This window comes from Campylobacter sp. LR264d (assembly GCF_008633895.1).
Taxonomy (GTDB): domain Bacteria; phylum Campylobacterota; class Campylobacteria; order Campylobacterales; family Campylobacteraceae; genus Campylobacter_D.
The window spans coordinates 1-52,121 of the sequence record NZ_VJNT01000006.1 but is presented as its reverse complement, the minus strand read 5'-3'; the positions used below and the strand labels follow the sequence as shown (position 1 = coordinate 52,121).

At 29.6% G+C, this 52,121-nt stretch carries 61 protein-coding genes and 2 pseudogenes; 41 read left to right on the top strand and 22 right to left on the bottom strand.

The window, feature by feature from the left end; translation table 11 throughout:
• The 6 genes and pseudogenes from FMM56_RS08860 to FMM56_RS01365 form a co-directional block, all read left to right on the top strand.
• Positions 1 to 117: pseudogene (locus tag FMM56_RS08860) on the top strand (methyl-accepting chemotaxis protein); the annotation flags it as partial.
• A gap of 93 nt (positions 118 to 210) precedes the next feature.
• A complete protein-coding gene (locus tag FMM56_RS01385; RefSeq protein ID WP_150139677.1) occupies positions 211 to 795 on the top strand; it encodes an NAD(P)H-dependent oxidoreductase in 585 nt (194 codons plus the stop codon).
• A 17-nt stretch (positions 796 to 812) separates the two neighbouring features.
• Positions 813 to 1,613, top strand: a complete 801-nt coding sequence (locus tag FMM56_RS01380; protein ID WP_411675333.1) for an undecaprenyl-diphosphate phosphatase — start codon at positions 813 to 815, stop codon at positions 1,611 to 1,613.
• Between the two features lie 90 nt (positions 1,614 to 1,703).
• On the top strand, positions 1,704 to 3,512 hold the full coding sequence (gene thrS / locus FMM56_RS01375; RefSeq protein ID WP_150139673.1) for a threonine--tRNA ligase: 1,809 nt from the start codon (positions 1,704 to 1,706) through the stop codon (positions 3,510 to 3,512).
• A complete protein-coding gene (gene infC / locus FMM56_RS01370; protein ID WP_150207563.1) occupies positions 3,509 to 4,024 on the top strand; it encodes a translation initiation factor IF-3 in 516 nt (171 codons plus the stop codon). The genes thrS and infC overlap by 4 nt, the downstream gene beginning before the upstream one ends.
• A 58-nt stretch (positions 4,025 to 4,082) precedes the next feature.
• Positions 4,083 to 4,304: a hypothetical protein gene (locus FMM56_RS01365; RefSeq protein WP_150207561.1), complete on the top strand. Its 222-nt coding sequence runs from the start codon at positions 4,083 to 4,085 to the stop codon at positions 4,302 to 4,304.
• 71 nt (positions 4,305 to 4,375) lie between these two features.
• Here the strand turns inward: FMM56_RS01365 and FMM56_RS01360 are convergent, their stop codons facing one another.
• From FMM56_RS01360 to gatC, 10 genes and pseudogenes are all read right to left on the bottom strand, one after another.
• Complete coding sequence (locus tag FMM56_RS01360; RefSeq protein WP_150207559.1) at positions 4,376 to 5,719, bottom strand: toxin-antitoxin system YwqK family antitoxin; 1,344 nt, start codon at positions 5,717 to 5,719, stop codon at positions 4,376 to 4,378.
• Positions 5,716 to 6,138, bottom strand: coding sequence for a MerR family transcriptional regulator (locus tag FMM56_RS01355; RefSeq protein WP_150207557.1), 423 nt, complete (start codon positions 6,136 to 6,138; stop codon positions 5,716 to 5,718). The genes FMM56_RS01360 and FMM56_RS01355 overlap by 4 nt, the downstream gene beginning before the upstream one ends.
• Positions 6,139 to 6,147: 9 nt before the next feature.
• Positions 6,148 to 6,933, bottom strand: coding sequence for a shikimate dehydrogenase (locus tag FMM56_RS01350; protein WP_150207555.1), 786 nt, complete (start codon positions 6,931 to 6,933; stop codon positions 6,148 to 6,150).
• A gap of 1 nt (position 6,934) precedes the next feature.
• Entirely contained in the window at positions 6,935 to 7,711 is a 777-nt protein-coding gene (locus FMM56_RS01345; protein ID WP_150207553.1) for an SPOR domain-containing protein, read from the bottom strand.
• Between the two features lie 11 nt (positions 7,712 to 7,722).
• Positions 7,723 to 8,268, bottom strand: coding sequence for a DUF1882 domain-containing protein (locus FMM56_RS01340; RefSeq protein ID WP_150139661.1), 546 nt, complete (start codon positions 8,266 to 8,268; stop codon positions 7,723 to 7,725).
• On the bottom strand, positions 8,265 to 9,509 hold the full coding sequence (locus FMM56_RS01335; RefSeq protein ID WP_150139659.1) for a serine hydroxymethyltransferase: 1,245 nt from the start codon (positions 9,507 to 9,509) through the stop codon (positions 8,265 to 8,267). The genes FMM56_RS01340 and FMM56_RS01335 overlap by 4 nt, the downstream gene beginning before the upstream one ends.
• Before the next feature lie 2 nt (positions 9,510 to 9,511).
• Positions 9,512 to 11,014 (bottom strand): lysine--tRNA ligase, encoded by a 1,503-nt coding sequence (gene lysS / locus FMM56_RS01330; RefSeq protein ID WP_150207550.1) that lies wholly within the window; start codon positions 11,012 to 11,014, stop codon positions 9,512 to 9,514.
• Positions 11,015 to 11,485: a Fur family transcriptional regulator gene (locus tag FMM56_RS01325; protein ID WP_150207548.1), complete on the bottom strand. Its 471-nt coding sequence runs from the start codon at positions 11,483 to 11,485 to the stop codon at positions 11,015 to 11,017.
• A gap of 61 nt (positions 11,486 to 11,546) precedes the next feature.
• Positions 11,547 to 12,107 (bottom strand): annotated as a pseudogene (locus FMM56_RS01320) (CvpA family protein); the annotation flags it as partial.
• A gap of 63 nt (positions 12,108 to 12,170) precedes the next feature.
• Positions 12,171 to 12,458: an Asp-tRNA(Asn)/Glu-tRNA(Gln) amidotransferase subunit GatC gene (gatC, locus tag FMM56_RS01315; protein WP_150139651.1), complete on the bottom strand. Its 288-nt coding sequence runs from the start codon at positions 12,456 to 12,458 to the stop codon at positions 12,171 to 12,173.
• A gap of 117 nt (positions 12,459 to 12,575) precedes the next feature.
• On the opposite strand from gatC, the gene FMM56_RS01310 reads away from it, so the two are divergent.
• From FMM56_RS01310 to bioD, 7 genes are all read left to right on the top strand, one after another.
• Positions 12,576 to 13,130 carry a hypothetical protein gene (locus FMM56_RS01310; protein WP_150139649.1) on the top strand — a complete coding sequence of 185 codons (555 nt, stop codon included), beginning with the start codon at positions 12,576 to 12,578 and terminating at the stop codon, positions 13,128 to 13,130.
• Complete coding sequence (locus FMM56_RS01305; protein WP_150139647.1) at positions 13,131 to 14,126, top strand: hypothetical protein; 996 nt, start codon at positions 13,131 to 13,133, stop codon at positions 14,124 to 14,126.
• Between the two features lie 23 nt (positions 14,127 to 14,149).
• A complete protein-coding gene (locus FMM56_RS01300; protein ID WP_223810135.1) occupies positions 14,150 to 14,431 on the top strand; it encodes a tram-like protein in 282 nt (93 codons plus the stop codon).
• Positions 14,413 to 15,036 (top strand): type III pantothenate kinase, encoded by a 624-nt coding sequence (locus FMM56_RS01295; RefSeq protein ID WP_150139644.1) that lies wholly within the window; start codon positions 14,413 to 14,415, stop codon positions 15,034 to 15,036. The genes FMM56_RS01300 and FMM56_RS01295 overlap by 19 nt, the downstream gene beginning before the upstream one ends.
• Positions 15,037 to 15,264: 228 nt before the next feature.
• Positions 15,265 to 16,611 (top strand): FAD-dependent oxidoreductase, encoded by a 1,347-nt coding sequence (locus tag FMM56_RS01290; protein ID WP_150139642.1) that lies wholly within the window; start codon positions 15,265 to 15,267, stop codon positions 16,609 to 16,611.
• A 9-nt stretch (positions 16,612 to 16,620) separates the two neighbouring features.
• A complete protein-coding gene (gene pyk / locus FMM56_RS01285; protein WP_150207546.1) occupies positions 16,621 to 18,063 on the top strand; it encodes a pyruvate kinase in 1,443 nt (480 codons plus the stop codon).
• A 592-nt stretch (positions 18,064 to 18,655) separates the two neighbouring features.
• Positions 18,656 to 19,249: a dethiobiotin synthase gene (gene bioD, locus FMM56_RS01280; RefSeq protein ID WP_150139638.1), complete on the top strand. Its 594-nt coding sequence runs from the start codon at positions 18,656 to 18,658 to the stop codon at positions 19,247 to 19,249.
• On the opposite strand, the gene FMM56_RS01275 is transcribed toward bioD, so the two are convergent.
• Positions 19,241 to 20,527 (bottom strand): adenosylmethionine--8-amino-7-oxononanoate transaminase, encoded by a 1,287-nt coding sequence (locus FMM56_RS01275; protein WP_150139636.1) that lies wholly within the window; start codon positions 20,525 to 20,527, stop codon positions 19,241 to 19,243. The genes bioD and FMM56_RS01275 overlap by 9 nt on opposite strands.
• Before the next feature lie 70 nt (positions 20,528 to 20,597).
• On the opposite strand from FMM56_RS01275, the gene FMM56_RS01270 reads away from it, so the two are divergent.
• The 12 genes from FMM56_RS01270 to FMM56_RS01215 all read left to right on the top strand — a co-directional run bounded on the left by FMM56_RS01270 (position 20,598) and on the right by FMM56_RS01215 (position 29,792).
• Positions 20,598 to 21,737, top strand: coding sequence for an aminotransferase class I/II-fold pyridoxal phosphate-dependent enzyme (locus tag FMM56_RS01270; protein ID WP_150139634.1), 1,140 nt, complete (start codon positions 20,598 to 20,600; stop codon positions 21,735 to 21,737).
• Positions 21,734 to 22,348 (top strand): pimeloyl-ACP methyl esterase BioG family protein, encoded by a 615-nt coding sequence (locus FMM56_RS01265; RefSeq protein ID WP_150206045.1) that lies wholly within the window; start codon positions 21,734 to 21,736, stop codon positions 22,346 to 22,348. The genes FMM56_RS01270 and FMM56_RS01265 overlap by 4 nt, the downstream gene beginning before the upstream one ends.
• Positions 22,345 to 23,037 (top strand): methyltransferase domain-containing protein, encoded by a 693-nt coding sequence (locus FMM56_RS01260; protein ID WP_150139630.1) that lies wholly within the window; start codon positions 22,345 to 22,347, stop codon positions 23,035 to 23,037. The genes FMM56_RS01265 and FMM56_RS01260 overlap by 4 nt, the downstream gene beginning before the upstream one ends.
• 111 nt (positions 23,038 to 23,148) lie before the next feature.
• Positions 23,149 to 23,904, top strand: coding sequence for a molybdate ABC transporter substrate-binding protein (gene modA / locus FMM56_RS01255; RefSeq protein WP_150139628.1), 756 nt, complete (start codon positions 23,149 to 23,151; stop codon positions 23,902 to 23,904).
• Positions 23,901 to 24,293, top strand: coding sequence for a molybdenum-pterin-binding protein (locus tag FMM56_RS01250; RefSeq protein ID WP_150207544.1), 393 nt, complete (start codon positions 23,901 to 23,903; stop codon positions 24,291 to 24,293). The genes modA and FMM56_RS01250 overlap by 4 nt, the downstream gene beginning before the upstream one ends.
• The gene (gene modB, locus FMM56_RS01245; protein ID WP_150139625.1) at positions 24,294 to 24,968 is read left to right on the top strand and encodes a molybdate ABC transporter permease subunit; all 675 of its coding nucleotides are present in this window, start codon (positions 24,294 to 24,296) and stop codon (positions 24,966 to 24,968) included. It abuts the gene before it with no gap.
• Between the two features lie 7 nt (positions 24,969 to 24,975).
• The gene (locus FMM56_RS01240) at positions 24,976 to 25,854 is read left to right on the top strand and encodes a sulfate/molybdate ABC transporter ATP-binding protein (protein ID WP_150207541.1); all 879 of its coding nucleotides are present in this window, start codon (positions 24,976 to 24,978) and stop codon (positions 25,852 to 25,854) included.
• 62 nt (positions 25,855 to 25,916) lie between these two features.
• Positions 25,917 to 26,681 (top strand): glutamate 5-kinase, encoded by a 765-nt coding sequence (gene proB / locus FMM56_RS01235; protein WP_150139621.1) that lies wholly within the window; start codon positions 25,917 to 25,919, stop codon positions 26,679 to 26,681.
• Positions 26,671 to 27,531, top strand: coding sequence for a DNA adenine methylase (locus FMM56_RS01230; RefSeq protein ID WP_150207539.1), 861 nt, complete (start codon positions 26,671 to 26,673; stop codon positions 27,529 to 27,531). Before proB ends, FMM56_RS01230 begins: the two co-directional genes overlap by 11 nt.
• Entirely contained in the window at positions 27,524 to 28,297 is a 774-nt protein-coding gene (locus tag FMM56_RS01225) for a type II restriction enzyme (RefSeq protein ID WP_150207537.1), read from the top strand. The genes FMM56_RS01230 and FMM56_RS01225 overlap by 8 nt, the downstream gene beginning before the upstream one ends.
• 18 nt (positions 28,298 to 28,315) lie before the next feature.
• Positions 28,316 to 29,371: a DNA-methyltransferase gene (locus FMM56_RS01220; RefSeq protein ID WP_150207535.1), complete on the top strand. Its 1,056-nt coding sequence runs from the start codon at positions 28,316 to 28,318 to the stop codon at positions 29,369 to 29,371.
• Positions 29,361 to 29,792, top strand: a complete 432-nt coding sequence (locus FMM56_RS01215) for a Sua5 YciO YrdC YwlC family protein (RefSeq protein ID WP_150207533.1) — start codon at positions 29,361 to 29,363, stop codon at positions 29,790 to 29,792. Before FMM56_RS01220 ends, FMM56_RS01215 begins: the two co-directional genes overlap by 11 nt.
• On the opposite strand, the gene FMM56_RS01210 is transcribed toward FMM56_RS01215, so the two are convergent.
• The 3 genes from FMM56_RS01210 to FMM56_RS01200 are packed head-to-tail and all read right to left on the bottom strand — an operon-like array spanning position 29,793 to position 31,645.
• Positions 29,793 to 30,974: a molybdopterin molybdotransferase MoeA gene (locus tag FMM56_RS01210; RefSeq protein ID WP_150207531.1), complete on the bottom strand. Its 1,182-nt coding sequence runs from the start codon at positions 30,972 to 30,974 to the stop codon at positions 29,793 to 29,795.
• 10 nt (positions 30,975 to 30,984) lie between these two features.
• Complete coding sequence (locus FMM56_RS01205; protein WP_150139611.1) at positions 30,985 to 31,422, bottom strand: molybdopterin synthase catalytic subunit; 438 nt, start codon at positions 31,420 to 31,422, stop codon at positions 30,985 to 30,987.
• 1 nt (position 31,423) lies between these two features.
• Positions 31,424 to 31,645 carry a MoaD/ThiS family protein gene (locus FMM56_RS01200; protein WP_150139609.1) on the bottom strand — a complete coding sequence of 74 codons (222 nt, stop codon included), beginning with the start codon at positions 31,643 to 31,645 and terminating at the stop codon, positions 31,424 to 31,426.
• Positions 31,646 to 31,727: 82 nt separating this feature from the next.
• Here FMM56_RS01200 and nspC point away from each other — a divergent pair, with 82 nt between their 5' ends.
• The gene (gene nspC, locus FMM56_RS01195; protein ID WP_150139607.1) at positions 31,728 to 32,888 is read left to right on the top strand and encodes a carboxynorspermidine decarboxylase; all 1,161 of its coding nucleotides are present in this window, start codon (positions 31,728 to 31,730) and stop codon (positions 32,886 to 32,888) included.
• A gap of 25 nt (positions 32,889 to 32,913) precedes the next feature.
• Here the strand turns inward: nspC and sodB are convergent, their stop codons facing one another.
• The 3 genes from sodB to trxB all read right to left on the bottom strand — a co-directional run bounded on the left by sodB (position 32,914) and on the right by trxB (position 35,190).
• Positions 32,914 to 33,564, bottom strand: a complete 651-nt coding sequence (sodB, locus tag FMM56_RS01190) for a superoxide dismutase [Fe] (RefSeq protein ID WP_150139605.1) — start codon at positions 33,562 to 33,564, stop codon at positions 32,914 to 32,916.
• A gap of 77 nt (positions 33,565 to 33,641) precedes the next feature.
• Complete coding sequence (locus FMM56_RS01185; protein WP_150139604.1) at positions 33,642 to 34,193, bottom strand: RBBP9/YdeN family alpha/beta hydrolase; 552 nt, start codon at positions 34,191 to 34,193, stop codon at positions 33,642 to 33,644.
• A gap of 58 nt (positions 34,194 to 34,251) precedes the next feature.
• The gene (trxB, locus tag FMM56_RS01180) at positions 34,252 to 35,190 is read right to left on the bottom strand and encodes a thioredoxin-disulfide reductase (protein WP_150151506.1); all 939 of its coding nucleotides are present in this window, start codon (positions 35,188 to 35,190) and stop codon (positions 34,252 to 34,254) included.
• Positions 35,191 to 35,348: 158 nt separating this feature from the next.
• Here trxB and dapB point away from each other — a divergent pair, with 158 nt between their 5' ends.
• Both dapB and purF read left to right on the top strand, forming a co-directional pair.
• Complete coding sequence (dapB, locus tag FMM56_RS01175) at positions 35,349 to 36,077, top strand: 4-hydroxy-tetrahydrodipicolinate reductase (RefSeq protein ID WP_150139600.1); 729 nt, start codon at positions 35,349 to 35,351, stop codon at positions 36,075 to 36,077.
• Positions 36,078 to 37,415, top strand: coding sequence for an amidophosphoribosyltransferase (purF, locus tag FMM56_RS01170; protein ID WP_150207529.1), 1,338 nt, complete (start codon positions 36,078 to 36,080; stop codon positions 37,413 to 37,415).
• 15 nt (positions 37,416 to 37,430) lie between these two features.
• On the opposite strand, the gene FMM56_RS01165 is transcribed toward purF, so the two are convergent.
• Both FMM56_RS01165 and FMM56_RS01160 read right to left on the bottom strand, forming a co-directional pair.
• Positions 37,431 to 38,303 carry a homoserine O-succinyltransferase gene (locus tag FMM56_RS01165; RefSeq protein WP_150139597.1) on the bottom strand — a complete coding sequence of 291 codons (873 nt, stop codon included), beginning with the start codon at positions 38,301 to 38,303 and terminating at the stop codon, positions 37,431 to 37,433.
• 1 nt (position 38,304) lies between these two features.
• Positions 38,305 to 39,591, bottom strand: coding sequence for an O-acetylhomoserine aminocarboxypropyltransferase/cysteine synthase family protein (locus FMM56_RS01160; protein WP_150207527.1), 1,287 nt, complete (start codon positions 39,589 to 39,591; stop codon positions 38,305 to 38,307).
• A 266-nt stretch (positions 39,592 to 39,857) separates the two neighbouring features.
• Between FMM56_RS01160 and thyX the strand changes: the two genes are divergently transcribed.
• The 12 genes from thyX (at position 39,858) to FMM56_RS01105 (ending at position 46,241) form a co-directional block, all read left to right on the top strand.
• Positions 39,858 to 40,478, top strand: coding sequence for an FAD-dependent thymidylate synthase (thyX, locus tag FMM56_RS01155; RefSeq protein ID WP_150139593.1), 621 nt, complete (start codon positions 39,858 to 39,860; stop codon positions 40,476 to 40,478).
• The gene (locus FMM56_RS01150; RefSeq protein ID WP_150139591.1) at positions 40,475 to 41,185 is read left to right on the top strand and encodes a class I SAM-dependent methyltransferase; all 711 of its coding nucleotides are present in this window, start codon (positions 40,475 to 40,477) and stop codon (positions 41,183 to 41,185) included. The genes thyX and FMM56_RS01150 overlap by 4 nt, the downstream gene beginning before the upstream one ends.
• 115 nt (positions 41,186 to 41,300) lie before the next feature.
• Positions 41,301 to 41,540 (top strand): hypothetical protein, encoded by a 240-nt coding sequence (locus FMM56_RS01145; protein WP_150139589.1) that lies wholly within the window; start codon positions 41,301 to 41,303, stop codon positions 41,538 to 41,540.
• A gap of 49 nt (positions 41,541 to 41,589) precedes the next feature.
• Complete coding sequence (gene ribH / locus FMM56_RS01140; RefSeq protein ID WP_150139587.1) at positions 41,590 to 42,060, top strand: 6,7-dimethyl-8-ribityllumazine synthase; 471 nt, start codon at positions 41,590 to 41,592, stop codon at positions 42,058 to 42,060.
• A gap of 1 nt (position 42,061) precedes the next feature.
• Positions 42,062 to 42,460, top strand: a complete 399-nt coding sequence (nusB, locus tag FMM56_RS01135) for a transcription antitermination factor NusB (protein ID WP_150139585.1) — start codon at positions 42,062 to 42,064, stop codon at positions 42,458 to 42,460.
• Complete coding sequence (pyrF, locus tag FMM56_RS01130) at positions 42,457 to 43,137, top strand: orotidine-5'-phosphate decarboxylase (RefSeq protein ID WP_150139583.1); 681 nt, start codon at positions 42,457 to 42,459, stop codon at positions 43,135 to 43,137. Before nusB ends, pyrF begins: the two co-directional genes overlap by 4 nt.
• Positions 43,138 to 43,143: 6 nt before the next feature.
• A complete protein-coding gene (locus FMM56_RS01125; protein WP_150139581.1) occupies positions 43,144 to 43,725 on the top strand; it encodes a ferric reductase-like transmembrane domain-containing protein in 582 nt (193 codons plus the stop codon).
• A 144-nt stretch (positions 43,726 to 43,869) separates the two neighbouring features.
• Positions 43,870 to 44,136, top strand: a complete 267-nt coding sequence (locus FMM56_RS01120; protein WP_150139579.1) for a hypothetical protein — start codon at positions 43,870 to 43,872, stop codon at positions 44,134 to 44,136.
• 314 nt (positions 44,137 to 44,450) lie between these two features.
• Entirely contained in the window at positions 44,451 to 44,750 is a 300-nt protein-coding gene (locus FMM56_RS01115) for a hypothetical protein (protein ID WP_150139577.1), read from the top strand.
• 139 nt (positions 44,751 to 44,889) lie between these two features.
• A complete protein-coding gene (locus FMM56_RS01110) occupies positions 44,890 to 45,624 on the top strand; it encodes a hypothetical protein (protein WP_150207525.1) in 735 nt (244 codons plus the stop codon).
• A gap of 10 nt (positions 45,625 to 45,634) precedes the next feature.
• Entirely contained in the window at positions 45,635 to 45,766 is a 132-nt protein-coding gene (locus FMM56_RS09120; protein WP_263312598.1) for a hypothetical protein, read from the top strand.
• A 229-nt stretch (positions 45,767 to 45,995) separates the two neighbouring features.
• Positions 45,996 to 46,241, top strand: coding sequence for a hypothetical protein (locus FMM56_RS01105; protein WP_150151498.1), 246 nt, complete (start codon positions 45,996 to 45,998; stop codon positions 46,239 to 46,241).
• Positions 46,242 to 46,250: 9 nt separating this feature from the next.
• On the opposite strand, the gene FMM56_RS01100 is transcribed toward FMM56_RS01105, so the two are convergent.
• The 3 genes from FMM56_RS01100 to nrfH form a co-directional block, all read right to left on the bottom strand.
• Positions 46,251 to 47,009 (bottom strand): DUF1796 family putative cysteine peptidase, encoded by a 759-nt coding sequence (locus FMM56_RS01100; protein WP_190319001.1) that lies wholly within the window; start codon positions 47,007 to 47,009, stop codon positions 46,251 to 46,253.
• An 81-nt stretch (positions 47,010 to 47,090) separates the two neighbouring features.
• Complete coding sequence (locus FMM56_RS01095; RefSeq protein ID WP_150139570.1) at positions 47,091 to 48,923, bottom strand: ammonia-forming cytochrome c nitrite reductase subunit c552; 1,833 nt, start codon at positions 48,921 to 48,923, stop codon at positions 47,091 to 47,093.
• A 23-nt stretch (positions 48,924 to 48,946) separates the two neighbouring features.
• The gene (nrfH, locus tag FMM56_RS01090) at positions 48,947 to 49,447 is read right to left on the bottom strand and encodes a cytochrome c nitrite reductase small subunit (RefSeq protein WP_150139568.1); all 501 of its coding nucleotides are present in this window, start codon (positions 49,445 to 49,447) and stop codon (positions 48,947 to 48,949) included.
• A gap of 292 nt (positions 49,448 to 49,739) precedes the next feature.
• Between nrfH and FMM56_RS01085 the strand changes: the two genes are divergently transcribed.
• The gene (locus FMM56_RS01085) at positions 49,740 to 51,833 is read left to right on the top strand and encodes an RNA degradosome polyphosphate kinase (RefSeq protein WP_150139567.1); all 2,094 of its coding nucleotides are present in this window, start codon (positions 49,740 to 49,742) and stop codon (positions 51,831 to 51,833) included.
• Positions 51,834 to 52,121 lie beyond the last annotated feature (288 nt).

Sequence of the window (52,121 nt, the reverse complement as noted above, 5' to 3'; positions counted from 1 at the left end):
ATTGACCAAAATACCAAGGATAATGTTGAAATTGCTAATCAATCATCTATAATCTCTGATAATGTTAGTAAAATTTCTAATGATATATTAAGTGATGTAAAAAGCAAGAAGTATTAAAAATTGAAGGCTAAATTTTGAATAATTTTTCAAAATTTGCCTTAAAAATTTATCATAATGATTTATAATTACAAAAATTCAAAGGAGGATTAAATGCAAACAGCCTTATTAATCAATGGTTCTAAAAAATTTTGTAATGATTCTACAAGACTTAATCACACTTTACAAGAAATAGCAAAAGAAGAGCTTTTAAAAAGGGGTTATGAAGTGCTTGAAACCTTTATAGAAAGGGGTTATAATATAGATGAAGAGATACAAAAAATTTCTAAGTCTTCGCTTATAATTTATCAAATGCCTGCTTGGTGGATGGGTGAGCCGTGGATAGTTAAAAAATACATAGATAAAGTTTTTTCACTTGGCGGAGCTGGGGTTTTATATAAAAATGATGGAAGAAGCAATACAAATCCTAATAAAAACTACGGCAAAGGTGGGCTTGCAAATGATAAAAAAGTAATGCTTAGTGTAACTTGGAATGCCCCATACTCAGCCTTTGTAGAAGAAAATGATTTTTTTGAAGCAAAGGGCGTAGATATGGTTTATTTTCATTTAAGAAAATTGCATGAGTTTTGTGGGATGACTTTTTTACCTATTTTTATGTGTAATGATGTAGTTAAAAATCCACAAATTCGCACCTTTATGTCTAATTATAAAGCACATTTGGCTAAAGTTTTAGACTAGGTTTTTTTGTGGATAGTATTAGTTTTTACGCTTTTATACTTGGGATAATCGAAGGATTAACTGAATTTTTGCCCGTTTCTTCAACCGGGCATATGATTTTAAGTGCTCAAATTTTAGGCATTGAAAGAAATGATTTTTGGAAGTACTTTTTAATTATTATCCAACTTGGTTCAATACTTGCAGTAATAGTTGTCTTTTGGCAAAAACTTATACAAGGCTTTTTGCTATGGTTTAAACTAGGACTTGGTTTTTTTGCAACTGGCTGCATAGGCTTTTTTGTATCAGATTATTTAAACAATCTTTTTAATGGCTATATAGTAGCCATTATGTTAATACTTGGAGGCCTTATTTTTATAATAATAGAATATTTGCATAAAAATAAAAGCTATCAAGTAAATTCACTAGATGAAATAAGCTATAAACAAGCCTTACTTATAGGCATTATACAATCCCTTGCCATGATTCCTGGTACTTCAAGAAGTGGGGCAAGTATCATAGGAGGGCTTTTACTTGGACTTAATAGAAAGGTAGCGGCTGAATTTTCTTTTTTATTAGCCATTCCAACTATGATAGTTGCCACTGCTTATAGCATTTATCAAGAACCCTCCATGCTCTCAAACAATAACGCTTTTTTACCACTTTTAATAGGCTTTGTGGTATCTTTTTTTGTGGCTATTTTTGTGATTAAATTCTTTTTAAAATTCATAAGTAAATTTGATTTTATCCCCTTTGGTGTTTATAGGATTATACTTGGAGGAGTGTTTTTAGTTTTATATTCTAAGGGCGTTTTAAATGCATGGAGTGAATTTGAATTTTAAAAAAAATCAATTTAAAAAACAATTAAGCCTTTTAAAGTTAAAATTAAGCTTTGAAAAATTCAATAAATATAATAAATATTAAGGTTAAATATGGAAAAAGAAATAATTGGCTATGAAAATGAAGGCAAAATTTTAGACACTCAAAGTGCAGATAATACTACTTTTAAGCCTATATATTTTGATAATTCTCAAAAAAGTTTAGAACTTTTAAGGCATTCTTGTGCTCATTTAATGGCACAGGCTATTAAAAGTTTATATCCCGAGGCTAAATTTTTTGTAGGTCCTGTTATAGAAGATGGCTTTTATTATGATTTTAGAGTAAATGAGAGTTTAAATGATGAGGACTTAATAAAGATTGAAAAAAAGATGAAAGAATTTGCTGAAAAAAAGCAAGATATACAAAAATACGAACTTTCAAAAGAAGGCGCAATAGCTAAATTTAAGGATGATGATTTAAAACAAGAAGTAATGCTTCGTATACCTGATGGCATGGTTAGCATTTATAAGCAAGGTGAATTTGAAGATTTATGCCGTGGTCCTCACTTGCCAAATACTAAATTTTTACGATTTTTTAAACTAACTCGAATTGCAGGGGCTTATTTGGGTGGTGATGAAAAAAGAGAAATGCTTACTCGTATCTATGGTACGGCCTTTGCTGATAAAGAAAGTTTAAAAGAATACTTACACATTATAGAAGAGGCTAAAAAAAGAGACCATAGAAAATTAGGTAATGAGTTAAAATTATTTAGCTTTGATGATGATATAGGTGGGGGATTACCTATATGGCTAAGTAGGGGTGCTAGACTTAGAAGTAAACTTGAACAAATGCTTTATAAAATTCATAGATTAAGAGATTATGAGCCTGTTCGTGGACCTGAGCTTTTAAAGGCTAAGGCTTGGCAGATTAGTGGGCATTATGAAAACTATAAGGAAAATATGTACTTTACTCAAATTGATGAGCAAGAATATGGCATAAAGCCTATGAATTGTGTAGGGCACATTAAAATTTATCAAAATGAATTAAGAAGTTATAGGGATTTGCCTTTAAAATTCTTTGAATATGGCGTAGTGCATCGCCATGAAAAAAGTGGAGTTTTACATGGCTTATTTAGAGTTAGAGAATTTACCCAAGATGATGCACATATTTTTTGTATGCCAAGTCAGATAAAATCTCAAGTTTTAGAGATTATAGAATTTGTAGATAAATTAATGGAACTTTTTGACTTTAATTATGAACTAGAAATTTCAACAAAGCCTCAAAAGTCAATAGGGGCTGATGAAATTTGGGAAGAAGCTACTAAGGCCTTAAAAGATGCTCTTAATGAACAAGGCTTAAAATATGGTATAGATGAAGGTGGTGGGGCTTTTTATGGTCCAAAGATTGATATAAAAATTACCGATGCACTTAAAAGAAAATGGCAGTGTGGGACCATTCAAGTAGATTTTAACCTACCTCAAAGATTTAATTTGGAATATACAGATTCAAATAATGAAAAAAAACAGCCCGTAATGCTTCACCGTGCAATCTTAGGAAGTTTTGAAAGATTTATAGGAATTTTAACAGAACATTGTGGAGGGGAATTTCCATTTTTTATAGCCCCTGTTGGCGTTGGTATAGTTATAGTTAATGACAAACATTTAGAATATGCAAAAAGTATAAAAAGAATGCTTTTAGAACTTAATGTAGATAGTGAAATTTATGATAAAAACGAAACTTTAGCTAAAAAAATTCGTAGTGCAGAAAAACAAAAATTACCAATGATTTTAGTAATAGGAGATGAGGAGTTAACAAATAAAAGTGTCGCCCTACGCGATAGAAGGGCTAAAATTCAAAGGAATTTAACTTTGGATAAATTTATTGATTTTATTAAGGAGAAAATTAGTGAGGTACATTTTTGAGTAAAGAAAAAGAAGCATTGCTCAATGAAGAAATTAGAGCAGATGAAATTCGTTGCATAGGTGATGATGGCAAGGTTTATGGCATTATCAGTAGCGACGAGGGTTTAAAGATTGCTAATAGCTTAGGACTTGATTTGGTAATGATAGCACCTGATGCTAAGCCCCCAGTTTGCAAAATAATGGACTTTGGAAAATTTCGTTATCAACAAGAAAAAAAGCAAAAAGAAGCCAAGAAAAAACAAAAGGTTATCGATATTAAAGAGATAAAACTCTCTATTAAAATTGCTCAAAATGACATTAATTATAAAGTAAAACACGCTTTAGAATTTTTAGAACAAGGAAAACATGTACGTTTTCGTGTCTTTTTAAAAGGACGCGAGGTTACAACGCCAGAAGCTGGTATTTCTTTACTTCAAAAAATTTGGCAAATGATAGAAAATAAAGCAAATTGCGACAAAGAACCAAACTGTGAAGGACGTTATGTTAACATGCTTGTAACGCCTAAAAAATAAGTGCTTATCTTAGATAGGCAATTGTTTTAATTTTTAAATTTTGTAAAAAAGAAAAAATATGCAAAAAATTATTAAGATTGGCATCGCTTTAATTGCTGTGTTTTTGAGTGGTTGTTTAAGTACTACTACTTCAAGTAACCCACCGACAGAATATCAATGCAAAGACCTATTGAGATTAATTAATGGAAAAAATGGTGACGAAGCAATAAAATTAGTAAGCGATAAAGACTTACTAGAACAAATATCTTATTGTAAAGAAAATTACGAATCAAAAAAATAAATAATTAATTTGTAAAAACAAGGACTGCTTGGCTTTTTTTATTGTTCTCTTATAATATAAACTATAAAATTTCAATCAATAGCTATCCCATTTTGATAATAAATTTTTTTAATAAATTTACCATCTTCATTATAAAAATTAATCCAGCCATGCTTTGTGCCATATTTATAGCTACCACTTTGACTTAATTGTCCATTTTTATGATATTCTTTAAATACCCCTTTTACGCCATTATTATTTTGAATTTCATATTGCAAGGTGCCATCTTCATAAAAACCCTTGCTAAGCCCATCTACTTTTCCATTTTTATAATATTCTTCACTTTTTAAGGAATTATTCTCATAAAAACTTTTATATTCTAGCTTTTGACCATGTTCATCAAATAATTCTTGTGCATAAAATTTACCATTTTGATCATAAAATTTTTTAATATCTACAACCTTATCATCTTTCATTAAGGCCTGAGTCTTTAACTCGCCATTTTCATGATAAGTTTTACAAAGTCCATTTAATTTATCATTCTTATAAATCAAACTTGATAAAAGCGTGGCTTGTTTGCTGTAATTATTTTCAGCTCCTTCTTTTTGACCCTTATTGTTATATTTTGTAACAAAACGCAAAACCCCATTTTCATAAAATTCCTTATAAAAACCTATAAAATAATCATCTTTCATAGTATATTCTTTATAAAGTTGAGTATTTGCAAAATACTCATAAAATACCCCATTTTGCTTATCATTTTTATAAGTTTTTACAAATTTTGGCGTATTAATAGCATAAAATTCCCTAAATACCCCATCCTTTTGACCTACCTTATTATAATATTCTTCTTTCTTAATAGAACCATCTTCAAAATACACTATATCCTTGCCAGTGATATTATTATCATAAATTAATTGCAAGGTATGCTTAGTACCTGTTTCAAAATAACTTATCCACTCATCTATCTTTATATCATCTTTAAATTTACCACTAAGGCTTGTTTTACCATTATCATAATACGCCTTATAAGTACCATTTTTCTTACCATTTTTAAAATCTATTTCTTCTTTTAATTTTGAGTTACTAAAATACTCCTTATAAGTTCCATCTTTTAAATCATCTTTCAAGCTATATTTTTTATAAATTTTACCATCTTCAAAGTATTCTATAAAGGTCCCATTTGCCTTATTATTTTTATAATTTCCTTTTAATTTTAAAGCCCCACTTTCATAAAATTCCTTATATTCCCCAAGCCAAACGCCATTTTTAAATATCTTTTCACTTCGAACATTACCATTTGCATAAAATTCTTTTTGAACCCCATTTAAGCTAGATGCATTTTCTTGTTGATATTTTATTTCTTTTAAACCAGAATTGCTTGCACAAGCTACTAAAATAAGGCTAACAAAGCCACTTAAAATTATTTTTTTCATTTATTCTTCCTTGTTTTCTTTTGGTAATTCCTACTTTCTGGGTTATACTCATCAATGCCCGTTTTTATAATCTTGTCATAAACGCCAATTTTATATTTTAGCATTTCCTTTGCTTTTTCTAATTTAAGTACTTCTTTATTTATATTTTCAAGTTGATTTTCAAGCATTTTTTTTCTATCAGATGCACTATCAATACCCTTTGTCGATAAGTAAATATAAGTCTTAATATCCTTTAAACTCATATTTATAGAACGCAAATAAGATATCCACCTAACCCATTCCACATCTGTTATACTAAAATATTTTACTAAATTTTTGTCTTTTTGTACAAAGGGTAACAATCCTTTTTTAGCCCAAAAACGAATAGTATGAGATGAAACGCCAGTAAGTTTTTGAACCTCTATAACAGTATAAGCCATAATATTCCTTTATAAAGTTAATGCTTCTTGCATAGCTTGTTTTATAAGTGTTTCTTTATCTTTTATATCAAAAAATAATTCAAAGGCAAAAACCCCTTGCCACAAAAGCATATCAGCCCCATCTTTAAAAATTAACTTATGTTTTTTGCAAGCATTTAAAAAAGGAGTTTGTTTTCCATAAACTATATCACAGCCAAATTTGGCATTTGATAAAAGCTTATTTAATAAATTTTCATCGCAAGGCAAATTATCATTATTTAAACCGGCCGGAGTTGTATTAATAACTATGTCAAATTCAAAATCTTGCAAATTTTCATATAAAGAAGTTTTATAGTCCTTAAAGTCCTTAAAACGAGAACTTGAACGATTTGCAATTGTGCATTTTATGTTTTTTGAATTCAAGGCAAATGCTATAGCCTTTGCACTGCCACCTGCTCCTAAAATAAGGGCTTTTTTGATATCTTTATAATCTTTAATAGATTGTAAAAAGCCAGGTGCATCGGTATTATAAGCATAAATTTTATTATCTTTTAAAATGAGAGTATTTGCACTGCCTATTTTAACTACATTTTCATCCTTAATATCTGCTATATTTAAGGCTTCTTCTTTAAAGGGAATTGTTATATTTGCCCCATTTAATCTAAGTTTTAAAAATTTTTCTTTAAGTAAAGATTTATCATTTAATAAATAACGTGTGTAAATAGCATCAAGCCCTAAGAATTTAATGGCATTATTATGAATTCTTGGGCTTTTAGAGTGGTTTATAGGATTACCTATAACGGCTAAAACTTTCATTTTAAGGTTTTAAGGTAAATACAAAGGCGTCTTTTTCCACATCTTTTCTAATTTTAGTAAGTGCAGCATTTACCTCATCTTTACTAAAAGGTCCTATTAAAACCTTAGTAATGTCCTTATTATTAACCTTTGTTTTATAAAGCTTATATTCATAGCCTTTTTGTTTTAATGCTGTTAAATCCTTTGACCTTTTATCAACATTTTCTACAGAAAATACTTGTACATAAGTACCAACAGGTAAACCACTTTGCTTATGTAAAATAGGTTCTATCTTTTGGGCTGGTATCTCTTTGAAAAGTTCTTTAGAATCAGCTTGTTTTTGCGTAGTAGCAGGTTTTGTTTGCTTTTCGTTTTTAGCTACATTTATAGTATTACTTTGCGTAGGCTTTTGAATTTCTTGCTTTGGTGCAGGTGGTTCTGGCTTTATTTCTTCACTAGGTGGTGGAGCTGGAATTTCACTAGTAACAAGGGTAGCATTTTGTTCATTATTTTCTTCTTTTGCAAGACTTTGTTTTAATAACTCAAATTGATTTTGTTCTTCTGTTAATTCGGTTAATGGAATGTCCTTAAAGCCATTTTTATCATCTAAGCCACTAATTGGCTCACTTGGGACAATCTCTTTTTCTTGATTGCCATTAAACAATTTATACACTAAAAGTATTACTAAAAATAGTATAACTAAGGCAATAACACGCAAAAGGATTTTTTTGATTTTTTCACTTTTATTGCTTTTTTCTAAGATAATATCATCAAATTCTGTCTTATTTTCATTTTCCATTTTTACTCCTTTTACATATGTCTTGCCCACGAACTACCACGTTCTTTTTGGAACACTTCGTAAGGAACAATTAAAATATTAAAATCTCTTGGCATATCCATAGTTGGAAAAACACGCCACTCAACAGGCATTTTACTTGCAAACATCATAGAAAGCTTTGAGGCCAGTGAATAACCTTCTGTTAATGCTGTATGACCCTTATGTATATACAAATGCAAATGGCCAGGTGTTTTTGTTTTATAAGCTGTGAAATTCATAAAACCCTCTTCTCTTAAAATAAGCTGGGCCCTATGCCAAAATCTATCAGTGTTAAAGCCATTGTAATCAAACACTATATTTTCAACCTTATTATTGCGAGTGATTAAATCATGTGCTACAATGATTTTCTTTGATGCATGTTCTCTTAAAACATTAGCACTTAAAAGGGCGTTCACTCTTTCAAATCTGTCGAAAAAATAACGACCTCTGTATTCACATTTACTTATAATTCTGTCTTTTTTAATGTAATAATGGTCGCTTATCATTTTTATAAGCGACATGTCCATTGTTGAAATCAAAACATAGCCTTTGAATAAATAATAAAATCTTTTGCAAGAATTTTGAGCTTTTCTCTAATACTTGTTTGTAAATCTTTATTGTTGATATCATCTAAAATATCGGCAATGTAATTTGCCACAACTTCAATTTCTTTTTCCTTGAACCCTCTTGCTGTAAGGGCTGGAGTACCTATTCTAACACCACTTGTTACAAAAGGACTTCTTTTTTCACCAGGGACCGTGTTTTTATTAACCGTAATTCCAGCATCACCAAGTGCTAAATCTGCATCCTTGCCACTAAATTCTTTATCTAAGAAAGAAACTAAAACAAGGTGATTATCAGTGCCATCACTTACTAATTTATAATTTCTTTGCATTAAAACCTTAGCAAGAGTTTTTGCATTTTTTACAACTTGACTTGCATAAATTTTCCACTCCGGGCTAAGATTAAATTTAAATCCAACTGCCTTAGCCGCGATAACATTCATTAAAGGACCACCTTGAATGCCTGGAAAAATTGCTGAATTTATCTTTTTAGCAAGTTCTTCATCATTACACATTATAATGCCACCTCTTGGACCCCTTAATGTCTTATGAGTAGTAGAACTTACAACATGGGCGTGCGGAAAAGGACTTGGGTGTTCATCTGCTACAACAAGTCCTGCTATGTGTGCAACATCTGCAAATAAATAAGCCCCGACCTCATCGGCAATTTCTCTAAATTTAGCAAAATCAATCACCCTTGCATAAGCACTCGCCCCACAAACTATAAGCTTTGGTTTAACCACTTTAGCAATTTCTAAAACCTTATCATAATTAATTCTACCATCAAGTTCAACCCCGTAAAAAAAACTTTCATACATTTTACCCGAACTACTAACCTTAGCCCCGTGTGTTAAGTGACCTCCATGGCTTAAATCCATACCAAGAATTTTATCGCCTCTACTTAATAAAGCAGCATAAACACCTTGATTTGCTTGAGAGCCTGAATTTGGTTGAACATTTGCAAATTCGCAATTAAAAAGCTTTTTACAACGATTAATCGCAATTTGTTCAATCTCATCTACAAATTCACAGCCACCATAATACCTTTTATACGGATAGCCCTCTGCATATTTATTTGTTAAAACACTACCCATAACCTCCATAACTTCCGGTAGGGTAAAGTTTTCACTTGCTATCATTTCTAAACCCTCGCATTGTCTAGCGAGTTCTTTATTTGTCAAATCAAAAATATCTTTGTCAAATTGTTCTAAGCTCATATTTATCCTTCTTTTAATTCTGATTTTAATGGACGCATAGCTGGGAATAAAATCACGTCACGAATGGATTTTTTACCAGTTAATAGCATGACAAGCCTATCTATGCCTATGCCCTCACCTCCTGTTGGTGGCATACCAAAGGCAAGTGCACTTACAAAGTCCTCGTCCATTTCGCAAGCTTCTTCATCACCTGCATTTTTAGCCTCAATTTGCTTTAAAAATCTCTCATATTGGTCTTTTGGGTCATTTAACTCATTAAAACCATTTGCAAGTTCCTTACCTGCGATAAAAAGCTCAAAACGTTCAGCTATATTTTCATCACTATCACTTCTTCTTGACAAAGGACTTATAGATATAGGAAAATCTGTGATAAAGGTTGGATTTATCAGCTTATTTTCTACAAAATTATCAAAAAGTTCAGCTTGCAAATGCCCTAAATCTAATCTCTCATTAACATCAATATTATGAGTTTTTAAAAATTCTATTATAGCATTTTTATTCCCAAAAATATCTTCATTTATCAAACCATATTCTTTAAGTGCTTCTTTATAAGTTAGCCTTTTAAAAGGAAGTGTAAAATCGATTTTCATTTCATCATATTCTATAACTTGTCCTAAATTTAATTCTTTCAAAAGAAAAATTAAAAGCTCTTCGGTTAAATTCATTAAATCCTTATAATTATGATAAGACCAATAAAACTCAATGCTTGTAAATTCCGGATTATGTGTTAAATCCATGCCCTCGTTTCTAAAACAACGATTTATTTCAAAAATAGCCTCAAAGCCACCAACTATAAGTCTTTTTAAATAAAGTTCAGGTGCAATTCTTAAAAATCTCTCAACGCCCAAAGCATTGTGAAAGGTTACGAAAGGTTTTGCATTTGCCCCTCCTGCGATAGGATGCATCATTGGCGTTTCTACTTCTAAAAAGTTTTTTTCTTCAAAAAAATGTCTTATTAAGCTAAGTATCTTTGAACGCGTTATAAAATCCTTTCTTACTTGCTTATTCATAATCATATCTAAATAACGTTTTCTATATCTAAGTTCTATATCAGTTAAGCCGTGAAATTTTTCAGGCAATGGCGAAATAGCCTTTGCGGCAAGTTTTAAGTCATTAAGATGAATGCTAAATTCCCCTGTATTAGTTACAAAGGGATAACCACGAACAATTATAATATCGCCTACTTCTAAGTTTTTTTTGAAAAGATTATATTTTTCTTCGCCTAAGCTGTCTTTATTAAAATAAATTTGAATATTATCCTTTTCATCTTCTATATTTGCAAAGGTAGATTTTCCCGCCACTCTTAGTAATTTAAGCCTACCAGCAAGTAAAATATTTATACTTTCATCTCTTTTATTTTCACTATTTAGAATATGAGAAAATTTTTCTTTGAATTCTACAATCGACATATCCTTTTGCAAAAAATGTGGATAAGGATTTATCCCTGCATTTTTTAAGGTATCGGCCTTAGCGATTCTTTGTTGTTCTAAAACATTATCAAACATTTAAATTTTTACCTTAACTTTTTGAGTACAACCACTGCAAGTTCCATAAAGTTGCATTAAATGCCCGGTAAGCTTAAAGTTATGTTCTTTTGCTACTAAGGATTGCTGTCTTTCTATGACGGAATTTTCAAATTCTATAATCTTGCCACAATTTTTGCATATCATATGGTCATGATGAGGCTTATTAGCAAGTTCGTATTTTTTACCCGATGAACCAAAGGATATAGAAGTTACTATTTCTGCTTCTTCAAGCAAATTTAAGGTTCTATAAACGGTTGCTATGCCTATATTTAAATCAGGCACACCTTGCTTAATCTCCATATATAAGCTTTCAGGGGTATAATGCATATCGTTATGGTACAGAGTTTGAAGTAAAATTTCTCTTTGCTTTGTATATTTAAGTCCACCCTGTCTTAGAATTTTCTTAAATCTTTCAAGCAAGGCATCATATTCCATATTTTCAATTATCATTTTGCACTCCTTGTATTAAATCATCCTTGAGTTCTTGCACATTGTCTTTTAATTCTTGAGTACCTTCTTGTATATTTTGTCCTAATTCTTGTATATTTGAGTTAATATCTTGCTTTAATTCTTGTAAAGGATTTTGTGCTAATGGTTGATTCATAATGTACGCACCAGTATTTTTAAGTACCGATAAAGTGTAACTATCTTTTGCAAAGCTATCAAGTTTATCTTTTAAAGGTCCTATTTTTTCTATACAAAAAACCAATATAGCAAAAATTAAAAAAACCTTGGCACTACCGAAAATAAAACCACCTATTCTATCTAAAAAGCTAAGTCCACTAAATTTTACAAGTCTTGCTATGAAAGAACCTAAAATTAAGCATATAATCCAAAAAATAATTAATATAGATAAGAAACCAGCAAAGGACGCAAGGTCTTTATTGTCTATATTATAAAGATTTTCTTGGATAAATTTTGCAGCCTCATCAGAATAAACAGCAGCAATAAAAACACCACCTATAATGCCTATAAGACCGAAAATTTCTTTAACAAGTCCATTAACTCCACCCTTTAATCCCAAAAGAAAGGTAAAACCTAAAATAAGTACATCAAACCAGTAAAAATTCATAAACTTTTCTTCCTAAAAAATAATTTTACAATTTTACAATATAACTCTTAAATATTAAGTTAATCACTCTATAATTTTAGGCACTGAGAAAAAATGTCCATCATGCCTTGGAGCGTTCTTTAAAACCATATCCACAACCTCACTACTCTTTGGTTCATCCTTTCTAAAAGGCGTTCCACCACCAATTGTACTTACCACAACTTCTTTTTGACTTAAATCTAATTCGTTAAGTTTTTCTACAAAAGTTACAATCTCGCTAAGTTGTGCGATAACCTCACTTCTTTTTTCATTAGAAATTTTTAAAGTGCTTAATTTTTCAAGTTTTGTAAGTAGTTTTTCATCAATTTGCATTATCCAAACCTTGTCAAAAAAATTTTAAAAATTATAACATAATAAAGCTTTATTTAGAATATTTTATTTTTATTATGTTACAATTGCACTTTTTAAATTTACAAAAAAGGATAAATTTTGGCATTTAAAGAAAATTTAGAGGCTGTCAAAAGTGGTTTAAACACAGAAGAACAATTCATAGAAAAATTTATTAAGGGCGAAAGATTTATTAAAAAATATAAATTTTACATACTTGCTATTTTAATTATTTTGGTACTTTATTTTATTACTACCCTTATAATCCAAAAGGTACAAGAAAGCAATATTCAAACAAGTAATGAATTATACGCTAGTTTAATGCAAAATTCAAATGATAGTACGACAATTAAATTATTAAAAGATAAAAATATAAATTTATATGCTATTTTTCTTGCCCAAAATTTAGATTCAAACCTAGAAGAGTTAAAAACCCTTACAAAAAATGAAAAATTAAATCCCTTGTTAAAAAATATTTTAGTCTTAAATTTTAATGAAAATTCCATTTTTTTAAAAGATTTTAGCACTATTTTACAAGCCTTTAAGCTTTTAGAAGAAAATAAAATCAAAGAGGCAAATATTTTATTAAATAAAATTAAGCCAAATTCAAGCTTAGAACAACTTTCTCAAAATTTAAAACACTATCAAGGCATTTAAATGAGAATTTTTTTATGCCTTATATGTTTAATATTTAGTGCTTGTACCACACAAAGACAATATTTTAACCCTGAAAAAATAGAAGCTAAATTAAGCTATGATGAAAAATTAAGTTCTACTATAACAGATTGGAATAATTTTAGTGCCAAACTTAAAAATAACTCAGTAATAGCTAAAAACTACGCAGATAGCTTAAATTTCAAGCTTAAAAAGGGATACAATCTTTTAGCTTATGAAGATGGCGAATTTATAGTAGCTAACAATGATGGGATATTAAAAATTTATGATAGTATAGGCGAGGAATTATATACTGAAAATTTCGAGGCTAGTGTTGTAAGCGTTAGTACTAGTGGAGATGATATAGCCTTGGTTTTAGCAAATAATTCTATAGTTTTAGCAAATAGAAGTTTAGGTGTTAAATTTTCTTATGCCCTAACTGCGACCTCTGGGCAAGATAGTCGTATCGCTGCACCTATTTTTTTAGATGAAAACATTATATATCCTAGTTTAGATGGAAAATTAATCATCATATCTAGACAAGATTATGCGATAATAAAAAATATAGTAGTTTCAGCAGATTATTTTTTTAATAATGTGATTTTTTTAGACATAATACAAGATAAAATCATAGCTACAACGGCTAAAAAAATAATTGCTATAACAAATTACGAACAAATTCTTTATCAAGATGCAGATATTAAAACCCTAGCTATAGGTGAGAATGAAATTTTTATATTTTGCAAGGATGGAAACATTATAAAAACAGATTTTAATCTTAAAAAAATGGCTGAAAAAAAATTTGATTTTGCCATTTTTACAAAGGCTAATATTTATAATGATGCACTTTATATGGTGGAAAAAACGGGTTATTTGATTAAAAGTGATTTAAATTTAAATGATTTTCAAGTTTTTAAACTAGAAGGAATTGAAGAAGAAATGTCCTTTATGGATGGGGATAAGCTTTATTATTCTAATAAGATTTTAAATTTATTATGAACACTTTAAATAAAGGAATAAACATGCTAAATTTTACAAATATGAATTATATTGATTTAAAAGCATTTACTAAGAAAAAAACTATATTTTGTGCCTTAAATTCAAACGCCTTTTGTATGTCTTATGAGGGCAAAAATAGATTTTTACAAAAAGACGGCCTAGCCTTACTTAGCTTGCAAGAAGAACTTTATAAAACTTTCAATTTAAAACAAAAACTAAGATATTTTTTTATTAAAAACGCACTTTGTTCTAAGGCTAAAACTATTTTAGAAGAAAAAGGATTTATATGCTCTTATGTGATATAGGAAATTCCAGTGCTAGTTTTTTAGAAAAAACAAAATATTTTAGTATGAGTATTGATAAATTTTTAGATTTTAAAAGCGATAGAAAAATATATTTTATCAATGTAAATGAGAGTATAAAAGAACATTTAAAAACACAAAAAAATTTTGTAGATTTAGAACCTTATTTTAATTTTGATACCATTTATCAAGGGCTTGGAGTTGATAGAATCGCTGCTTGTTATACCATAAGTGATGGAGTGGTTGTTGATGCAGGAAGTGCTATAACGGTTGATATAATGGCAAATTCTATGCACCTTGGTGGTTTTATATTGCCTGGCATTGCAAATTATAGAAAAATTTATGCGTCCATTTCATCTCGTTTAAAATGTGAATTTAACACTCAAATTAGCCTTGATGCCTTTGCTCAAAAAACAAGCGATGCGTTAAGTTATGCCGTTTTTAAGGGAATTTATTTGTTAATAAAAGACGCTACACAAAATAAAAAACTTTATTTTACAGGAGGAGATGGTAAATTTTTAGCAAATTATTTTGATAATGCCATTTTTGATAGATTGCTTATTTTTAGGGGTATGCAAAAGCTTTTAAAAGAAAATCCAAATTTATAATAAAAAACTTAAGAAAATGCAATATTTTAAAAAAAGGTTACAATTTTATAACAAAATATTTAATTTTTGTTTATAGGCTAAAATGGACTAAAATTGATATTTAATTCATATGAATGCTTAAATATGTTACCAAAATACTCATTTAAGGTAGCTTATTTAAGCTTTTATTTTTTTATAAAAGAAATTGCATTAAACTTTCCTATGAAAGAATTTAAAAAGGAATAATAGATGAGTCAAAATGAATTTGATGTACTTATTATTGGGGCTGGAATCTCTGGTGCAGCTTTGTTTTACGAACTTGCAAGATATACAGATATTAAAAATATCGCTTTGATAGAAAAATATAACGCACCTGCTACATTAAATAGCAAGGGAACTAGTAATTCTCAAACTATACACTGTGGGGATATTGAAACAAATTATACCTTTGAAAAGGCAAAAAAGGTTAAAAGAACTGCTGATATGATTATTAAATATGGAAAACTACAAAACGCAGAAAATAAATTTATGTTTTCTCATCAAAAAATGGCACTTGCCGTTGGAGATAGCGAATGTGAATATATGAAAACTAGATACGAAGAATTTAAAGAACTTTATCCATATATTAAATTTTTTGACAAAACAAAGATAAAAGAAATAGAACCACGCGTTGCACTAGATGAAAATTTTAGTAATGATAGACCTGAAAATATCGCTGGAATGGGTATTGAAGCTGGTGAGGTATTTACCACGGTTGATTATGGAAAAATGAGTGAAAGTTTGGTTGAACAAGGACAAAAACAAGGCAAAAACACACTTGTAGCCTTTAATCAAGAAGTAAATTTTATAGAAAAAAAGGATGGTGGCTTTTATATTCGCACTACTGATTATAAAGAATATCACGCAAAAGCCCTTGTAGTAAATGCTGGAGCTCATTCTTTATTTTTAGCTCATAAATTAGGTGTAGGACTTGATAAATGTTGTTGGCCTGTTGCTGGTAGCTTTTACTTAACAAAACAAAAGCTATTAAATGGTAAGGTTTATATGGTTCAAAATCCTAAATTGCCATTTGCTGCCTTGCATGGAGACCCTGATTTACTGGCTGATATGAATACTCGTTTTGGACCAACAGCCCTTGTTTTACCAAAGCTTGAAAGATACCATGGTTTAAAATCTATGCCTGAATTTTTCTCTACTTTAAAAATTGATAGATTATTTATGAAAATTGCCTTTGATATTATGAAAGATTCAATGGTTCGTAACTATTTGCTTTATAATTATCTTTATGAAATTCCAATTTTCAATAGATATTTATTTGTAAAAAATGCTAAAAAAATTGTTCCTAGCTTAAAGCCTAGCGATATTTATTATGCTGATGGTTTTGGAGGGGTAAGACCTCAAGTAATTGATAGGACCAAGGGTGAAATTATGCTTGGAGAAGCTAGTATTACCGATGTTGAAGGGGTAATTTTTAATATGACTCCAAGTCCTGGTGCTACAAGTTGTTTAGGTAATGCTGAACGCGATTGTAAGATTGTTTGTAAGTATTTAGGACAAAAATTTGATGAAGATAAATTTACTAGTGAGTTACTATAAAATAATTTAATGCAAAAAAAGACAAAAATAGTAGCCACAATTGGACCTACAAGCGAAAACAAAGAGATTTTGCGTCAAATGATTCTTAATGGCGTAAATGTTTTTCGCTTAAATTTTTCTCATGGAAGTCATGAATATCATAAAACTAATCTTGAAAAAATTAGAGAAATTTCAAAAGAATTAAATATTAGGGTTGGAATTTTACAAGATATAAGTGGTCCAAAGATACGAACAGGCGAACTTCAAGCACCATTTGAGTTAAAAAAAGATGATAGACTTGACTTTTATAAGGATAAAACACTAGGCGTTAAAATTGCTAATAATCACTACAAGCTTAGTATAAATCATAGTGAAGTTTTAGCTATGTTAAAGGTTAATGAGCATATTTATCTTTATGATGGTTCAATTAGTGCTAGAGTTAGTAAAATTCATAATGATTTTATAGAAACTATCATAGAAAATGATGGTTTTTTAAATTCAAATAAGGGTATAAATTTTCCAAATACTAAGATAAATATCGATGTTATAACAAAAAAAGATAAGGCTGATTTGCTTTGGGGCATTGAAAATGAGATTGATTTTTTAGCTATTTCTTTTGTACAAAACGCACATGATATTACAGAAGTAAGGGAAATTTTAACACAAAATAAGGCTAAGATTGCTATTTTTGCAAAGATAGAAAAATTTGACGCCGTTGAAAATATAGATGAGATTATCGCAATAAGCGATGGCATAATGGTAGCTAGGGGAGATTTGGGTATAGAAGTACCTTACTACAAAGTACCTAACATTCAAAAAGAAATTATTCAAAAGGCAAATATCGCCTCAAAACCTGTAATAACAGCTACTCAAATGCTTTTTTCTCTTGCAAAAACTAAGAATGCTACTAGAGCTGAAATTTCAGATGTGGCAAATGCTGTTTTAGATGGAAGCGATGCTGTAATGTTAAGCGAGGAAAGTGCAATTGGAATTGACCCTGCAAATGCTGTAAATGTAATGGCTAGAACCATTATAGAAACAGAAAAAAATTATCCTTATAATAAATTTAATCTTTTTGATTATCTTGATGAGACTGATAAAATTATGGCTAGTGCCACTCATATCGGCGTTGATTTGGGTGTTAATGCCATTTTTGCCCTAACAAGTAGTGGTAAATCGGCTATTAAAATAGCAAGATATCGCCCAAATATAGATATAATAGCCATTGCACATAGTGAAAAAACACTAAATTTTTTAAGCATAGTTTGGGGCGTTAATCCTGCTATTTTAGTAAATCCAAGTGATGAGCTTGTCCTTTTGCTTAAAGATTCCGTTAAAACAAGCGTTAAGTTAAATTATATGAATAAAAACGAAAGCTATATTTTAACTGCTGGTTTTCCTACAGGCGTTGAAGGTTCTAGTAATCTTATTCGCATACTTAAAAAAGAACAAATTGAATATTATTTAAAATAACATAAAAATTAAACTTTATTTATTAAAATAAATTTTTATTCCTTGTATGACCAAGTGCTAAACTTTCTTTGTGCTTCTTTTATGCTTTATGTAATCATACAAAACATGAAAGATTTTTATTTCACACAATGCTATAAAAATATACTATAAAGAAAAATATCTTATAAAGTTGACATAATGTATTTTCTAAATATTAATTGTCCTTATTTATTTCTTTGCAAATTTTTATCTAAATTTATTTTAAAGATAAATTCTTTATCCTGTAATTTTGCTATATAGTTTTGTTTGCTTTCTTGTACATATATAAATATAGGGGAATTTTTTATTATTGTGTTGTTGCTTTGTTTTGTTATCTCATTTAAATTTATATTCTTAATTCTTATCTCAAAATTCCCTTTATTACTATATGTGTCTACTTCTTCTGGTAAGCTTATTTCTATTCCTAAGGTACAAAAAAAATTTATTTGCTTTTAGTTTTGTTTATAGGGTGTAGGGCATTTTAAGCTCCTTTAAATAAGATTATAAATTTTATATTATTATAACCTTTTTAACCCTATTTTGATACAATCAAATATTTATCAAGGAAATTGCAATGAAAATTTATATAAGTGGTATTCATACAGATGCAGGCAAAACTCATTTAAGTGCGTTAATGTGTGCGAATTTAAATTTTGATTATTTTAAACTTATACAAGCTGGTGTTCCAACAGATAGTGAGCTTATAGCTAAATTTAGCCAAAAAACAAAGATTTTTGAAACTGGTTTTTTTTTAAAAACTCCTACTTCTCCACATCGTGCTAAAATTCTTGAAAATGCTAAATTTAATGCCTTTGATATAAAAATTCCAAAAAGCGATAAACTAGTTATAGAACTAGCTGGTGGGCTTTTTACTCCTATTGATGAAAAAACAACCATGATTGATTATATGAGTGAGTTTAATTTTCCTACTATTTTAGTGGCTAAGTATTATTTAGGTAGCATTAATCACATATTATTAAGCATAGATGCCTTAAAACAAAGAAAAATTAAAATTTTATGTATAGTAATGATGGGCAAAAAAGATATTTTGCAAGATGAATTTATTAAAAATTACACGCAAATTCCATTGATAAATGTTGATTTTTTTAATGAAAAAAGCGTGATAAATAATGATTTTAAGCTTAATATGCAAAAAATTTTAAACTAAATTTTCTTTGCTAAAAATTTCTTTTAGCACCCTTACTACCATAGAAATTTCATCTTTTTTTATCACATAAGGTGGCATACAATAAATAGTATTTCCAAGAGGTCTTAATAAAATATTTTTTTGCAAGGCCTTTTCAAAGACAAAAAGACCAGCCCTATTTTTATTTGTTTTTACAATATCAAAGGCATAAATCATTCCCCTTTGTCTAAAATTTCCTAAAAATTCAAATTCTTTCAAGTTTTCAAATTCTTTTTTTATAAATTCACTTAAAATTTTATTTTTTTCTATGATATTTTTCTTTTCAAAAATATCAAGACAAGCATTTGCAGCTGCACAAGCTAAAGCGTTTCCTGTGTAGCTATGAGAGTGTAAAAAAGCCTTATTGTTTTCATAGCTATCATAAAAACAATCATAAATTTTATTATCTATCATTACGACAGATAGTGGCAAATAACCAGCCGTTATACCCTTTGAAAGACAGATAAAATCAGGTTTTTCTTCGCATTGATTAAGCCCAAACATAGTACCCGTACGACCAAATCCAGTAGCTATTTCATCAAAGATAACTTGCACCCCAAAACTATGACAAAGCTTAATAGCCTCGTCTATAAATTTAGCACTATACATATGCATATTTCCAGCACATTGAACCAGAGGTTCTAAGATAAAGGCACAAAGGTCCTTTGAGTGTGTTTGAAGTATGTTTTTAAGGGCATTTAATTCATTTTCAAAATCATCACTTTTTGGCACAGGGGTTTTAAGGCATTCTAAAAGTAAGGGGGTATAAATTTCTTTATAAAGTGCCACATCTCCAACGCTTAACGCGCCTAAGGTTTCACCATGATAGGCATTTTCAAGGGATAAAAATTTACTTTTTTTGACGCCCTTATTTAAAAAATAATGAAAACTCATTTTTAAAGCGACCTCAACAGCAGAAGACCCATTATCTGCATAAAAGCATTTTTGATATGGCAAAAGCGAACATAAACGGCTTGAAAGTTTTATAATGCTTTCATGAGAAAAACCTGCTAAAAGCACGTGTTCTAAGCTTTTAAGTTGCCTTTTAATGGCTTTGTTAATATACTTGTTACTATGTCCAAAAAGATTTACCCACCAAGAACTCACACAATCTAAATATGGCTTATCATCAAAATCATAAAGCCAAACGCCCTTTGCCTTTTTTATAGGAATTAAGGGCAAATTCTCATAATCTTTCATTTGCGAACAAGGATGCCAAATGTGTTTTAAATCCAAATTTTTAAGCTCTTTGCTATTCATTTTTTACTTCTTTATTAAATTTATTTTGGCACAATAATACTTTAAATTTTTAAATTTTAGGAAAAAATTTATGCAAATTTCAAAAATATTGCAAGATTTAAAAGATAATGCAAATTTTAGAGAACTAACACCCTTAAAAAAATATGATAAATTCGTATTTAAAAGTGGTAAAAAACTTTTAAATTTAGCAAGTAATGATTATTTAAATTTATCCTCTTTGCAAAATTTAAAAAATGAGTTTTTAATCTCTATCAAAAAGGATGATTTATATTTTTCAAGCACGAGTTCAAGGAGTTTAAGTGGAAATTTTAGTATTTTTAGCGAACTTGAAAGCTTTATAAGCACCTTTTTTGAAAGCAAAAGCTGTCTTCATTTTAATAGTGGCTATCACTTAAATATTTCTTGTGTAAGTGCTTTAGCAAGTTTAAAAAATACCCTTTTTTTAGCCGATAGACAAATTCATGCAAGTATGATTGATGGTTTAAAACTTGGTAGGGCAAATTTTCGCCGTTTTAAACATAATGATTTAAAGGATTTAGAAAGCTTAGTGCAAAAATATCATAAAGAATATGAAAATATAATCATTCTAAGCGAAGCCTTATTTAGCATGGATGGTGATTTTTGCGACCTTGAAAGCCTTGTAAGAATCAAAAAAAGCTATAAAAATATCTTACTTTACATTGACGAGGCACATTCAGTTGGTTGTTTTGGTAATGGAATGGGTAGAATAAAGGCTTTAAAACTTGAAAAAGAGATTGATTTTATAATCTTTACCTTTGGAAAGGCCCTTTCTTCAATGGGTGCTTGTATGATTTGTAATAACAATTTTAAGGATTTTTTCATAAATAAAGCTAGGGCCTTTATATACTCAACTGCCCTACCTCCCATAAATGTAGCTTGGTCCTTATTTATCTTTAAAAAACTAGCCTTCTTTGAAGATAGAAGACAAAATTTAATGCAAATTTCAAGCTTTTTTAAAGATAAATTACTAGAAAAAAATTTAAATGTCTTAGGGGATGCTTATATAATCAGCTTAATTTTAAGCTCAAATGAAAAAGCCTTAGAAAGTTCCTTAAAATTAGTAAAAGCAGGTTTTTTCGCCCCGGCCATTAAAGAACCAAGCGTAGCAAAAAATAGTGCTAGAATTCGCTTTTCTTTGCATAGTGATTTAAACAAAGAAGAAATAAAAAATCTAGTGAGTTTTTTATGAAAACGCAGTTTTTGCATCTTAATAAAAATTCAAAAGAACTTATAATATTTTTTGCAGGTTTTGCAAGCAAGCCTTGCCATTATCAGCATTTAAGTAGCAAAAAAAATGTTTTAATGGTATATGATTATAAGGATTTAACTTTGCCAAAATTAGATATAAAAAATTACGATAAAATAAGCCTTATTGCCTTTTCTATGGGAGTTTGCGTAGCTACTCATTTTTTATCAAATTTAAGCTTTAATAAAAAAATCGCCATTAATGGTACAAATTTTGGAATTCATAAAGAAAAAGGAATTCCCCCTACACTTTTTTTAAAAACCATTAAAAATTTAAAAATTGATGATTTTAAAACCTTTCTTTTTGGAAAACACTTAAGTAAAACAAATTCCTTTGAATTTAATAGTGAAATAGAACTTAAAAAAGAGCTTAAAAGCTTGTATGATTATATTTTAAATACTAAGGAAGTAAATTTTTCTTGGGATAAAATTTATGCAAGTAAAGGGGATTTAATCTTTCCAAATACTGCCCTTTTGGCAAGTTTTCAAGAATGTATCTTTGTAAATGAACCACATTTTTTATTTTTTTATTTTGATAGCTGGGATGAGTTTTGAATTTTTTAAAGGCTAAAAAAAGCTATGAAACAAATGCCATAGTACAGGCAAAAATGGCTGATCTTTTATGCGAACTTTTGCAAAAAAATAATTTATTAAATTTTGATAATGTCTTTGAATTTGGGGCCGGGCAAGGTGAGTTTAGCAAAAAAATTCAAAAAATTATTAAATTTAAAAGATATATAAAAAATGATTGCTTAGATTATGGTTTAAAGGATGCTTATATTTTTGATATGAATGATATTAAAAGCTCGCCTTTAAGTAAACAAAAATTTGATTTAATCACTTCAAATGCGTGTTTGCAATGGCTTAATATAGAAAAAATTTTACCGACCTTAACAACTATGCTAAATAAAAATGGGCTTTTATTATTATCAAGTTTTGGTAAAAAAAATTTAGAACAAATAAAGCTTAGTACAAATCTTGGCTTAAAATATCTAAGCTTAAAAGAATATGAAATTTTACTTAAAAAAAATTTTGATCTCTTAAATTTAAGTGAAAAAAAATTTGAACTTGAATTTGATAGTGCTTTGTCAGTGTTTAGACACTTAAAATTAAACGGGACAAATTCTTTTGGTCCCTTTTTTTTAAGTAAAAAATTCTTAAAAGACTATGAGAAAAGATTTAAAAATAAGCTTAGCTATCATTGCATTTTCATTTTATGTAAATATAAAATAAATAAAAATTAAAAGGGCTGTTTTTGTCCTTAAAATGCCTATTTAATGATATTTCAAAAATTAAGAAAGATATTATTTTTTTATGTTAAAATGAAATAATTTATTTTACTAGAAAGGATAAAAATGAAGAAAATTCTGATTTTTTTAGGAATTTTGTTTTTCGTTACAAATGCTTGTGCGGAAAAAATAAGCGTTTTTGTGGCTTCATCAGCTTCTAAGGCTATGACAGAAGTAGGCGAAGCCTTTAAGAAAACTCACCCAAAAGACGAGGTTGAGTTTGTTTTTGGTGCTTCTGGTAAGCATTATCAACTTTTAAAAGAAGGTCGTGAATTTGATGTATTTTTCTCAGCTGATGCAAAATACGCTGCACAAATCGCACAAGATGGAAACGCCCTTGGTGAGCCAAAAATTTATGCTTTAGGCGTTGTAGCACTTTATGCTTTGGATGAAAGTTTTTTAAAAGATGGAATTGAAGGGCTTAAAGGTAAAAGTTCTAAGATTAAACATTTAAGTATTGCAAATCCTAAGGTTGCACCTTATGGCGTTGCAGCTACTGAGGTTTTAAACAATCTTAAAATTTATGATACTTTCAAGGATAGAATCGTTTTAGGTGATAATATTTCTCAACCAGTGGTACACGTTGATAGTGGGGCAGCAGAGGTTGGAATAGTAGCTTTTTCTCTAGTTTCAGAAGTTAATAATCCAAAAGGAAAAGCTGTAATCATCGATGAAAAATACTTTAAACCACTTGAACAATCTTTCGTTGTAACAAAATATGCTAAGGGCAAGAAAGAAAAACTTGCTACTGATTTTGCAGCCTTTATTGCTAGTGATGAAGCAAAGACCATTATTAAAAAATATGGATTTAACACTCCGTGAATATCTTAGTTGGTGAAGTTGTAGAACTTTGTAACGAGGGCGATATTGTTATCGCCCGCTTATCCGTTAATAAAGTCGTTTTTAGTGTTTTAATGATAGATTTATTAAGCTTAGACAATCTAGCAGTAAATAATAAAATAGAAATGCTTTTTAAGGAAAATGAACTTTTTCTTGCAGATTTAAACTCAAAATTAAGCGTTGAAAATACTTTTAAAGCAAAGATTATAAAGATAGTAAAAGGCAAACTTTTATGGCAGGTCTTTATTGATTTTCAAGGCTTAACTTTGAGTGCTATTGTGACAGCTAAGAAAGGCGAAGAAATGGTGCTTAAAGAAGATGAAGAAAAACTTTGTTTTATTAAAGAAAATGATATAACTTTAAGGATATGAATGTTTCTTGATAGTGCTTTTTTAGAGACCCTGTGGCTTACTTTTAAACTCTCTTTTATAACCACTTTTTTACTTTTTTTTGTAGGTATTTTTTGTGCTTATTTTTTTGTCTTTGTACGCTTTCCTTTAAAACCTATATTTCAAGTAATTGTAGCTATGCCTTTGGTTTTACCACCTAGCGTTTTAGGTTTTTATTTACTGGTTACCTTTTCAGCAAACAGCACAGTCGGACAATTTTTAAAAGAATACTTTAATTTAACCCTAGTTTTTACCTTTGAAGGTCTTGTATTTGCCTCCATGCTTTTTTCCCTACCCTTTATGGTAAATCCCTTACAAAGTGCCTTTGCCTCGGTAAGTAAAAATTTAATCGATGCTTCTTATACACTTGGCAAGGGTAAGATTGCCACGCTTTTTAGGGTAATTATCCCAAATTCAAAGGTTGGAATTTTTACAGGTTGTGTTATGGCCTTTGCACACACGGTTGGTGAATTTGGCGTTGTTATGATGATAGGTGGACACAAAAAGGGAGAAACATTAGTTGCTAGTATTGCTATATATGATGAGCTTGAGGCCTTAAATTACACCCTTGCACACCATTATGCCTTTGTGCTTTTTGCTTTAAGCTTTATCATACTTTTAAGCCTTTATTTTGTAAATAAAAAATTCACTTATTAGGTAAAAAATGATAAATATTGATATAAAACACCCTATTAACACGGTTAGAGGTTTATTAAATTTAGAATTTAAAACAAGCCTAGAAGATGGCAAAATTTCAGTTTTATTTGGTGAAAGTGGAGTTGGAAAGACTACCTTACTTAGAATTATATCAGGACTTTTAACCCCAAATTTTGGAAGATTAGATGTTGAAAACGAAGTTTGGCTTGATACAAAAAAAGGCATAAATTTAGCACCTCAAAAAAGACGTATAGGTTTTATGTTTCAAGACTATGCCTTATTTCCAAATTTAAATGTTAGACAAAATGTATCCTATGCAAGTAATGATAAAAAAAGGATTGATGAGCTTTTGGAAGTAATGGAGCTTAAAAAGCTTGAACACTCTTATCCTAAGGAATTATCAGGCGGACAAGCTCAACGCGTAGCACTTGCGAGGGCCCTTGCTAGAAAGCCTAAAATTTTACTTTTGGATGAGCCCTTAAGTGCATTGGATTTTAAAATGCGTTCTCACTTGCAAGATGAACTAGCAAAGACTCTAAATCATTTTGGTATTACTACCTTGCTTGTAAGCCATGATTTATCAGAAATTTACAAACTTGGACAAAGAGTAATTGAAATAAAAAATGGACAAATAGTAAAGGATGCTAAGACTAAGGAATTTTTCACTCATTCAAATTTAAGTGCTAAACTTAGACTTGGTGCTGTTTTGCTAGACATTAATAAAAGCGATATTATGTATGTTTTAACGCTTTTATTAAATCAAGATATTATTAAAATTACCCTTAGTCAAGATGAATTTGAAAACACCTACAAGGATATTAAAATAGGCGATACCCTAGTAGTTTCTATAAAGGCCTTTAACCCTTTGATAATCGGCAAGCTTTAAAAATTTAATTTAGTTTTTACTTGAAATTTGCCATACTTCTATAAATTTTTTTAAGGTTTTTTATGCAAAGAATTGTTGTTAAAGTGGGCTCTCATATTATCAGTGAAAAAAATTCAATTAGCGAAGAAAGGGTTGAAAATTTAGTTAAATTTTTAGTATCTTTAATGCAAAAATACGAGGTTATATTGGTAAGCTCAGCTGCCATTTCCACGGGTCAAACTAAGATAAATTTAGATAGAAAAAGCCTTGTCAATAAACAGGTATTAGCCGCCATTGGACAGCCTATTTTAATAGGCATTTATAATAAATTCTTAGCCAAATTTAATAAAATAGGTGCTCAAATTCTACTAACTGCTAAGAATTTTGACTCAAGAAAGGCTACTAGGTTAGCTAAAAATACCATTGATGAGATGCTAAAACTTGGCATTTTGCCTATTATAAACGAAAATGATACGGTTGATACTGGCGAGATTGTCTTTGGCGATAATGATAGTTTATCAGCTTATACTACCTATTTTTTTGATGCTAGTATGCTTATAATTTTAAGCGATATTGATGGTTTTTATGATAAAAATCCTGCTGAATTTAAGGACGCAAAACTTATTTCTAAGCTTGATAAAATCAATGATGAGTGGCTTGATGTAGAGGTTAAAACGGGTAGCGAGTATGGAACCGGAGGGATTGTCACTAAATTAAAGGCAGCTAAGTTTTTACTTGAAAATAATAAAAAAATGTTTTTAGCAAGTGGTTTTGATTTAAATGTAGCTAAAAATTTTTTATTAGATAATGTTCAAAATGGTGGTACCTTATTTGAAAATGGCTTGTAAAGCAAATTTAGAAAGTAAGCCATTTTTAAAATGGGCTGGAGGTAAAAGAAATATTTTAGAATTTATTTTGCCCTTTGTGCCGAAAAAATTTAATAATTATTTTGAGCCCTTTTTAGGTGGGGCTGCCCTATTTTTTTATCTTAAAAATCAAGGAATTTTGGAATCTAAATATGTATATTTAAATGATAAGAATAATGAATTAATGAATGTTTATAAGGTGATTAGAGAGAATCCAAAAGAGTTTTTAAATGAGCTTAAAAAGTTTGCAAATAATCATAACAAAGAGCATTTTTATAAGATTCGCAATCTTGATAGAGATAAAAAAGCATTTGAGATTCTATCACTTTATCTTAGGGCAGCTAGATTTATGTATTTGAATAAAACTTGTTTTAATGGTCTGTGTCGTTATAACTTAAGGAGCGAATTTAATACCCCACTTGGAAGTTATAAAAACCCTAAAATCTATGATGAAAGCTTGATTTTAAATGCTCATAATGCCTTGAAAAATACCTTTATCACCAATGATGATTTTGAAAAATCCACTCAAAAAGCAAAAAAAGGCGATTTTATATATTTTGATCCTCCTTATGCCCCATTAAATAAAACTTCGAGTTTTGTAAGCTATACTGATAATTTTTTAGAAAATGAGCAAATAAGACTTTTTAAGCACTTTAAAACCTTAGATTCTAAGGGCATAAAGGTATTGCAAAGTAATTCTAATACAGCTTTTATAAGGAAACTTTACAAAGATTTTAAAATCATAGAAATAAAAGCAAAAAGGGCGATAAACTGCAAAAGTGATAAAAGAGGAGAGATTGTAGAACTTTTAATTAAGGGGAATTATGAGTAAGAATAATGAAAGTTGGAAAACTATATTTGATAAATTGCAAATAACAAAACATAATTTTGATAACAAACCATTTTTTATTAATGCCCAATCTATAAAAAAATGTGTAAAAGATTTTAATAAAACCTCACAAAAGGAAGTTCGTATTTTATGCAAACAAGATAGTAGGGAAGAAAGACCTGAAATTTTTATAGAAAATGAACTTTTTATTTTGCCTATAAAAAACGGAGGATATGTGATTTGTAAAGGTGAAGGATATATTGATACTCCTAATATCACGACAAATTCCATTCATTATGCTAGCAAACTTGATTTTGAATTAAAAAGCTCTAGTATTGGGGATTCTGAAATGCAACATTTAGATTTTGCATATGCCTCAAGTCTTATTAGAACCTTTTTAAATGATGAAAGCTTAGTTTTAAGCATTCGCGGGCGCAAATATACACCACAATTTAGCTTTAATACAAATTTATATCAAAATATCAATGTAAAATCTGTGCAAACAGAAGTTGATAGCGGATTTGAAGGAAGAGATAAAATTGTCCTAGTAGAAGCCAAAAATAAAAATACCAAAAATGTTATCATTCGACAACTATATTATCCTATGCGTCAATGGCAAATTCACACTCAAAAAGAAGTTATTGCACTATTTTTTGAAAAAAGAGATAATGAATTTTTGATTTGGGAATTTGGTTTTAATGATATTTTAAATTATAATAGTATTTTTCTAAAAAATAGTAAAAAATTTAAAATTATAAATAAAAATTAAAATTTCACAAGGACTCAAATGAAAAAAGATATTATTTTGCAAGGCGATTGCGTGCAAATTTTAAAGGATTTACCTAGTAAAAGCGTTGATTTAATCTTTGCAGACCCTCCTTATTTTATGCAAACACAAAACGAACTTTTAAGGGTTAATGGGGAAAAATTTAATGGAGTAGATGATAAATGGGATAAATTTGAAAGCTTTGAGGCCTATGATAAATTTTGTCATAACTGGCTTAAAGAATGTAAAAGAATTTTAAAAGATAATGGCAGTATTTGGGTAATTGGGTCCTTTCAAAATATTTTTAGAATAGGTTACATTATGCAAAATTTGAGCTTTTGGGTCTTAAATGATATCATTTGGGCAAAGACTAATCCTGTGCCAAATTTTAAGGGTACTAGATTTTGCAATAGCCATGAAAGCCTTATTTGGTGTGCTAAAAATAAAAATTCAAAATATACCTTTAATTATAAAACTATGAAATTTTTAAACAATAACAAACAAGAAAAAAGCGTATGGAATTTAGCACTTTGTACGGGCAATGAAAGATTAAAGGATAAAAATAATAAAAAGTTACATTCTACGCAAAAGCCTGAACTTTTACTTGAAAAAATCATTCTTTCTAGTTCTAAAGAAAAGGATTTAATCCTTGACCCATTTTTTGGAACAGGCACCACAGGGGCAGTAGCTAGGCGTTTAGGACGTCATTTTTTAGGCATTGAAGAAAATAAAATTTATATCGATTCTGCAAAAATTCGTATAAAAAACATTAAAACTATTTCAAATGAACTAACCCAAGCAAAATTAGAAATCAAGCCTCCTCGCATTAGTTTAGAAAGCTTAAAAAAGGTCGGTCTTTTAAAAGATAATGAAAAATTTTATGATAAAAATAAAAATTTTATTTGCACCTTAAAACAAGATAATAAAGTAAGAGATAAAAAAGAACTTTTAAGCATTCACAAAATGGCAGCAAAACACTTAAATAAAAAAAATCATAATGGTTGGAATTTTTTTTATGTGTTAAGAAATGATGCCTTAAAATCCATTGATTCTTTGCGTTATGAGTATGAAAAATAAAATTTTCTTAGTACAAACTGATACTACAATAGGCTTTTTAAGCAAGGATGAAAGCACATTAAATAAATTAAAACAAAGACCCTTAAATACCCCTTGCGTACTTAGCTTGGCAAGTTTTAAGGAACTACAAAATTTTACAAGAGTGCCACATAATTTTAAAAATCTTATAAGAAAGGCTAGAAAAACAAGCTTTATTTATCCAAATAAAAGAGCAATTCGCGTTGTGAAAGATTGTAAGCATTCTTTATTTTTAAAAGAACACGGCCCCATGTTTTCAAGCTCAGCTAATAAACACAATCAAAAATTTAATGAAGAATGGGCAAAAAGTGTGGCAGATAAGATTGTAGGAGAAATTTTTTTTGAAACAAAACCCTCACGCATTTTTAAACTTTCTTTAACAAGGCTAAAAAAGCTTAGATAATTAAGGCATTAGCACTATATCTACTAACTCATTATCACTAGTAAATTCCTTACTTATGCACATTAATGCAGCCTTATTGTTAAGATTGTTTAAAATCGCACTTGAACCTTCTTTTTTATCCTTTAAATTTACATAAATTTTTCCATCTTCAAAGTTAAGATTAACGGCTACAAATTCTAAATATTTAGACTTTTTCTTATATTTACCCCTTAAAAATGCCTTGAAAAAATAATCCTTTTTTTGCAAGAACCACACATTTAAAATTTCACGCACGAAAAGATTAAACATAACCATAGAAGAATATGGAAAACCAGGCAAGGCAATAATAAATTTTTCATTTATCTTAGCTATTTTAATGTGACGGCCAGGCTTTATGCTAACCTTATTAATAATCGGGTTATATTCTTGCATAAATTCTTTTAAAAAATCAAAATCCCCCATAGAAACGCCGCCTGTGGTAATTAAAATATCGCAACTTTGCAAAGCGTTTAAAATAGCATCTTTAACCAAATTTTTATCGTCCTTTAAAAGCTCATAAATTCTAGCTTGACAAGATAATTTTTTAGCTAAATTTGCCAGTGCTATATGATTTGAAGAACGAAGCTGAGCTTCATTTTCTACGCATTCTCCAAGGTCTTTTAACTCATCTCCACTACTTAAAATGCCAATTATAGGTTTTACAAAAACACTAACATGGATTATTCCAAGTTCAGCCAAAAGCCCTAACTCACTATAATCAAGCTTAGTTCCTTTTTTAAGTAAAATCTCACCACCTTTATAACTTTCAGCTATCTTTCTTACTGCAAAGCCTTCCTTAACCACCTCTTTAATCTTTAATAAATTTCCATTTAACTCCACATTTTCAACGGGTACTAAGGTATCACTACCCTCACACATTAAAGAACCTGTAAAGGTTTTAACACATTCATTAGTATTTAATTTAAACTCAGGCATGCTCCCTGCTTTTGTAATTCCTAGTACCTTTAAAGTATTATTTTGTTCGCTAAATTTCACTGCATAACCATCCATTGAGGCGGTTAAATGCTTAGGATAATTATCCTTAGCCACTATATCAACAGCTAAAATTCGCCCCAAACACTCAGTTAAAATTATTTTTTCAACCCTTTCATAAGGCTTAATATGAGTATGTAAAATCTTTAAAGCTTCTTCATAACTTAACATAAACTCTCCTTTAACTTAAAATTCCTGCTCCTTTTAAGGGCTTTGAACGTTCTTTTGCGTAAATTAATTCATTATTTTTTATATCGTATTTCCAAATGGGTGCACTTTTTTTAAAATCTTCTACAAAATCATTTATCAAAGCAAGTCCTAATTTTCTTTGTTTGCTTAAAATTCCTGCAAAATAAGAACTTTGATGAATTTTAACTTCGCCTATGGAATGGGCAAACATTAAATAAACATTATCCTTTTGCACTTTATCACACCATTTTTTAAACCAAGCATTAAGCAAGGGTTCATAAATATCAAAACTAAGACCACTAATGTCATTTTCATCCCTTACAATGCCACAAAAGGTAACCAAAGCCCCATGATTTTTATCAAGTGCAAATTCATACCATTTTGCATAAATTTTTGTTATATCAAGTGCTCCCTTATATAACTCAAACATTTTAACCTCCACAAACTGGTGGTAAAAGGGCTAATCTATCACCTGGTTTTAAACTTTGATTTTCATCAAAAATAAGTTCATCATTTAAAGACACTGCACAAAGGCTAAGCCATTCTTTAAGGCTTTCATCTTGCTTTAAAATTTCTTTTACCTCTTTTAAAGAAGAGGCCTTGATTTTGATTTTATCTTTTTTTATAGGACCTAAAAATTCAATTTCTATCATGTTATCTTCCTCTTATTTAAGCTAAAATTTCCTTTAATTTTACTATTATTTTTCTTTATAAATTCATAAGTTTAGGAATAAAATGTTTGAGTATGCAAGTAAAATTTCAACCCCAGCCTATGTTTTAGAAGAAAATCTTCTTAGAAAAAATTGCGAACTTCTAGCTAGTATCAGTGAAAAAAGTGGGGCAAAAATACTTTTAGCCTTGAAGGGTTTTGCATTTAGTAAATCTTTAAAAATAGTTGGAGAATATCTACACGGAGCTACTTGTAGTGGGCTTTGGGAGGCGAAATTTGCAAAAGAATTTATGGATAAAGAAATTCACACCTTCTCCCCTGCCTTTAAGGATGATGAGATAGATGAGATTATAGCTTTGTCTAATCATATAGTTTTTAATTCTTTAAATCAATTTGAACTTTATAAGGATAAAGTAAAAAAGGCAAATAAACAAATAGGACTTCGTTGCAATGTAGAATTTTCAGTGGCCCCAAAAGAAATTTATAATCCTTGTGGTAGATTTTCAAGGCTTGGGATACTAGCAAAGGATTTAAAAAATGCTGATTTAAGCGAAATCAATGGGCTACATTTTCACGCACTTTGCGAAGAAAGTGCTAACTCCTTAGAACTTGTTTTAAAAGCCTTTGAAAAGAAATTTAAGCCATTTTTAAAGCATGTAAAATGGGTAAATTTTGGAGGGGGTCATCATATCACAAAAAAGAGTTATGATATAAAAAAATTAATTAATTTATGTAAAAAATTTAGCGATAAATTTGGAACTCAAATTTATTTAGAACCAGGCGAGGCTATAGGCTGGCAAACAGGGGTTTTAGTAGCAAGTGTAATTGACATAGTAAAAAATGAAAAAAACATAGCCATACTAGATACTTCAAGCGAAGCCCATATGCCAGATACTATCATAATGCCTTATACTAGCGAAGTAGCAAATGCTAGGATACTTAAAACTAGGAATAATGAAAAAATTTCAAAGCTTAAAAAGGGCGAATTTGCTTATTTGCTAGGTGGAAATACTTGCTTGGCTGGTGATATTATGGGAGAGTACGCCTTTAAAAAGCCATTAAAAAGGGGTGATAAAATCATTTTTTTAGACCAAATTCATTATAGCATTGTAAAAAATACTACCTTTAATGGCGTGAGATTGCCAAACTTAATGTTTTTAAACGCAAAAAATGAACTTAAAATGATAAGAAAATTTGATTATGAGGAATTTAGAAGAAGAAATTAATTTTTAAGCCCGAAGGCTTAAAAATTTAATTGATTGGGTGAAGTTTATTAGCATAAAAGCTAACTGAATTCATACCTTCTTTTAATGCCCACTCATAGCTAACAGATACAAAAACCCAGTTAATATGTCCAAAAAACTTTTCTAAGTATGCAGGACGGGCATTGCGATGGTCAACATAATAAGCATGTTCCCAAACATCTACAACAAGAAGTGGAATTTTATCATCAACTATTGGAGTGGCTGCATTTGAGGTGCCTACTAATTCTAATTTTTTTGTCTTTGTATTATAAACTAACCAAAACCAACCAGAACCAAATACGCCAGTAGCCCCTTTTATAAACTCAGTTTTAAAATTATCCAAACTGCCAAAATCTTTTTCAATGGCAAGTTTTAAATCATCTCTTATATCCTCAAAAGGCTGTTTACAGATAGGTTGAATACAGTCAAAATAAAAATCATGATTATAAACTTGAGCTGCGTTATTGAAAATTCCACCACTTGAACCCTTAATAATGCTTACTAAGTCCTTATTTTCAAACTCATTGCCACTAATGAGATTGTTAAGATTATTAACATAGGTTTGATGGTGTTTTCCATGATGATAAGAAAAAGTTTCAGCACTTAAAAAACCTACAAAAGAACCTGTATCATAGGGAAGTGTTCTTAATTCAAACATTTTTTCTCCTTTTTAAAAATTTATCTTAAAATCCTATCATAAAATTTATAATAAATAAGAAAAAATATTTATCTTTTTTAGAATTTATTAAAATACAAAAGCGTATTTAAAATTAATGGCATTTTAGTAAAGCCATCTTCTTGCATAAAATGTCCACCTTTTTCAAACTCAACATAACTAGCCCTTAAATTTTTAGCTAAATTATGGGTTAAATTAAGAGGTATTATATAATCATCCCTTGCAGCTATTATAAGTCTTTTTGGACTAAGCTTTATTAAATTTTCATAATCAAGGCTTGTTTTTGTAAAATTTTCTAATAAGGGCAAGTGATTTACAAGCTTTGAAAAACCAGAAACTAAGATAATGCCACCGATTTTTTTATTTATCTTTTGCAAAAAAAGCAAAGTAATAAGACAACCTAGGCTATGTGCTACAAAATAGGTATTTTCATCTATATTTTTACATTCTTTGCTTAAAGTTTCTAGCCATTCATCAACATTAGGAGTACTAGAATTTGGCAAAGTTGGTGTAAAAGCATTGATATTATTTAAAATTAAGTTTTCTTGTAGCCAAGGAAACCAGTTTCTTTTAGGATTAGACTCAAAGCCATGAATGATATAAACTTGCATAATTACCCCTTTATTTTAAAGACAATTATAACAAAAAGGCTAGAAAACTAGCCTTAAATTAATGTAAACTTTCTATATAAGCCATAGCACTTAATGCTGCAATGGCACCATCTCCTGCTGCACAAATTACTTGTTTTGGAGCGTCTTTCCTTAAATCTCCTGCTGCAAAAAGACCAGGCACATTAGTTTGCATTTTTAAATCAACGCTAACTTGACCTGTATTTTCCATAGCACATAAGAATTTTTCATCATCTTGTTTTAAAATTTCATTTCGAACATCAAGTCCTACAAAGGTAAAAATTCCAGGTACTTTTAAATCTCTAATACTGCCATCTTTTAATTTTACCTTAACGCCACAAACCCCACTGTTATCACCATATACCTCGTCAATAACAGCACTTGTTATAAATTCAATCTTTTCATTTTTCTTAGCCTTTTCAACTGTGCTTGGTGCTGCCCTAAATTCATCTCTTCTATGGATTACATATACCTTAGAACAAATATTTGCAAGATATTGTGCTTCTTCAAGTGCAGTATCACCACCTCCTAAAAGGGCTACTTCTTTATTTTTATAAAAAAAGCCATCGCAAGTTGCACAAGTACTTACGCCTTTGCCAAAAAATTCATCCTCGCCCTTAAAACCAGCACGACGTGGCTGAGAACCTGTACAAACTATAACAGCCTTTGCTTGTGCTTCTTTTCCGCCTTCAATTTTAATAGTAAAACTATTATCACTATTTTTAATAACCTTTTCAACCCCTACCATTTCGTGCTTTAAACCAAAACGCATACATTGTTCGCTCCATGGAGCCATAAAAGAAATTCCATCCATTACTTGTGCTACCCCTGGATAATTTTCTATCTCAGAACTTGAAGTAATTTGACCTCCTGGCATTCCCTTTTCAAACATAACGACATTTTTAAGCCCACCTCTTGTAGCATAAAGTCCAGCACTAAGTCCAGCAGGACCTCCACCTATGATTGCTAAATCTAACATTATTTATCCTTTTATTGAAATTTTTTCATTATGATATAGAAAAATTTCTTAATAGTACTTAATAAAAATTATTATCTAGTATAAATTTAAATTTTTATCTTATGAAATTTTAATTAAGCAAATGATAAAATCTTACAATTTTACTTTTAAGGCTTATGATGATTAAGATAGGAATTTATGGTGCTAAAGGCAGAATGGGTAAGCAAATAAAATTGTGTTTAGAAGATGATAAAGAGGCTAAATTTAGCTTTGGCTTTGATATGAATGATGATTTAGAAAGTTTATTTAAAGAAAGTGATACCATTATTGATTTTTCTTCACCAAATGGTACAACTTCACTTTTAAATTTTGCACGTACCTATCCAAAACCACTAGTTATAGGCACCACCGGACTTGATGAAAAAACAAAGCAACTTTTACATCTAGCAAGTGAGGTTATGCCTATTTTTTATGCTACAAATATGTCTCTTGGCGTAGCTGTTTTAAATCACCTTTCAAAACTTGCTGCTACTATGCTTAATAATTTTGATATAGAAATCATAGAAATGCATCATCGCCATAAAAAAGATGCCCCAAGTGGCACGGCTATGACCTTAGCTGAAAATGTTGCAAATGCTAGAAAATTAAGTCTTGATAAGGTTAGAATCAGTGGCAGAGATGGCTTAATAGGACCTAGAAACAAGGATGAAATAGCTGTTATGAGTTTAAGAGGTGGCGATATAGTAGGAGTTCATAGAATTGGCTTTTATGAGGATGGAGAATTTTTAGAATTAAGCCACACGGCTACTTCTCGTGCTACCTTTGCAAAAGGTGCTATCAGTGCTGCTAAATGGCTTGTTAGTCAAAAAAGTGGATTTTATGGCATTAATGATTTATTAGGAATTTAAATGTGTGCGGTTGTTGGTGTGATTAATTCTAAAAATGCAAGTACTTACGCATATTATGCACTTTTTGCTATGCAGCACAGGGGACAAGAAGCAAGTGGAATTAGCGTTAGCAATGGTAAAAATATCCATACTATAAAGGCTAAGGGAGAGGTAAGTCAAATTTTTAATGAAAATAATTTAAAAAACTTAAGTGGCAATATTGCCATAGGTCATAATCGATATTCAACGGCTGGAAATTCAAGCCTAAACGATGCCCAGCCTATAGCAGTAAGTTGTAATATAGGCGATATAGCCCTAGCCCATAATGGAAATTTAGTAAATAAGGACGAGATTCGTTTTAAATTGATAGATGAAGGTGCTATTTTTCGTACAAATATGGATACTGAAAATGTAGTTCATTTAATAGCAAAAAGCAAAAAATCAAGCTTAAAAGAAAAATTTATAGAAAGTTTAAATTATTGCGTAGGGGCTTATTGTTTTGTCTTAGCTAGTGCAAATAATCTTTTTGTAGTACGTGATAAATTTGGCGTTAGACCTCTTAGCTTAGGTCGTTTAAAAGATGGAGGTTACATAGTAGCTAGTGAAAGTTGTGCCTTTGATTTAATAGAAGCTGATTTTATAAGAGATATTAAAGCAGGTGAAATGCTAATTTTTACTGAAGGACAAGATGAATTTGAAAGCATACAACTTTTTAAAGAAGAACCTAGAATTTGTGCCTTTGAGTATATTTATTTTGCAAGACCTGATAGCATAGTAGAGGGCAAAAGTGTATATGAAATTCGTAAAAAAATGGGTGCAAATTTAGCTAAGAATTTCAAAGAAAAAATTGATTTTGTAGTACCAGTGCCTGATAGTGGAGTAAGTGCAGCCATAGGCTTTTCTCAAAGTTTAAATATACCTCTTGAAATGGCAATTGTTAGAAATCACTATGTAGGCAGAACCTTCATAGAACCAACCCAAGCACTTAGAAATTTAAAGGTAAAATTAAAATTAAATCCTATGTCAAAGGTGCTTAAAAATAAAGATATAGCAGTAATTGATGATAGTGTGGTAAGAGGAACTACCTCAAAAAAAGTAATATCCTTGCTTCGTGTAGCAGGGGCTAGAAAAATTCATTTAGCAATAGCCTGTCCTGAGATAAAATTCCCAGACCTTTATGGCATTGATACGCCTACCTTTGATGAGTTAATTTCAGCAAATAAAAATGTCAAAGAGGTTCTAGAATATGTAGGGGCTGATAGTTTGAGCTTTTTAAGTATTGAAGATTTAAAACAAAGCATAGGCAATGAAAGGGCGTATTCTTTAGTAAGCTTTGATGGGAATTATTTTATAAAATAAAGGAGTTAAACTCCTTTACAATACATAAGGCGTACTTTGATAAACATCATAATTTAGCCAGTTTAAAAAGATAGTATTTGCATTTGAACGCCAATTATAAAGAATTTCGCCGTTTTCATCATAATAATTTTTTGGAATTTGTGTTTTGTTATCCCTTTCATATTCTAATTCTAAGGTCTTTTTAAAATATTCTAAATGCCCTAAAATATAAATATCCTTTTTATCCCTAAGCATTGCCACACCGGCTTCATCATTTTTAAGTAGAATTTTTAAATCCTTAATTTTGCTTAGTTCATTTTCATCTATGTGACTATTTCTAGAATGAGGCATAAGAATTTTTTCATCCAAATTTGTTAAGATTAAATCCTTATTTGCTACATCGTGTAAGAATACACCAAAGCATTTTTTAGATAAATTTTGCTTTTTAATGCCATAAAAATGATACAAAGCCCCCATAGCACCCCAGCAAATATACATGGTACTTGTCACATTTATGCGTAAAAAATCAAAAATTTCTTTTAATTCTTGCCAGTATTTTACATTCTCAAATTCAAGCTGTTCAACGGGCGCACCTGTAACAATGGCCCCGTCAAATTTCTTTCCCTTTACTGCTTCAATGCCTTGATAAAATTTTTCTAAATGCCAAAGAGGGGTATTTTTTCCTACATAGCTTTTAGTACAAATAAAGCTAATATTTAATTGCAAGGGCGAATTTGCCAGTAAAGATAGAAGTTGATTTTCTGTTTCTATCTTTGTAGGCATTAAATTTAAAATCAAAATTTCAAGCGTTCTAATATCTTGTGTGTTTGCCCTTTGCGTATCCATAACAAAAGCACTTTTATTAAGTACTTCAAAGGCTGGCATATCCCTAGGAATTACTAAGGGCATTTTAAGCCCTTATTGCTTGGTCTAAATCAGCAATTAAATCCTTTGCATCTTCAAGACCTATACTAAGACGAATTGTTGAAGGCGAAATTTGGGCGTTTTTTAATTCTTCTTGGCTAAGCTGTGAGTGAGTTGTACTTGCTGGGTGGATTATTAAGGATTTTGAATCGCCTAAATTTGCAACAATTTTAAAGATTTTTGTTTTATTGCAAATTGATTTTGCATGTTCATAATCCCTTGCCTCAAAGCTTAAAAGCCCACTAGCTTGTTCGTTTATAAAATACTTTTTAAGCAAGGCATTGTAAGGATTATTTGCAAGACCTGGGTAGTTAACTTCTTTAACATTTGGATGATTTTGTAAAAATTTGGCTATTTCTAGGGCATTTTGACTATGTTTTTGTATCCTTAAAGACAAAGTTTCAAGCCCTTGCAAAAGTTGCCAAGCACTAGTAGCACTCATGGTAGCCCCTATATTTTTAAGCCATTCTGCTAATATGCGAAAAGAATAAATTGGTAAATTTTGTTCATCAACACTAGCATAAACAAGCCCATGATAGCTTTCATCAGGTATATTAAAGGGCTTGTAGCGAGGGTTATTTTTAATCAAAGGATTTAAACCCTTTCTTTCAATAATAGCACCTCCTAAGGTATTTCCTTGGCCGTTTATATATTTGCTTAAACTATGAACTACTATATCTACTCCAAAATCAAAGGCCTTATGCAAAAATGGTGTAGCGACTGTATTATCACAAATGCTTATAATCCCATATTTTTTAGCAATTTGAGTGATTTTTTCTGTATCTGCTATAGCAATTTGTGGATTTGACAAGCTTTCAAAGAAAATTGCCTTTGTGCTATCATCAATTAAATTTTCTAGGCTATTTAAATCATCTATGTCAAATTCCTTTGTTTTAATGCCAAAACGTTTTGGAAAAGTATGGGCTAATAAGGTTTGTGTGCCTCCATAAATTTTATTTGAATAAAGTATAGTGTCTCCAATTTGAGCACAATTTAACAAAGCATAAAAAACTGCTGCCATGCCACTTGCAGTACAAACTCCAAAAATTCCACCTTCAACCTCTGCTAATCTTTGCTGTAAGATAGCCACCGTTGGATTTTTAATCCTTGAGTAAGTATTACCCATTTCTTTTAAGCTAAAACGAGCTTCTGCTTGTGCTAAGTCTTCAAAGCTATAAGCTGTGCTTTGATAAATCGGAACGCTAATCGTCCTTTGTGTGTCAAATTTATAAGCTGCGTGAAGTGCTAGCGTACTTTGTGAGTAATCTGCCATAATATTTCCTTTTTTGTGAAATTTTAAATTTAAAAAACTAAAAAAATTTAGCTAAAATAAGTAAATGAGTTTAAAAAATCAAGCACGCAAGGCGTGCATCATAAAAGAAGCATTAGAAAAGAAGTTTGCAATATAAAACATTTTTTATCTCCTTTTCTTAAATTTAGGCAAAATTCTAACCAAAAAATATTAATCTTTGCTTAATTAAATAAAGTTTTTTAAAGTAAAAGTATGTAAAAATTACGAAATTTTTTCAAAGGATATTTATGCAAGTTAGTTTACTTTTTCATACCCCACTTTTTGTGTGTTCTCACGCTACTAGGACTTGTTGGCAAAGTTTTGAAAAGGGTGATTGTGGAGGCGAAAAAGATAAAGAATTAATAGATAGGGTCGGTAATAAATTTAAACATGCCTCAACGCTTGAACATTTAAGTTATAATTTTTATATTCAAGGCATTTCAAGGGCTTGTTTGCAAGAACTTGCAAGGCATAGGATTGCAAGTTTAAGTGTAAAAAGTACTCGTTATACCTTAAAAGAATTAAGAAACGAAGCTGAGTTTAAAATAGGAGATTTTGAAAACGCCAGTCGTTATTTGGTGTTGTGTGGTAATGAAAAAGTAGATAATGCAAGTATTTTATCCTTAGAAAATTTGCGTTTAATCTTACAAGAAAGTATCTCGCTTGACTTAGCAAAATACTGCTTACCTGAAAGCTATAAAACTGAACTTACTTGGAGCGTTAATGCTAGGGCCTTGCAAAATTTTCTAAGTTTGAGAAGTTCAAAGGCTGCCCTTTGGGAGATAAGAAAATTAGCCCTAGCAATTTTTGATGCAATACCTGATGAACAAAAATTTATTTTTAACCATTGCATACAAGATAAACAATGAATTTATGGGATGAAAAGGCTAAAACTTATGCAAGATTTAACGAAAAATTAACCTATATACAAGAACAAAGTTTTAAGAAATTTAAGGAATTTAATATAAGCTTTGTTAATAAAAACATACTTGATATAGGCTGTGGTACGGGCATTTGGACCCTACATTTAGCCAAATTTGCAAAAAATATTATCGCACTTGATAGTTCAAAAAATATGCTTGAGTTTTTAAACAAAGATGCTAAAAATTTAAAATTAAATAATATAAATACTATAAATTTAGACTTTGAAAGCTTTTGTAAAAAAAATAAAAATTTGCATTTTGATATAGCCTTTATAAGTATGTCACCTGCACTAGATAATGAAAAGGCCTTTGAGTATTTTGTATCCTTTGGGGATATTAAAATTTATATAGGCTGGGATAGTTTTAGAAGAAGTGATTTTTTAGAATCCATTTATAAGCATTTTAACACTAAAGGTAAAAAATTAGGAAATGACAATTTAGAAAAATTTTTAAATGCTAATAATATAGCCTTTGAAAAAATAATTTTTGATGAAATTCGCCTTGTAAAAAGAAGTAAAGAAGAAGCTATTGAAAATGCAGCTTGGCATTTAAAAATGAATAATTTAAATGTCGATGAAAATGAGCTTAAAAAACTTATAAAAATGGATATTGAAGAAAGGGTTAGTTCAAAGATTAAATTAATAATTTTTTAAGAAGTTTAAAAATGAAAAATAAGCTTTTACTTTTTAGTTTGCTTTTATTAATAGGGTGTAAAAATACAAAAAATGAAGAATAAAATTTATTAAAAAATAATGGATATAAAGAAATTTGATATTAGATAATATATATAAAAGGGAGCAAAAATTAAAATGGTGCCTTAAAAAAGCTGGTATTTACACAGATAAATTATATGCAAAATTAAACAAGCAAAGGGATAATGGCTTTAACGAAAAAGAAGCAGATTTTATGGTTGAAATTTTTAATAAACTTAAAACTAATATTAGAAAAAATGTTTATAGTATTAATGCAAAAAATTGTAGCAATGCTTTATATGCTTATCTTCAATGATTTTAATATTTTTATGTTAAAATACCTAATTTTAATAAAAGGATAATAAATGACTATTTTAGAAGGCAAGTTAAATTTAAATGGCAAGGAAAAAATAGCTATTATAAACGCAAGGTTTAATCATATCATAACCGACCGCTTAGTTGAGGGTGCAAAGGATGCCTTTTTAAGACATGGAGGAAGTGAAAAAAATTTAAGTCTTATTTTGGTACCCGGTGCCTTTGAGGTACCTTTTGCCTTAAAACAAGCTATTTTAAGCAAAAAATTTGACGGGCTTTGTTGCCTGGGTGCTGTGATTAGAGGAAGTACTCCTCATTTTGATTATGTTTCAGCAGAAACTACTAAGGGCATTGCAAGTGTTAGTTTGGCTAATAATATACCTGTTAGCTTTGGAGTTTTAACAACTGACTCAATAGAACAAGCCATAGAAAGGGCTGGTTCTAAGGCTGGGAATAAAGGCTTTGAGGCAATGTGTACCTTGATTGAAATGCTAAGATTAAACGATGTTTTAAAGGCATAAAATGGCAACTAGGCATCAGGCAAGGCAAAGCATTATTTCATTGTTGTACGCCCTTGAATTTAATGAAAAAAATGAGAATTTTATAGCTGAGTTTTTAGAAGAAAAAAAAATTCGCAATGAGCAAAAAAAATTTAGCCTTGCTTTGTATGAGGGCATTTGTGCAAATTTGCAAAGACTAGACGAGCTTATAAATTCTCAATTAAAAGAAAACGAAGTGTCTAAGCTTGGATATATTGAAAGGGCTATTTTAAGACTTGGTGCTTATGAAATGTTTTATACACAAACTTCTAGGGCTGTGATTATAAACGAGGCCATAGAATTAGCTAAGGAAATGGCAAATGATAGTACACCAAAATTTGTAAATGGTGTTTTAGATTCTTTAAAAAGTCTTGCAAAATGAAACTTTGCGTTGCCCTGGATTTAGCTAGTAAAGATAAGTGTTTAAATTTAACTAAGCAATTAAAGGGGCTTGATATATGGTTGAAAGTTGGGCTTCGGTCCTTTGTAAGGGATGGTTTTTCTTTTATAAATGAGCTTAAAAAAATAGATTCTTTTCCTATCTTTTTAGATTTAAAATTCTATGATATACCAAATACCATGGCTGATGTTTGCCAGGAATGTGCTAATTTTGAAATTGATATGATAAATATCCATGCAAGTGCTGGGGCTTTGGCTATACAAGAAGTAATGAATCGCTTAAATACTTTTAAAAAACGCCCCTTAGTACTTGGCGTTTCAGCCCTTACTAGCTTTGATGAAACAAATTTTTATAGCATTTATAAGCAAGATATTAAAGAAGCTGTTTTAAATTTGGCAAAAATAAGCTTTGAAAATAAGCTTGATGGAATGGTTTGTTCGGTATTTGAAAGCTTATTTATAAAAAAGCATACAAATGAAAATTTTATCACCCTAACGCCTGGAATTAGACCATTTAATGAAGAAAGTAACGATCAAAAAAGAGTAGCAAATTTGCAAATGGCAAAGGAAAATAAAAGTGATTTTATAGTAGTTGGACGTCCTATTTATGAGGCTAGTAATCCAAGAATGGTTTGTGAAAATATACTTAAAAATATTTAGGTTTTTATGAAAATAGCTTATTTTTTATTTATCTTATGCATATTAATTAGCCTTTCTTGCATAGTTTATAATGTGTTATTTAGCACGGATTTAATCATAATCTTATATAAAAGCACGGGTTTTAGCAGTTTATTTTTTTTAAATTTAAGCTTGATTTGTGCCTTAATTTCTTCAAAAAAAATTAAAGTAAATTTTAATATTTCAAGGGCCTTTGTTAGAATTTTTGGAATTTATAGCTTTGTGTTTATTTTTTTTCATTTTTTGATATATTTTGTACTTTCTAAAAATTTATCCTTTGTAAAATTTTTTAATGATATAAGTTCAAAAGGCTTAGAATTTAGTGGTTTTGTGGCCTTTGTAATGATGTTTTTAATGTTTTTAAGCTCTTTTAAATATTTTAAAATCTTACAAAAAATTCAAAAACTTGGCTATATTTGTTTGTTGGTTTCTTCCTTTCATATTATATTAGCAAATGAAAAAATTGAAATTTTAGAAGCTTTAATACTTATTTTAAGCCTTTTTTACCTTTATAAAAGATATAAAAATTTAAAAATTTTCAAATATAATGTAAAAAATGATGATTTTTAATTGGTTTTTAAATGTTTTTAATATAAAACAAGAGCTAAAAATTTATTTAAGTTGTTTTAGTTTTAAAGTTTTATTTGATTTTTCATTTTTTATTTTATAGTTAGGTTTAAAATTTTAGTATTAATAAAATTCCAAGGAGATTCAATGACACAAGAAGAAAGATTTGAAAAATATGCTGAGATAATGAATATTATTGAGTTTAAGCAAATAACAAGTTTTACTAAATTAGTAGCAATCTTAAAAAAAGAACATCGGTCTTATTATGATACTTTGGCAAATGATTTTAAGCTTATAAGCACTATTTATAGGGCATATAAAAGAGAAATCATACAAGTAAGCGTGGATAACGAGATCCTTGTAGTAAGAGAACTTACAAATTCACCTAATGAAGTAGAAAGGCTTAAAAATTAAAAATTTTTTTAGAAGAAAAAGGTTATAGTTGCAAACTTAAAAAGATAAGCGAAAAAGATAAAAAATCTTATGATGATGCAATATCTAATTATATACTTGTAAGCAAAGAAAGAATTAATTTTAAATGTCAAGTTTTAAACCCTTATCATTATAGATTATATGGTCTAGATTCTGATAAAGTTGTAATATTTAATGATGTTGCAATAAATACAGGTACTAATTATATGGGTGATAAAGAACATATGTTTTTATCATTAAAAAAATAATCAAAAGGCTCAAAAATAAATAAGTTTTAACATACAAAGGGGGTAAAAGTGGTATTAAAAGGCATAAATGAAAAATATATTTGGAATAATAAGGACTTAATTTCACTTTTTGATTTATATTTAGGTCCAGCTGATGATAAACCGTATGGCAAATTTCATGCTAATAAAAAATTTGTACTTGATAGAAATATAAGTGAAAGCCTATTTTATACCACTGAAAATCCTTGCGAGTGGTTAGAACTTTGCAAAAGATATGATATAGCAATGAGCGATAATGGGACAAAAACCTTAAAATATATAGTAGAAAATATAGCAAAAACACAAAACCTAGATAAAAATATTTTTTAAAGGCCTTAGAAAACAATCCTTACAAAGCTGGTAAATCTTACCAAGCAAATAAAGAATTAGCAGAAGAACAAGAACTAATAAAACAAGCCGAGGTCATGTTAAACGCTTAGATAATGAAGATAAACTAAGTTTAGCACAAATGAGAAATCAAATAGAAAATATGAGTGATGAAGAATTATTACAAATGATAAGGAATAAACGCAAAAACGACTTTGTTGATGAAGAGTACGAATCTAGTATAGATGATATAAATGGGTATGGGTACGAAGAACACAATCTAGATTATTATAAAAAAGAGTATAAAAAACAAAAAATAAAAGTTTATAGATTTGAAATTTATTTTGAAATAGTTAAAATAATTAAAGTTAAAAGGATAAGAACTTATTCTGAGTTGTTAGAAATATTAAAAGAAGAATACGATGATTATTATGCTGATTTAATAAGTGATTTTAAGCTTAGAGATCTTGTTTTTAGACTATATGTTAAACAAAATCAACTTAAAAAAGAAGTTTTTAACGAAGTAGAAGAACTTAATAAATTGAAAAATTTTTTAGATGAAAAGGGCTTTAATTGTAAGATCACAAAAGTAAAACAAGACTACAAACAATATTATTATTCCTTTTTTAATCTTGATTATGCTAATAACGAAATGCCTGATTATATTCTTTGCAGTGATGAAAAACTTAGCTTTGAATGTCAAGCCGTTAGGCATGATTGTTTTCATATAGTAATATTTAGCGTTATAAATTATATTAGCGATATTTTCGCAGAAAATAATGATTTTATAGATGAGCCTTATTATTATCATAAACTTAGCAAAGAAGAAATTTTAGAAAAATTACAAAGGGTTATGAAAATTATTTACCAAGATTAAAGGAGTTTACATGAACGCTGATGGTAGGCTTTTAACATATCTTTCTATATGTGATATTATGAAAGATAGAAAGATACAAAGTTATTTTCGATTAGTTAAAATACTTCGCAAGGAATATTTTGGTATTATAGTGACCTATTAAAAGATTTTAAGCTTAGAAGTATTTTGTTTAGATTTTTCAAGAAAGGTTTGCATTTAAAAACAAATAAAAATAAATTTAGCACTTTTCATGAATTCAAATAACTTAAAAACCTAAAGGCTTACATAGATGAAAAAAATAAAAGAAAATTTACTATTTATCCTGTTATAAGTAAGATTGTAAGGTTAAATGATAAAGAAAAAAATATTATGAAAAGTATTTTAATGTAGGGATGATGCCTAACTATCTTTTAAAACATAAACATAAATTTAGTCAACATTTTTATGTTATAGCTATGCGACCTAAGCATTATGTATTAAATATAGGAGTTGCTTTTAGAGGTGGCGATGGTGATAGTGGCGAATTAAGAACCTTTAATCCTATTAATAAACATTTTGTTTATTCTGAAATTTCTAGTATTGCCCAAGAAAATGAAGAGATTAAAAGAGAATACGAAGAAAGTTTCGAAGAAGATTAAATAATTGCTTTAATAAGTCTTTTTACGCACTAAATTAATTAACATTAGTGTCGTATAAAGACCTTTTTGACATAAATATTTTAAGCTAAATTGCTTTTTAAGCTGTATATTTTTTAAGGCTTGTTTCCATATTATCTCATTACCTCTCCAAGCATATTTTGAACTCTCATCTAAGCTTGTATCATTGCCCTCGTAGGTTAATAAGTGTAAATTCTTATCTATTAAATACTGCTTAGTTAAAATGCTATCTCGTGGCATTTTTTCATTATGAATGATCTTTATAAAATAAAGTTCTTTATCATTTTGCCAAAAATTATGAATTTTTCTTAAAAAATTCTCTACTTCTTCAAGGCTATCCTTTCCCATATTTACAAGCACTATTTTTTTAGCCTTTAAGATATATTCTTGCATTCTTTTATAACGTTTTTGCATTTTTTGATTAAATTCTGGTATTTGAAGTTCTAGGGGTTTATTTAATAAAAAATGGTGCCTTGAGGTCATATTAGTATTTTTATCCCTAACGCTAATTAATTGTTTTTCTTCATCTTCTCCTATTTTTTCACACTCAATAAAAAAATTTTTAAAATTTGTTTCAAAGCAATAAAATGCAGTTTTTAAATCATAATTACCCACCCAATCAAGAGGTGTTGCAAATAATCTTAAATTATGTTCTTTTATGTGGTGTACGCTTCTGCATGAATTTCCAAGACTTAGTACTAAATCAACATTTTTTAAATCAATACTTGCATTTTCTTGTAAAATCATCATTTTCCTATAAATAAAAACATAAATTATAAATTTTAAGTGCTTAAATTTGCTTAAATAAAAGAGCCCCGAAGGGCTCATAGATTATTTTTTATCTACATAAGTGTAGGTATAAGGTTTGATATTTTTGTCATCTTCTAAAAGTTTAGCTGGTGGGTTACCATTAATATTTTCATGTTCATAGTATCTATCACCTGCTTTATGACCATTTAAATCAACCTTATAGCGAATGTCGCCAGGATTGAATTTTTGAATATCTTCAAAACCTAAATCAGAAGTTGTAAAGTCTGTAATGCCGTTTTTAGCAGCTATTTCTACAAGTTTAGTTTGACCACTTCTAGCCATATCAACAGCTTGTAAAAGCATTCTTGAAGCCTCTCTTGGATTATGGAAACCTGTTGAATTTTCAGCACCCACAAAATCAGCCCTAATTGATGCCTTTCTTTGAAGTTCTAGCACATCAGCAATCTCAGCACTAATCTTTTTAACATCAGCTTGACCATCAGTTTGAAATTTATCCATAGCACTAAGTCTTTCACGCAAATTTTTAGTATCCATAATCAAGCTTACTATAGCATATTCAGCTGTTCTCATATCATGGCTAATAGAGTTTTGAATATCTGAAATTTGAGCCTTTAAGTAACTTTCACTTTGAGTATGGCAAGATTTGCACGCTGCATTAATTTCTTTTAAAGGTGAAGTAATATTATGTTGAGTTACTTTCTTAGAACCCTTTCTAATATAAGGCATGTGACAATCAGCACAACTTACACCATTTGCCGCATGAACACCACCACTGAAAAGTTCGCTTTCAGGGTGTTGAATTTTAATCATAGGAGCATTTGTAATTTTATGTACCCAGTCTTTATCAAATATATTTCTAACTTTATCATAGTGATCGTCAAACATTTCAATTCTAAATGGCTCACCTTTTTTCCAAGTACTCCAAGGGAATACCAATTCAAGCCCTGCAACTTCTATTTCAGTAGGTTCATTACCATCTCTCCAATATTCTACTTCATCATAAGTTTTTTGAGTTCCATTATACCATTTCTTAGTGCTATCATTAGCTATGCTTTCACCCATTACTTTTACTTTAGTACCTGTTGGTTTAAAGTAGTATTCAACGTGGCATTGTGAACAAACTAGGGTTCTCATTTCTTCCCTACTTGCTTTTACTCCTAATACTGGGTCAGCTTCATAACCCCTAAAATTAACAAGGGCATTGATAAGTGCTGGTCTTGTAACGCGTAATTGCATATCGTTAGGATTGTGACAATCTGCACAAGTTACACCCATTCTTCTACCACCATGTAATCCATTATGTTCAGGAGAATTAACAGCTGCACCATTTACAGCAGGTACATTTTTAATCATAGTCCAATATTTTGTAGAATTAAATGCTACAAAGTCACCCTTTGCTACATTTTTAATTAACCAAGGAGTCCAACCACTATGGCAATTCATACAGGCAGTAGGTTGTCCACCAAATGCTTTAAAGCCATGTGCATTTAAGAAATCTTTATTGTTTCTTGCTGTATCCATTTGGTCAGCTTGTATAAAAAAGTGTCCTCTTTCTTCATTTGCATCAAGGCTAAATGGATATCCAGCCCAAAGTAAGGTAAGTTGAGGATAACGAATAAGTTTAGAATAAGCTAAATTTCCACCAAATTCAGTAGCGAAAGGCTCTTCTTTTTCAACAGTTAAATACATATCTAAATAATCAGGAAAATTCTTACCCCATTCATCGAAAGTAGGATTATCATCAGTCATTTCTACTGCACCTATTGATTTAATAGCAAGTTGAGTTGCACCTTCTTGTTGTCTTTGGTCTATGTTGCCACTCAACCACCAAATACCACCTATTAAGACGAGTAAGATTATTATACCAGTGTATAAACCTTTTTTATTGCCCATTTGAGAAAACCTCCTTTTAAATTTTAAAATCCACGTACGTGTCCGACACTAGCGTGACAGGATACACAACTTAAACTGTTATTAGCGTGTGAATTTGCAGTCGCATTTATAGCATTTGCTGCATAATCAGCATGACAACGAATACAGTTATCTTGAACCGTATGTTTACTTTTTTCATTTGCACTTAGATGCGTAGGCAAATTTTCAAGCTCAAAAGTAAAAGCATAGGCGTGTCTAAGACCACTTTCAGCCTTTGCTATCCATTTATTCACAAAATCATGCGGTAAATGGCAATCCATACAGCTTGCCCTTGGCTCTCCAGCTACTTTTTTTGAATGTGGACCTGATAAATAGTCGTTATAAACTTGGTTCATAACATGACAGTTATTACAGGACTCACTAGCACTGCCAAAATAAGAAGTGCCTTTTGCCTTATAAAAGGTATAAAAACCCATTGCAAAAAAGACAAAAAGTAAGATTAGAAAAATGCCAAAAAGACCTGAAGAACTTGATTTTTCTTCCAAAATACCCTCCTTATGGCTACTTAAATAGCGATTTAGTGATTTTATCAAAATAAAATTTAAAGAAATTTTAAGGATATTTTTTATCTTAATTACGCTCTGTTAAATATTATCTGGCGATATTTTACTTAAATTTACTAATTATTTAATTTTTTAGCAAAATTTGCCAAATTTTTGTTAATTTTCGAAAATAATCAAGAAAAAATTTATAAATTTTCGTTAATAAAAACTTTTTTAAAAAAAAATAATAAAATTTTCAATATAATAAAATAAATTTTATAAATTAGGAGAACTTATGCAAACAAATCCTAGTATGTTTTTTAATAGAGAACTTTCATGGCTTCGCTTTAATTCACGCGTTTTAAATCAATGCACAAGGCAACTTCCAGCACTAGAAAGGCTTAAATTTATAGCAATTTATTGCACAAATTTAGATGAGTTTTATATGATAAGAGTGGCTGGTTTAAAGCAACTTTACTCAGCAGGAGTTATCATAAGTAGCAGTGATGAAATGACTCCTTTAATGCAGTTACAAGAAATTCGCAAATATTTACACGAAGAAAAAACGCTTTTAGAAACCTATTTTTCAGACATTATCACTGAACTTGCAAGGGAAAATTTATTTATTAAATCTTACGAACAACTTGATGAAAATTTAAAAACAAAATGCGATGATTATTTTCGTTCAAATATCTTTCCTGTTATCATTCCTATCGCAGTTGATGCAACCCATCCTTTTCCTCATTTAAATAACCTATCTTTTTCATTAGCTGTTAAAATTTGCGATAAGGCACATAATGAACTTATAAAATTTGGACTTATTAGAATTCCACGCATTTTACCTAGATTTTATCAAGTAGACTCTAATGTTTATGTACCTATTGAAAGCATAGTGCACGAACATGTAGAATATATTTTTCCGGGTTATTCGCTTTTAGCATCAGCTGCCTTTCGTGTAACAAGAAACGCAGATATTATCATAGAAGAAGAAGAAGCAGATGATTTTATGATGATTTTAGAACAAGGCTTAAAACTTCGTAGAAAAGGGGCTTTTGTAAGACTTCAAATTCAAAAAGATGCAGACGAACAAATAATTGACTTTTTAAATATGCACATTAAAATTTATCACCAAGATGTATATGAGTACTCTTGTTTGCTAAATTTACCTTCTTTATGGCAGATAGTGGGTAATAAGGCCTTTACTCACCTTTTAAGCTCACTTTATACTCCAAAAACTCTAGCACCCTTTGATGAGAATTTATCTATTTTTGAAACTATGGATAAAGAAGACATACTTATAGTACAACCATTTGAAAGCTTTGACCCTGTTTATAAGCTTATAAAAGAAGCTAGTAAGGACCCTGATGTTATTTCTATTAGAATGACACTTTATAGGGTTGAAAAAAATTCAAACATAGTACAAGCCTTAATCGATGCGGCAAATGAAGGTAAGCAAGTAACGGTTATGGTTGAGTTAAAGGCTAGATTTGATGAAGAAAATAATCTACACTGGGCTAAGGTTTTAGAAGATGCAGGTGCTCATGTAATTTATGGAATCACTGGCTTTAAGGTACATGCTAAGGTTACTCAAATAATTCGTAAAAACAATGATAAATTAAAATTTTACATGCATTTTAGCACAGGAAATTATAATGCTAGTACGGCAAAAATATACACAGATGTTAGTTATTTTACTACAAGGGATGATTTTGCTAGGGATTCTACAGCATTTTTCCATATACTTTCAGGCTTTAATAAAGATAGATACTTACAAAGTCTTTCTATGAGCCCTACTCAAATAAAGGCTAAAATCCTTGAAATGATAAGGGTTGAAACTACTAAGGGAAATGAAGGCGTGATAGTTGCTAAGATGAATTCTTTAGTTGATTCTGATGTGATTAAGGCACTTTATGAGGCTTCAAATAATGGCGTTCAAATTGATTTAATCATTCGTGGAATTTGCTGTTTAAAACCAAATGAAGATTATAGTCGCAATATACGCGTTAGAAGTATTATAGGAAAATACCTAGAACATGCTAGAATTTTCTATTTTAAACATAGCAGTCCAAATTATTTTATATCAAGCGCGGATTGGATGCCTAGGAATTTGGAAAGAAGACTTGAATTAATGACTCCTATTTTTGATGAAAAGGGCAGGGCAAAATTAGCCCAGGTTTTGCGTTTGCAACTTAGCGATAATGTTTTAGCATATGAACTTAACAAAGAAGGCGAGTATGATAAGATAAATCCTAGAGAAAATGAAAGGCCTATGGACTCTCAACAAATTTTAGAAGATTATATAAGCAAAATTTATAAGACTTTAAAGGCTGATGAAAGTCGTGGAACACACTTAGCTTATAAGCTTTTTAAAGATAAGGAAAGCAAGTAAAAAGTTGCTTAAAATGGCAACTTTTTACAAACTTTGTTTTGTAAAATTATTAATTTGTTAACTATTCTCACATTTTTAATAAAATTCTTTATAAAATGTGTCAAAAAGTTACATTTTAATTATTTAAAAGTATGGTTTTAAAAATAAATTTAGTAAAATTTTTTAAAAAAATTTTAGCCTTAAACTAAGTTTTAAAATTCGCAAATTTAAAAAGATTTTTAGCAAAGGATTAAAAAAATATGAGATAGAATAATGGGCATTTAAGCCCATTATTTAGAATTTTTTCTT

Excerpts from the sequence above, each read along its gene's own strand:
- nspC (WP_150139607.1), top strand. The coding sequence starts at position 31,728 with ATGTTTGAGTATGCAAGTAAAATTTCAACCCCAGCCTATGTTTTAGAA.
- FMM56_RS01295 (WP_150139644.1), top strand. The coding sequence starts at position 14,413 with ATGCTCTTATGTGATATAGGAAATTCCAGTGCTAGTTTTTTAGAAAAA.
- FMM56_RS01110 (WP_150207525.1), top strand. The coding sequence starts at position 44,890 with ATGAGAAATCAAATAGAAAATATGAGTGATGAAGAATTATTACAAATG.
- FMM56_RS01125 (WP_150139581.1), top strand. The coding sequence starts at position 43,144 with ATGAAAATAGCTTATTTTTTATTTATCTTATGCATATTAATTAGCCTT.
- FMM56_RS09120 (WP_263312598.1), top strand. The coding sequence starts at position 45,635 with ATGAACGCTGATGGTAGGCTTTTAACATATCTTTCTATATGTGATATT.
- FMM56_RS01225 (WP_150207537.1), top strand. The coding sequence starts at position 27,524 with ATGAGTAAGAATAATGAAAGTTGGAAAACTATATTTGATAAATTGCAA.
- FMM56_RS01345 (WP_150207553.1), bottom strand. The coding sequence starts at position 7,711 with ATGGAAAATGAAAATAAGACAGAATTTGATGATATTATCTTAGAAAAA.
- FMM56_RS01270 (WP_150139634.1), top strand. The coding sequence starts at position 20,598 with ATGCAAATTTCAAAAATATTGCAAGATTTAAAAGATAATGCAAATTTT.
- FMM56_RS01275 (WP_150139636.1), bottom strand. The coding sequence starts at position 20,527 with ATGAATAGCAAAGAGCTTAAAAATTTGGATTTAAAACACATTTGGCAT.
- bioD (WP_150139638.1), top strand. The coding sequence starts at position 18,656 with ATGAAAATTTATATAAGTGGTATTCATACAGATGCAGGCAAAACTCAT.
- FMM56_RS01150 (WP_150139591.1), top strand. The coding sequence starts at position 40,475 with ATGAATTTATGGGATGAAAAGGCTAAAACTTATGCAAGATTTAACGAA.
- FMM56_RS01240 (WP_150207541.1), top strand. The coding sequence starts at position 24,976 with ATGATAAATATTGATATAAAACACCCTATTAACACGGTTAGAGGTTTA.
- thrS (WP_150139673.1), top strand. The coding sequence starts at position 1,704 with ATGGAAAAAGAAATAATTGGCTATGAAAATGAAGGCAAAATTTTAGAC.
- dapB (WP_150139600.1), top strand. The coding sequence starts at position 35,349 with ATGATTAAGATAGGAATTTATGGTGCTAAAGGCAGAATGGGTAAGCAA.
- FMM56_RS01350 (WP_150207555.1), bottom strand. The coding sequence starts at position 6,933 with ATGAAAGTTTTAGCCGTTATAGGTAATCCTATAAACCACTCTAAAAGC.
- FMM56_RS01335 (WP_150139659.1), bottom strand. The coding sequence starts at position 9,509 with ATGAGCTTAGAACAATTTGACAAAGATATTTTTGATTTGACAAATAAA.
- lysS (WP_150207550.1), bottom strand. The coding sequence starts at position 11,014 with ATGTTTGATAATGTTTTAGAACAACAAAGAATCGCTAAGGCCGATACC.
- pyk (WP_150207546.1), top strand. The coding sequence starts at position 16,621 with ATGCAAAAAAAGACAAAAATAGTAGCCACAATTGGACCTACAAGCGAA.
- FMM56_RS01160 (WP_150207527.1), bottom strand. The coding sequence starts at position 39,591 with ATGGCAGATTACTCACAAAGTACGCTAGCACTTCACGCAGCTTATAAA.
- FMM56_RS01385 (WP_150139677.1), top strand. The coding sequence starts at position 211 with ATGCAAACAGCCTTATTAATCAATGGTTCTAAAAAATTTTGTAATGAT.
- purF (WP_150207529.1), top strand. The coding sequence starts at position 36,078 with ATGTGTGCGGTTGTTGGTGTGATTAATTCTAAAAATGCAAGTACTTAC.
- FMM56_RS01300 (WP_223810135.1), top strand. The coding sequence starts at position 14,150 with ATGCTAAATTTTACAAATATGAATTATATTGATTTAAAAGCATTTACT.
- FMM56_RS01095 (WP_150139570.1), bottom strand. The coding sequence starts at position 48,923 with ATGGGCAATAAAAAAGGTTTATACACTGGTATAATAATCTTACTCGTC.
- FMM56_RS01165 (WP_150139597.1), bottom strand. The coding sequence starts at position 38,303 with ATGCCCTTAGTAATTCCTAGGGATATGCCAGCCTTTGAAGTACTTAAT.
- trxB (WP_150151506.1), bottom strand. The coding sequence starts at position 35,190 with ATGTTAGATTTAGCAATCATAGGTGGAGGTCCTGCTGGACTTAGTGCT.
- gatC (WP_150139651.1), bottom strand. The coding sequence starts at position 12,458 with ATGCAAATTGATGAAAAACTACTTACAAAACTTGAAAAATTAAGCACT.
- FMM56_RS01325 (WP_150207548.1), bottom strand. The coding sequence starts at position 11,485 with ATGATAATTGAAAATATGGAATATGATGCCTTGCTTGAAAGATTTAAG.
- FMM56_RS01365 (WP_150207561.1), top strand. The coding sequence starts at position 4,083 with ATGCAAAAAATTATTAAGATTGGCATCGCTTTAATTGCTGTGTTTTTG.
- FMM56_RS01200 (WP_150139609.1), bottom strand. The coding sequence starts at position 31,645 with ATGATAGAAATTGAATTTTTAGGTCCTATAAAAAAAGATAAAATCAAA.
- FMM56_RS01305 (WP_150139647.1), top strand. The coding sequence starts at position 13,131 with ATGAGAATTTTTTTATGCCTTATATGTTTAATATTTAGTGCTTGTACC.
- pyrF (WP_150139583.1), top strand. The coding sequence starts at position 42,457 with ATGAAACTTTGCGTTGCCCTGGATTTAGCTAGTAAAGATAAGTGTTTA.
- FMM56_RS01085 (WP_150139567.1), top strand. The coding sequence starts at position 49,740 with ATGCAAACAAATCCTAGTATGTTTTTTAATAGAGAACTTTCATGGCTT.
- proB (WP_150139621.1), top strand. The coding sequence starts at position 25,917 with ATGCAAAGAATTGTTGTTAAAGTGGGCTCTCATATTATCAGTGAAAAA.
- modA (WP_150139628.1), top strand. The coding sequence starts at position 23,149 with ATGAAGAAAATTCTGATTTTTTTAGGAATTTTGTTTTTCGTTACAAAT.
- FMM56_RS01215 (WP_150207533.1), top strand. The coding sequence starts at position 29,361 with ATGAAAAATAAAATTTTCTTAGTACAAACTGATACTACAATAGGCTTT.
- FMM56_RS01290 (WP_150139642.1), top strand. The coding sequence starts at position 15,265 with ATGAGTCAAAATGAATTTGATGTACTTATTATTGGGGCTGGAATCTCT.
- FMM56_RS01220 (WP_150207535.1), top strand. The coding sequence starts at position 28,316 with ATGAAAAAAGATATTATTTTGCAAGGCGATTGCGTGCAAATTTTAAAG.
- FMM56_RS01205 (WP_150139611.1), bottom strand. The coding sequence starts at position 31,422 with ATGTTTGAGTTATATAAGGGAGCACTTGATATAACAAAAATTTATGCA.
- FMM56_RS01210 (WP_150207531.1), bottom strand. The coding sequence starts at position 30,974 with ATGTTAAGTTATGAAGAAGCTTTAAAGATTTTACATACTCATATTAAG.
- FMM56_RS01105 (WP_150151498.1), top strand. The coding sequence starts at position 45,996 with ATGATGCCTAACTATCTTTTAAAACATAAACATAAATTTAGTCAACAT.
- nusB (WP_150139585.1), top strand. The coding sequence starts at position 42,062 with ATGGCAACTAGGCATCAGGCAAGGCAAAGCATTATTTCATTGTTGTAC.
- FMM56_RS01230 (WP_150207539.1), top strand. The coding sequence starts at position 26,671 with ATGGCTTGTAAAGCAAATTTAGAAAGTAAGCCATTTTTAAAATGGGCT.
- FMM56_RS01265 (WP_150206045.1), top strand. The coding sequence starts at position 21,734 with ATGAAAACGCAGTTTTTGCATCTTAATAAAAATTCAAAAGAACTTATA.
- modB (WP_150139625.1), top strand. The coding sequence starts at position 24,294 with ATGTTTCTTGATAGTGCTTTTTTAGAGACCCTGTGGCTTACTTTTAAA.
- thyX (WP_150139593.1), top strand. The coding sequence starts at position 39,858 with ATGCAAGTTAGTTTACTTTTTCATACCCCACTTTTTGTGTGTTCTCAC.
- FMM56_RS01100 (WP_190319001.1), bottom strand. The coding sequence starts at position 47,009 with ATGATGATTTTACAAGAAAATGCAAGTATTGATTTAAAAAATGTTGAT.
- ribH (WP_150139587.1), top strand. The coding sequence starts at position 41,590 with ATGACTATTTTAGAAGGCAAGTTAAATTTAAATGGCAAGGAAAAAATA.
- FMM56_RS01120 (WP_150139579.1), top strand. The coding sequence starts at position 43,870 with ATGACACAAGAAGAAAGATTTGAAAAATATGCTGAGATAATGAATATT.
- FMM56_RS01360 (WP_150207559.1), bottom strand. The coding sequence starts at position 5,719 with ATGAAAAAAATAATTTTAAGTGGCTTTGTTAGCCTTATTTTAGTAGCT.
- sodB (WP_150139605.1), bottom strand. The coding sequence starts at position 33,564 with ATGTTTGAATTAAGAACACTTCCCTATGATACAGGTTCTTTTGTAGGT.
- FMM56_RS01185 (WP_150139604.1), bottom strand. The coding sequence starts at position 34,193 with ATGCAAGTTTATATCATTCATGGCTTTGAGTCTAATCCTAAAAGAAAC.
- FMM56_RS01355 (WP_150207557.1), bottom strand. The coding sequence starts at position 6,138 with ATGGCTTATACTGTTATAGAGGTTCAAAAACTTACTGGCGTTTCATCT.